Source organism: Natronolimnobius sp. AArcel1, from assembly GCF_011043775.1.
Lineage (GTDB): Archaea > Halobacteriota > Halobacteria > Halobacteriales > Natrialbaceae > Natronolimnobius.
In genome coordinates this window covers 1-55001 of the sequence record NZ_JAAKXY010000003.1, presented here as the reverse complement: position 1 = coordinate 55001, position 55001 = coordinate 1, and the positions used below count along the sequence as shown (strand labels likewise).

Below are 55001 nucleotides of genomic sequence, written 5' to 3'. Positions count from 1 at the left end.
ACGAGACGGCCGCACAGGCGGTACTCGGAGTTACCAAGCAGGGCAACGTTAGTGCAGAAACCTCGAGGGCGTTCTCGAGAGACGACACACGGGCGATTATCGACGGCCTCGAGTAATGCACTTCGGTGGTGTCGAGATCGCGGAGCCACGCAGTGTGACGGTTTCGCAAACGCGTCGGGAACCACATAGTAGAAAGCGGCGTGTCCACTGGGTCGGCGTATGGAGGTCCTCGGCCGGCTGCTGGCGCTGCTCGTGATTTTGTTGCTCGGGACGGGCCTGCGCACGAGCGGCGTATTGAACGCGACACGGGCAGCCCGGCTGAACGCCCTCGCGTACTACGTTGCGCTGCCGGCGCTGATCTTCGTCTCGACGTACGATCAGGCGATCGGTGAACTCCTCTCGCTCGAGTTGCTCGGAGGACTCCTGTTTGTGCTATTTTCGACGGCTGGTCTGGCGTGGGTGGTTCACCAGCGGCAAGCATCAACGCCGCGCCGGAGCGTCGCAATCGTGCAGTCATATCACTCGAATCTCGGCTATCTCGGGTTGCCACTGGTCGCCGCGACGTTCGGGCCGGAGGTGACAGCAATCGCGAGCGTCGTTCTCGGGGTCGTTACGCTCACGCAGTTGCCGCTGACGGTTACTATCCTGTCGACGCTCAACGGCGCAGACGCAGCAATTGGGCAAAAGCTTCGCGACCTCGCGAGGAATCCAGTGTTGCTGGCACTGCTTTCGGGCCTTGCCATGGGCTCGAGTGGCGTAACAGTGCCGTCGGCCGCTGCGACCGGCCTCGACGTGGTCGGGGCGCTTGCGCTCCCGCTTGCACTGCTGTGTGTCGGGGCGTCGTTACAGACCGGCGCGTCGTCGATCGACCTGGGTGGGGCAGGCTCCGTGATCGCGCTCAAAGTCGGCTGTATGCCGGTGCTCGCGTGGATCGTCTTCTCGCTGCTCAGTGTCGATTCAGCGGCGTTTACGGCGACGGTCGTCATGCTCGGAACCCCGACTGCCGTCTCGACGTTCGTCTTCGCGACGGAACTCGGCGGTGACAAGGAGTTCGCTTCGTTGAACGTCTTTCTCACGACGCTCGTCTCGATTGGGACCCTATTCGTGTTGATTACCCTCGTCAGCTAAGCGGGCCCGCTTCAGGAGAACAAGCGCTTGAGTCGACCGAGCAGTCCCGGTGACTTCTCATCGCTCGAGTCCGGCTCTGAGTCTCCCTCCTCATCCGCTTTTGCGTCTGCCTCGAGCGTGCCAGCGAGTGGGCCGTCGCCTGTACCAGCACTTGTGCTCGAGTTGGGTGAGTTGCTTAGGGATGATGACCCACTGCTCGTCTCGAGGTCAGCCATCGAAAGTTCGATGTCGTCGATTTCGGGAGTCGATTCACGACCCTCGCCGGCTTCGGCTGCGCGGACGTCTGCACCGGAGATGTCGCCGCGTTTGGCGCGTTCGGCGAGGTCTGGATCGACAGCAGGGGTGTCGGATTCAGGTTCAGTGTCCGACTCGGCTGCGGTTTCATCTGTGGGGGTCGCTGATTTTGCCGGCGAGTTCGCCTGAGTTGCCGTACTCGAGAGCGCAGCGGCGGCGTCGTCAACTGACGCGTCGGCAGCTGTATCGTCGGGAGACGAGTCGGCTTCGGCTTCTTCGATGACGGCGGCTGTTGGATCGCTAGTGGGTACCTCGGTTTCGTCGAACTCAGTCGTGACGCCCTCGGTGTCTGCGCCCGTCTCTGCGTTGTCTTCGAACGGGTCGTCGCTGGTGGCGTTCGGTTCTGAGTCGGTTGTGCTGTCAGTCTCGTCCGGCTCGTCCGTCTTTTCAGCCTCAACGGATGACGTCGAGTCGGACGCGACGGTCTGTGTCGACTTGGCTGCGTCGCCGTCTGCTGCAGAATCCGACTCTGGCTTCGCGTCATCAAGCGACGCCAAAATATCGTCGACGCTGGTCTCAGAGACGACACGTCGCGGGCCACCGCCCGGCTCGAGGCTGTCCCCTGTTTCCCCATCCTGTGAAGACTCATCGCTCATAGGGGGGTCTGGCGGTTCCGAGACCATAATCTTTCTCCCGCAGACTCGTGAAAACGAGTGCTAGTGTGTCGCGAGATCATGGCACGAAATCTACTCGAGGAGTGACAAACCGATCGACACCAAACCGATGTACGCAACGGTGAAACTCACCCAGGGCTCACATCAGGTGAGACAGAAATTGTGTGAGGCGTACACCGCGCCATCGTCGTCGATATAGACACCGACGCCGCCGCGGTCCCAGCCGGGGCCACCGTGGTCCTCGAGGATTGCCTCACGGTGTGGCTGGGAGTTCATCCACTGATCGACCAGCCCGGTGGCGAGACGTTCTGCGGTCTGGTAGCGGATTGTCTCGTCCTCGCCGGGGTCGTCGATCGGTCTGTCAACCCACGTCAGCGCGATGTTTTCACCGTAGGCGCGACAGTAGCTGTCGACCGCGTCAAATCGATCGTACGGCCCCTCATCGTCCGGGTTCACGTGATCGAAATACTCCCGCTCGGCCATATCGACGCTGTGGGCTCGTGAGACAGAAGCGACGGTGCCGTCCCACTCGAGCGCCTCGAGGTCGTGCTCGGCGCGGCGGTCGTTGACCTCGGCGTGGACGAAGTCCTCAACGGTAGCCGACGAGACGGTTTCGACCTCGGTTTCGTACGTCGATTCACCGGGGTCGTCCGGATCGGTCACCTCGGGATCGCGCTCGCCGGCCGGTGGCGGATCAGCGCTCGGGTCGGGCATCGGGCCGGTGTCGATGACGATATCGTCCAGATCGTCGAGACTGTCGATCTCACGGACCTCCTCGAGCGTCATTGGCGAAAGTGCCAACGCGCCAACGAACAATCCAGCGAGCAGAACGCAGACGAGCAAGAGAGAGAGCAATCCGCGCAGGAGGCCGCGGTCCCCATCCCGACGAGGGGGCGGACTCTCGCGAGTGGAGTGCACGCTCGAGCCAGGACGGTCAGCGCCGTGTTCGTCCGGTTCGGACGACGGCCCGCGTGCCATTGGCCTTACGTTGGGGACACGCAGATAAGGGGACGGCGGTCGGTTGCAGGATATGATACTCTGCTCGAGGAACGGTGAATGCCAGCAAACCGTCCCGCTGGCTTACGTGCTTGTGACGGCGTGGTCGCCCCCGGCGCCACCGGCCGTGGCGTCAGCCTCTGGCTCAGTGGTCCCGAAAATCGTCTCGTGGAAGGCGATGACCAGTCCCGGCACGACGGCCATAAAGAGGTGTTCCTCGAGTGGGATGCCGGCGATATCGATGCCGGTGCGGAGTTTGATGTCGAAGACGCCGACGGCGAGGGTGTAGCGGTCCCAGACGTACGCGATCGGATACAGTGCGAGGATCGTCACGGCGGCTTTGCGGAGGGCGTTGGCGCGATAGAGCAAGACTGCGGCAATTGCCCCCCAGAACAGTTCGGTTGCGAGGTAGGTGTATCGGCCGAGGACGCTGATGTCGAGCATTGATTGCCTTTCAACGCCACCCTCAAAAACCCCACCTGCAATGACCACTTGGATACAACGGGCAGTACGTTAAATACCCCGGAGACAGTATATTCGTCTGGAACGATGAATATCGCTGATATCGCCACACCGGAGTACATCGAAGTCGACGTTGGCACGCGAATGGGGAAAGTCCGTTCGACGTTCGAAGACGGCAACCCCAAAGGAATTATCGTCACCGATGACAGCGACTATGAGGGCGTCATCAGCGAACGAGAGGTCCTCCAGTCACACGTCGAGGACGATGCGAAAGTCGCAGCGCTGATTAAACCCAGCCGAAACGATCCTGCGCCGAAAATCGACCGCGAAGAAGACGTTCGTGAAACCGCACGCGTCTTAGTCGAGAGCAACTCGAAGGTCGCACCCGTCTTCGAACACGGCGACCTCTGGGGCGTCATCTCTGATGACGCCATCTTGGAGGCCGTCCTCGAGAACCTCGATGCACTGACCGTCGAGGACATTTACACAGCAGATCCGGTTACGCTGCGAGAAGACGACGGTGTTGGCAAGGCGATCAACCACCTGCGCGAGCACGGAATCTCACGACTGCCGATTCTTAATGACAACGGCTACCTGACCGGCGTCGTGACGACCCACGATATCGCTGATTTCGTCATCCGCGAGAATCACAAGACGACGACCGGCGACCGCGTTGGCGACTCAGATCGCCTGCTTGATGTCCCGATTTACGACATCATGAACAGCCCGGTCCGAACCACCACGCTCGATACGACCGCCAAAGAGGCCGTCGAGACGATGGTCGGGGACGACTACGCGGGCCTGATGGTCACGCCTGATGACGATGACCGAGTCGTCATCGGCGTCATCACCAAAACGGATGTGCTGCGTGCGCTCACGTTCACCGAAGAAGAACGCATGGACGTTCAGATTTCGAACATCTCGATGCTCGACACAATCTCGCGCGACGGCGTCGTCGACGGCATCGAAGAGGTCTCGGACAAGTACGCCGACATGCAGGTCCACCACGCGAACGTCCGGTTCAAAGAACACAAGGAGAAACTGCGCGGCACGCCGCTTATCCACTGCCAGATCCGTCTGCGCACGAACAAAGACCAGGTCGCTGGCACCGGCGAAGGCTACGGCGCTGAAAACGCTTTCCGCGTCGCACTCGACAAACTCGAGCGCAACGTCCTTGAAATGAAAGGCGTGGTGAGCGACGAGGAGTACCGCGGCCAGCTCCTGCGGAAGCTAAACGAACTGTAAGGAGTGTATTGGCTGCCCACTACGGCAGCCTGTCATTTCAGCCGTTTTCAATTACGACCCGAAAATCACCGAGAATATTGTCTGTTCTGCAGATCGCAGGTGTTCGTGAAACGTCGGTGGCGAAACGTCCATTTCTGCGGCGAGTTCTTCACCAGTCGCTTTCCGTGGCCAGTCATAAAAGCCGTTCATGTACGCTAGAAAGAGCGCTTCGTGTTGACGCGGTGTGAGTGAACTGAGCGCTGTCTCGTACAGTTTCTGTCGTCGAAAGAGTGAGACTGCGTACTCTTTTTGACGTCGGGCAACGATTTCGACGCGCGGATACATCTCCTGAAACTGTTCAATGACGGCTGATGCGGAGTAAATCGGTGGGATTTCCGCGACGATCCGTGCGGTCCCATCATGACTGCTCAGCTCCGTCGGAATCGCACCCGCATCGGTCAAGCTAATCGTGAAGAACTCACCGTCTTCGTCGATTCGTACCTCGAGGACGGCATCCGTATCGGTCTCACTGACCACACACGCCTCGAGTTTGTCGTAGCGCTCAAGGACCGAAAGGACGTGCTTAGGTGGACAGCCAGCGACACGTTGGAACACGGTGTAAGAGCCGTTGCTCCGAGGGAGCAGTTGAATCAACTCGACTGAACACGCCGTTTCAGCCGAGAGCGCAACCAGCGGATACCCCGGATCCGACACCGTGAACTCGACCTCGACGACAGCATCATCTCTTGCCCGTTCTTGTGTCTTGTTCACACGACGCATTCGTGAGCAGGCTACTTCTGTATTGGCGTAGCTATGTACGAGTTAATAATTATAATTTGTCAACGCTGGTGGTCTCTCCCTGCATACACGAAATCGAGGAGAAAGCCCATGACGTTAGTCGTAGGGGAAGTCACCACAGTCTGGTTAGTGTCGCTGGCGGTCGCCACCACCGAGTCCAGTATCCGTAATCTGGAACTTCGCGGACTCGCCGACCGGTTTCGAGCGATGTTTCTCGAGTGTGGCGCGTCGATTCCCGCCGCGGAAGCGCTCGAGACGGACGACAACGCCGGTCCAGTGCTCGAGCGTGTTGCCGCCGAGTGGACGCGTCCGATCCGAGTCGGGATCAGCAAACACCTGATTCGTCAGGACGACCGCGAGGTCGTGTTTGCGCGCGAGCGAGAGTAGATGTGTGACCTGACGCGCCACCGAGCGCAGGGCCTCGCCCTCGTCGCCGTCGCCTGTTCGCTCGAGGCGGTAGAACCCGGTTGCGCTGTCGAGGACGATCAGGTCTGCCCGTTCAGCGAACTCTTCTGCGTCGCGGACAGCTTCGGCTTGTTCGTCGAAATCGAGTGCATCTTCAATGACGATTCGTGAGGCAACCGTCTCGATATCGGGCGCTGTCTCATCGTCGGTGCTCGCCACTCGAGCGGACAGCAGTTGCTCAAAGCGGTCGACGGAGACGCCCTCGGTGTCGATATAGACCGCCGTACCGCCGCTGGCTGCGGTTTCGACGGCCGCAGAAAGTGCGACATTCGTTTTACCCGCGGCTGGCGAGCCGTACACCTGCGTGACGGTCCCGCGTTCGAACCCCCCGCCGAGTAACTCGTCGACCGCCCCACAGCCGGTCGGAATCGCCTCGTCGTTCACAGTCTAATTTCGGGCGGTTCGCGCAAAAACCCCCCGAAACCGATTGCAGACTCGAGAACGAGAACAGGACCTTCGATAAGAACGCCGACGAGAAAGCGACGAACCGACCTACAGGAAGCGGAACGTCTCGAGATTCTTCGGTGCGAACGTCCGCATGTTGTAGTCGTGATAGAGTGCCGAGGAGAGATCCTGCGTCGAGCGCTCGTCACCGTGGACACAGAGCACTTTCTCGGGGCGTGGATTCATCGTCTTGACGAAGTTCTCGAGGCCGGCGCGGTCGGCGTGGCCGGAGAAGCCATCGACGGTTTCGACATCGACGTTGAGATCGAGGGTGCCGCGGCCGCCGCCGTTGCCCATTGCACCGACTTCGCTGGTCGGGATTTCGTCCCAGCCGTTCTGGATGCGTCGACCGAGCGTTCCCTGGGCCTGGTAGCCGACGAAGACGAGCGTCGAGTCTGGGTCGGGACCGATGTGGCCGAGCCAGGACATGATCGGACCGCCGGTGACCATACCCGAGGTCGAGAGGATAATACAGGAGTCGCCGTCGGCAACGTCCTGTCGTTCCTCCTCGCCGCCGTCGATGTGGTTGAACTCGTCGGCGAGGAACGGATTCTCGTCGTCGTGGAAGATCCGGTCGCGCAGATCGTCACGCAGGTACTCTGGGTAGGTCGTATGGATTGCCGTTGCCTCCCAGATCATGCCATCGAGGTGGACTGGCATCGAGGGAATATCGCCGTTTCGCATCGCTTCCTCGATAACGAGCATGATCTCCTGTGATCGGCCCACTGCGAACGCCGGAATCAGGACCTTTCCGCCCTTGTCGTAGGCCTCGTTGATGACTTCCTTGAGTTTCTCCTCGGAATCCTGTTGGTCAGTCTGGTAGTCGTTGCGACCACCGTAGGTTGACTCGAGGACGAGTGTCTCGACGCGCGGGAAGTCGTTGACCGCGCCGTTGAACAGGCGGGTGTCCTCGTAGTGAATGTCGCCCGAGAAACAGACGTTGTAGAGGCCGTCGCCGATGTGGAAGTGCGAGACGGCCGAGCCGAGAATGTGGCCTGCGTTGTGGAACGTGAGTTTGACGTCCGGTGCGATGTCGGTGACGTCGCCGTACTCGAGTGGGATGCAGTGTTTGATAGCCTCACGGACCTGTTCGCTTTCGTACGGCGGCGCTCGACCTTCTTTGGCTGCGACGTCGAGATAGTCGAGCGTCAACAGTCCCATCAGGTCTCGCGTTGGTTCGGTACAGTAAATCGGACCGTCGTAGCCGTATTTGAACAGCAGCGGAATCAGCGCGGAGTGGTCGAGGTGGGCGTGTGTGAGGACAACGGCATCGATGGTCTGTGGGCCGGCACCGAACGCCTCGGGTGCGTGGAGGTAGGGCACTTCGCCCTCCGCACCGGGTTTGTCACCACAGTCGACAAGGATTCGCGTCTCAGGCGTCGAGATAATAAAGGACGCACGACCGACTTCGCGACAGCAACCAAGCGTCGTGATGCGGACGTACTCGTCATCGGACATCTCGTCGCGATGGATCTGTCGGCCAACCTTCTCGAGAATGTCACGGCGCTCGTCGCGCTCTTGCTTGAGGAAGCTCCGAACGTTCGAGACGGTCGAGGATTCGATCGGCGGCGTGCGGACGACTTCGGGCGTCCAGCCGACGTTTTTCGTGATGTCGCGAAGCGTCGAGCCGTGGCGGCCGATAACCATGCCTGGCTTTTCGGCCTCGATGACGACCTCGCCAGTATCGGCGTGGAAATCGAGGTCGGTCACGCCAGCTTCTTCCGGAATTACGCCCATTACTTCCTCGCGTGCCTCTTCGGGACGCGAGAGGACGCTTGGGTCCGGCCGGACGGTGATCCGTTTGCGGAGTTTACTCGCGAGTTTCCGAATCAGATCGCCCTGATTGGCGAATTTCTTCGGATCGCGCGTGTACACCACCAGTTCGGGGCCTTCGTACTTCACCGAGGAGACCGAGATATCGCTCGGAAGCTCGCTCGTGATCTCTGCTTGCAAATCGTCGAGTTGCTGCTCTACAGTGCTCATATGTCGCCAGATGTGGCTTGCGTGAACTCGTCGCCTGGGAACACGTCCGGCCGATCGAATTGCCGGCTACAAACGGAACACGAACGGACACACCTCGAGACGGGAACACCGACAGTCGGTCGCATCGTCGGGAAAAGCAACAGCGATCGCCGTCGTCAGACGACGATAGCTGTCTCCATTCTCGTCTCATACTGTGTACTTCCGTGCCGTGACGAACACGCTCCCAGATCGGTTATCCTGGTCCATGCGGGAAGATTCCAGGGAGAACCCGCTTACCCGAGCCTATTCTTTGCGTGGTATAAAAGCCTTCGCAAAAGACAGGGATATGGGCGAAAAACAGGGAGTATGCACCTGACTCCGGCCCGTGTCGCCGCCGAGCGTGACTGGATTGTCGACCACAGCGAGACCATTGTCCCGATCATCAACGACGTGCGCGATGACCTGGGCGAGACGTTCGACACCACCGTCGATCACGTCACCACCGAACAGTATCGGGACGAAGTCGATGTCGTCTTCGCAGATGGCGATCTGGCAGTCAATGTCGCCGCGATGACAGCCCTGCTGCGTGATCTCGATGTAGAGGACGACTATCCCGGCTTCATCGTCGACGAACTGCTCGGGCGCGAACTCGCCGCGACCATCGCCGGCACGCAACCACTTCGCACCCTCGGCGAAGCGACGTTCCACTACGCAGATCTGCAGGTCCACGGCGGTCCCGAAGAAAACGCCGGGGTCGACGATCTCGAGGCCGCACTCGCGGCTGGCTTTCAGGAGCGACTCCCGGGGTGGGACTGGACAGCACGAAAAAGTCCGTTCAGCCTCGAGTAGCGCTATTCGTCTGCGTCGTCGGTTTCGTCTTCATCGCCGGCTTCGTCCTCGTCCGTCGAGTCGTCGCCATCTGCGGTCTCGTCGTCAGCGTCGTCTTCGTCCACAGGTTCTTCCTCAACTGGCTCCTCACCGCCTTCTTCCGCGTCAACCGGCGGTTGCTGTTGCTCCTGTTGCTCGAGCATGCGGCCGTACTCTGCGCCAGGCATCAATCCAGAGACATCTCCATCTCGAAGAAGGCTCATAAGTCGCTCGTCAGGCCCATCGATCAAGAGCGCGCCTTCTTGGGCGACACCTGCTTCGATCGACACCTCGTCATCATCGCTCATCGATGACTCGAACTCCGCAGCGTGGGAACTGATCAGTTCCACCTGGCGCTGTTGGAGCTCCATCTGTGCTTCCTGCTCATCGAGGTCTCCCTCTTCAAGTTCCGCCATGACCTCTTGTTGTGCCTGTTGGAGGGCCTCCTGATCAGGCTGAACAACTGCAGTAATGCCGTCTGCGGGGTCAATATCGGGTTCCGTGTCGGCCTCGAGTTCGGCCTCACTTTCGGTTTGAGGCTCGGACTCGCTGTCGTCCTCGCTGCCGGGGATGTCGAACTGGCTACAGCCGGCAAGCGACGCGGTCGCACCGACGCCGCCCAGTTGGAGGAGACGACGACGAGTTGGATTAGATTCCATTCGGTCCGGATTCAGGGCTGAACGAAAATAAAAGCACCTGACTTCGTTTGTCGACCATCTCCATCCGCCGACCACGGGACGGGGCGTTTTTACTCACCCGCTGGCTACGGGCAGACAGTGACTCGTACCGAGCCGGATACCCGCGTCGACACACTCGAGCGCCCCGCACTCGAGGCTGCCCGCGAGACACTCGCTGATGGCATCTCACGAGAGGCGCTCGTGACAGTCTTCGGGCGCTGTACCGTCGACTACGACGGCCGCGCCTCGAGCGAACTCGGGTCCGGCGACAGGCACGTCATGTGCAAACCAGATGGGACAATTCTGGTTCACACTGACGAGGGCCAAAAGCCGGTCAACTGGCAGCCACCGGGCTGTGAGCACACCGTCGAGTTGGCCGAGGGAGAGGCCGACACCACAGACGCGCTCGTCCTCGAGAGCACCCGCTCGACGCCCGAGGAGCGCCTCCGCGTGACCTTCACGCGCGTTCTGCAGGTGTCCGTCTTTGCGGGCACCGATGAGACCAGCATCAGCCTCGTCGGCACCGAGGAAGACCTTCGCAAGCGCATCCTCGAGACGCCCGACCTGCTCGAGTCCGGCTTCACCCCGCTTGCAACCGAGCGCGCAACGCCCGCGGGAGCCGTCGACATCTACGGCGAGGATTCGGCGGGCCGCGCAGTCGTCGTCGAACTCAAACGCCGCCGCGTCGGCCCCGACGCTGTCAGCCAACTTCGCCGATACGTCGACGCCCTCGAGCGTGACCTCCACGCCGACGCTGCCGTCCGCGGGATTCTGGTGGCCCCTTCAGTCACCGACCGCGCCAGCCGCCTACTCAGCGATCACGGCCTCGAGTTCGTCTCGCTCGAGCCGCCCGCAGAGTGAACTAGGCGGTGTATGGGTGCGGTTCGCTCGAGATCGTGTTGGCTGGGAGTATGCCCACGTGTACTCGTTCCAGTAAAGCACACTCAAAAATTGTCAATATAATCCCAAATTTGTAATTGAGGCCATAATTTCAGCGTATGGGTGACAACCTGTCCGTTCGGCGCTTTCGACCAGCCGATGCGTCTCGAGTTCGGAACCTCCACGAAGCAGCAATGCGTGATATCGGCGCGTATCTCGAAGACGTTCCGGATGACGACCTCGAGAACGTTACAGAGACGTTCCTCGAGCGCAACGGCGAGTTCCTCGTCGGTGAAGTCGACGGTCAAATCGTCGCAATGGGTGGGTATCAACTTCTTGAGAGCGACCATTACATTACGAACTTCCTGTCCGAACTGCCTGAGACGACAATCGTGTTGACCCGCATGCGCGTTGATCCAGCCCACCAGCGCCAGGGGTATGGCAGCCGAATCTACACAGCACTCGAGAAGCGTGCTCGAGAGTGCGGATACACGACTATCGTTCTCGATACGATGGCGTCGCAGGCTGCAGCACGAGGGTTGTACGAAACGAACGGGTTCGAGAAGGTTTGTCGCGAGCAACTCGAGGTCTCCGATGACTCCTTCGAGATGCTCGTGTATCGCAAGCAACTTGCCGAGTAGGCTACTCCTCGAGCAACTGTTTCAACCGATCTAGCTCCGTCAGCGCTTCGACTGGCGTCAGGTGTGCCAGATCGAGCGCACGCAGTTCCGCTGCAATATCGGTCGGGTCATCGCCGCCATCAGCGGTCGCCGACGGCGAGCGCGTAGCGTCGTTCCCAGCAGCCGACTGCGAATTGACTGAATCGCCCTCGAGCGCGCTCGCACCTGCTGATTCTGCTGTTCCAACCAATTCTCTCGAGCGTTCGACCACGTCCTCAGGAACACCCGCCGCGGTCGCGACCTCGACGCCGTACGATCCCGACGCTGCACCCGGGACGATTTCGTGATGAAAGACGACCTCGCCGTCGACCTGTTCGACCTCGAAGTGGAGCGTGAACGCGCCCTCGAGCGTGTCTGTGAGTTCAGTCAGCGGGTGGTGGTGGGTCGCAAAGAGCGTCGTCGCGCCGACCGCGTCGTGGAGGTGTTCGGTGATCGCCTGCGCGATAGCCATACCGTCCGCGGTCGAGGTGCCCCGTCCGACCTCATCTAGCAGGACGAGCGAGCGCTCGTCGGCCTCCTGCAAGATCGTCGCAAGTTCGTCCATCTCGACCATGAACGTCGAGCGCCCACCCGCGATGTCGTCGCTCGCGCCCACGCGTGTGAAGATACGATTGACCGGCGTCAGTCTGGCCGAACGAGCGGGGACGAAGCTCCCGACCTGTGCCAGCAAGACGATCTGGGCGACCTGACGCATGTACGTCGACTTTCCGGACATGTTCGGCCCCGTGATCACTGCCAATCGTCGGTCATCAGTGAACCGGGTGTCGTTCGGCACGAACGACTCCTGTGTACGCTCGACGACCGGGTGACGGCCGCCCTCAATCTCGAGGACGCGCCCGTCGCTGCAGTCATCGTCGCGTCCGCTGGCCTGTCCGCTCCCATCGCGGTCAACGATTTCCGGTCGGCAGTAATCGTACTGTGCCGCGGCCGTTGCAAGCGAGACGAACGCATCAAGCGTCGCAAGCGCATCAGCGAGTGCCTGCACGCGTTCGACTTCGGCGGCGATTTCGCGACGCACAGTGCAAAATAGCTCGTACTCGAGGTCATCCGCGCGCTCCTGTGCGCCGACGATTTCGTCCTCACGGTCTTTGAGTTCCGGCGTGACGAAGCGCTCGGAGTTTTTCAGCGTCTGGCGGCGCTGGTAGTTCTCGGGGACGGCCTCGAGATTCGCGTTCGTCACCTCGATGTAGTAGCCATGGACCGAGTTGTGGCCGACTTTCAGCGAGTCGATCCCGGTGCGCTCGCGTTCGCGCGCCTCGAGATCGTCGATCCACTGCTTGCCATCTCGTGCCGTCGCGCGCAACTCGTCTAAATCGTCGTCGTAGTCCTCGGCGATGATTCCGCCTTCGGTGATCTCGATTGGTGGCTCGTCGACAATCGCGTCCGCAAGCAACTCGCGGACATCGTCCAGCGGGTCGAGATTCTCGTGGACGCGATCGAGTCGCTCGCAGTCGGCGTCGGCTACCTGTCCGCGAATGTCGGGCACTACCGCGAGCGTATCGTGTAGCGAGCGCAAGTCTCGCGCGTTTGCCCGCTCGCGAGAGATGCGCCCGATCAGCCGTTCCAGATCGTAGACGTTCCGAAGCAGGTCGTGCAGTCGCTCGCGTGTCTGGACCGCACTGGTCAGTTCCTCAACCGCGTCGAGTCGCGCTTCGATCCGTGCAGGCTCGAGCAGCGGCCGCCGGAGCCAATCACGGAGTTTGCGCCCGCCAAGTGCGCTTGAGGTCTCATCGAGAACACCAACGAGCGTCGCGTCGTCTCGGCCGTGCACGCCACGGGGTTCGAATAACTCGAGGCTGCGCAGGGCCACGGCGTCGAGCAGCAGGTACTCCCGCGGATCGTAGCGCGTGAGGTGGGTGAGATACTCGAGGTGGGTTCCATCGGCGGGAGCCTCGAGCGAGCCAGCGGCGGTGCTGTCGGCATTGTCGGTGTCCCCGCTGTTGCCCTCGCCGCGTTCGCCCTCGTGTGCACCGCCGCGGACGTATTCCGCGTAGGCGAGGACGGCGCCGCAGGCGCGGATTTCAGCATCGCTCACGAGCAGGGCGTCTGGATTTCGGAAATAGGTAGAGAGCTTTTCACCCGCCAATTCGCGGTCGAACGCGCGCTCGTCGTAGGGCGAGACCATGCAGCCGTCAGGACAGAGCGCCGTCGGAGCGTCGGGTCCAACGACGGCCTCAGCGGGTTCGAATCGACTGATTTCGTCCGCGAGTGCCTCCCTCGAGTCCGAACTCGTCGCGAGAAAGTCGCCGGTTGAGACGTCGAGCAAGGCGAGTGCGAGTTCCGCATCGGCTGTGGCCGCGGCGTCGGTGTCACCGGAACCGCAAGCGACCGCCGCGACGAAGTTGTTGTCGTCGCTTGCGAGCAGTTCGTCTTCGGTGAGCGTGCCTGGCGTGATCACGCGGGTGACGGCTCGTTCGACGACACCCGAGGTCTCGCCCGGTTCCTCGACCTGGTCCGCGACCGCAACCCGGTAGCCAGCCTCGAGCAGTGTCTCGATGTACGATTCGGCGTTATCGATGGGAATGCCGGCCATCGGATACTCGCCGGTGGAGTCTTCGCGGCTCGTGAGGGCAATCTCGAGGATGCGCGCGGAGCGTTCGGCAGCGCCACAGAAGGTTTCGTAAAAGTCGCCGACCTGAAAGAGGACGATAGCGTCGTCGTAGCGGGCACAGAGGTCGTGATACTGTGCCATCATCGGCGTCAACTCGTCGCGTTTCTCGGCCATCGCGTCGGGCGGGCCAAGCGCCGGATCCATACCCAAATCGGGGCACTGAACGCGGAAATACCTTGCTGGATTCGCGCTCGAAGGAGACTGTCGGCTCGAAACAGTTTGGCGTTACGTATACCACGTATCGTAACGTAGGTGTGCGTAACGATGAAAACGGTCACAACTCGCATCCCAGAGGACGACGAAGAACTGCTCTCCGAACTCGAGCGAGAACTGACTGCAGATCGGTCGGAAGTCCTTCGCCGTCTTATTCGGCAGGGACTCGCAGACTGGCGGAGAGAAAAGGCACTCGAGCAGCTCCGAGAGCACAACGTAACCCTCCGCCGTGCGGCCGAAATCGCCGATGTCTCGTACGTCAAGATACTGTCACTTGCTGCTGAGGAGGGTATCGACACCGGCTACACGACCGACGAACTCGAGCGTGACCTCGGGCGGATTTGATGGTTGTCGTCGATTCCTCTGCGTTGATTCCGCTCGCATGGGTTGGCCGACTCGATCTCATTGACGCTGTCTTCGATGAGGTTCGAACAACTGCTGCGGTGAAAGACGAAGTGCTCATCGAAGGGAAGCGAGGGACTGCAGCACTTACATCATTTCTCGAGAATGTGTCCATTTGTGAGACGCCGACAGATGCCGAGAACGTTGCCTCATTAGAGGGAATCGCAGTGGCTGATGCGTCTGTGATTTTGCTCGCTGATGAGGGCGAAGCGATACTGCTTGCGAACGACAAAGGCCTCATCGAAGTCGCCAGAACGCACGGTGTCGACTGCTGGTGGGTGACAACGCTGTTGCTCAAGTGCACAAAAGAAGGAGTGTTGACATCCACAGCGGCCATCGATGTCTTGTACGACCTCGTGGATGCAGGGATGAATCTTCACCCAAAAGTGTACGCACAGGTCCAACAGAAACTGCGCGAGTTGGGGGACTAATCTCGTTTCAACCAGCGACTGATGAGCGAACGTAGACGGCCGCTGTCGATTTCATCCAGCAGTTGAGACGTGGACTGCCACTAGACGAACCGGAACAACACTGCGAGCATAACGACGAGCAAAAGAACGGGGACCACCCGCAGCGCGACGTTTCGAACCGGAAGCAATCGCGCCTTGTTCGACCAGTTGACGAACGAACTACCGACCTGAACGGGTCCAAACAGGTCGCGGCGACGAAGCGGTCTCGAGTCATCGACGAGCGCTTCTACCCAGTCGAAAAACGGCCGTAGATCCGGATGGTCCGTCCTCTCTCGAGTCATCTCGAGGCCGAGTTCGACGTTGTACTCGAAGGCAACCTGCGTGATGTTCGCAGAGCCGATGATACAGTTCGGATGGGGTCCATCGCGGATGTAAAGCTTCGCGTGTAGCCCGCGCGATTGCTTGTAGATCTCGACTTGCTCGTGTTCGTCGAGTGCCCAGAGATCGTAGGCGATACGCGCCGAGAACTGATCCGAGGCAGGACCGACGACGAGAACCAACTCGTTGTCTCGAGCACGCTCGAGAAAGGAGACGATGTCGTCGCGGATCGAACGGTAGCCTTGATAGGTGAAGTAGCCGCTGACGATGTAGATGGTTCCGTCGCCGGAAAACAGGTCGGAGAGGGCTGCCTGTACGCGTCGGTCGCCATCGTTCGTTCCCAACAGGCCAATGGAGGGGTCTCGCTCGAGGACGCTCATTACCATACGTATACTGTCATGTGTAATGAAAGCGGCGTGTTCGTGGCGAATCGGTGATCAGTGACCCGTCTCTAAAATGACGGGTCGGTGATCGGAAAGTTGGACGTCAAGCACGTCACAGCGCTCGACGGCCAGCGAGGGCGAACAGAGAAACAGATCAAGGCTGCGCGAGTCGACGAAGAAGTCGTCGAACGGCCGGGCGGGAACCGTTTCGCCGGGAACGCGCGTCTCGAGGCCGGTCCGGTCGGTGAACGTCGACAGTTCCGTGGGGCCGTCGAACGTGTTGAAGTCGCCGGTGACGACGACCTCGCGGCCGTTCGCGCGCTCTGCGATCAGGTCTGCAAGCTCGCTGAGTTGCCGTTTCCGACTACTGGCACGCAGCGAGAGGTGGACCGCAAACAGCACGACGTCGGCTGCCAACTCGAGTTCCATGACGAGTCGCTTCCGGCCCGCCGAGAGATAGTGAGCCAGCGGTTGGCGGTCGGTTCGCGAGAGGACGGCGTTCCCGAGGTGGCCCCAGAACGGCATCGACTCGAGGAGGCCACCATCGGTGTACTTGTTTGCGACGTCGCCGCCGTAGCGCAGGCCGCGGTCGCGAAGCGACTCGAGGAGCGTGCGGAACTGGCCGTCGGTGACGGTTCGGTGAGAGCCGCGGTCGACCTCGAGCAGCGAGACCACGTCGGGGCGTTCGCGCTCGATGACCGAGACCAGTTGCTCGAGTTTCTCGCGTTCAACGGTGGCGTCACCGACCACCGAGCCGATTGGCGGTGGGACGTATCCCCAGAGGACGTTCTGATAGCCAAGCAGGTAGCCAGCGTTACAGGTGAGAATTTTCATGCGGCTTCGAATCGTATTCGTCACCACAACTCAGTAGGTGTCAGGTATAACTATTGTGCCGACCTATCGACGGCGAATGAGGTTCTGTCTCTCACTCACGACGCATTGGCTGACGTTCGCCGTAGGTCAGCGTCCGCCAGCACCACTCGACGGGGCCGAATCGGTATCGCCGCAGCCAGACGACTGACAGCGGCACCTGAATCGCCCAGATGAGCACGACGACACCGAGTAACTCGAGTCGAGAGAGCGTTGCGAACAGGCCGAGGCCGTGGCCGTAGAAGATCGAGGTGGCAAGGACCGTCTGTAACAGGTAGTTCGAAAACGCCGTTCGGCCGACGGCTGCAAGCGCTGTTTCGATGCGCCCGCCGACTGCGGCCCGACAGAGCAGCATGATGCCGGCGACGTATGCAAGTGCCAACAAGAGCGATCCCCAGTAGTTGAACAGATAGGCAAGCAACAGCACCTGTGCCGTATCCCATGCGACCAGTTCGCGGTACCAGACACCGGTGAGGATCAGTGCCAAACCGGTCGTCCCGCCCGCGACGAGTAATCGCCGGTAAAACGACCTCGAGCGGGCGTTCGAGAGCACGCCCCACTTGTACAGCGCCATGCCGATGAGCATCAGCCCGCCGAGTTGCCAGAACGTCTCCGAGATGAATCCGACCGTCTGCTGCATGAAGACGAGCGAGGCGCGGAACTCGACTTGTTCGAGCCAACCACCCTGATAGGCGGCGATTTCCTGGTCAATGTCGTCGGGGCCAGCACCGAATCCGGCTACAATCTGGCTCTCAATTTCGGCCTGGGTGCCCGCGTCTGCGACGACGTAGCCGACGCCACTGAGCAGGTAGATGAGCGCCGGGAGCGCGAACATGATGAGGCCGAGTGCGAGCAGGCGCTTTGGTCCCCACTTGCGGACGAAGACGACGAGGAAGCCACAGCAGGCGTACGCGACGAGAATGTCGCCGTACCAGAGCAGATACGCGTGTGCGAGGCCGATTACGAGCAGCCAGAACGTCCGTTTGAAGTGGAGTCGGCGAGCGGATTGGCCGCTTTTCGACTCCATAAACAGGACGACGCCGGCCCCGAACAGGAACGTAAACAGCGTCACGAACTTCTGCTCGAAGAAGACGTGGCTCACGAACCAGGCAGCGTAGTTCCCACCGGAAAAGTCGCCATACAGCGTCGGGTCGAGCCAGCCGACCATCGGCAGGGCAAACAGCCAGATGTTGATGACGAGAATGCCAAGCAGCGCGAATCCTCTGAGCACGTCGAGACTGACGATACGGTCGCCGGGAGCAGTCGGTTCCCGCGTCGCAGTGGCGTCGGCGGGAGCCGTTTCGGTGACACCATCGTCGATCTCGCTCGAGGACTCGGGCTTCATTCGCTATCTGAATTTCAGCTGTTCAACACATATACGTTAGTGAAACGGACTGACTCGAGTCGCGGGTGGGATGACGGAGCAGACCGTCACTCCGAGTTCGTCTCGAAGTACAGCGCGGCGTGGGCCGCACAGCCGGGATTGAACGGTGCGTCACACGCCGGGCAGCGATAGTCGGCCTCGAGATACGCGGGAACGGTCAGTTCGGTCTCGCAGACACCACACAGCACCGAGGGCTCGTCGAAGCGGTCGCGGGGCCACGGGACGGCCTCGTGATCCGTCCGCGCCTCGTGACACTGGTAGCACGGAAAATACGCCTCACAGCAGGCGAACCGAAAGGCGACGACATCGCGGTCGCTGTGATAGTGGGTACAGCGCGTGTCGCCGTCGATCTCGAGGCCGCGAACCGGGAGCGACACGGCATCGAACGCGGGCGTCTCGGTCACAGGTACTCGAGACGAGGCGTGGCTGGCCCTTCGCTGTTGTGGTCGGGAGAACTGACTGCTTGAGGGCGGAATCCGGGTTCGGAGCTGAATTGTTGGTACAGAAACAACAAAATAGAGCCAACAAGAGAGTGGGTGACAGCCAGCGACGGCGACGACTACGACTCAAAGTCGCCGGTATCGCCGCGCCGGTAACGGTCGAGTCGTCGGTAGCCGTGGACGGTCGCGTTCTCGTCGAGTTCGATCTCGTAGCGCCCGAGGATATCCTGTGTGTCGGGGACGGATCGGCGTTCAACGACCTCGACGACTGCTCGCCAGCCGTCGTCGGTTGGCGCGATTTCGCTGACGGCGTCGAACTCGCGCCCGATGAGTTCGCCCGCTGTGGATTCGACTGTTTGGCGAACGGCAAGCACGCCCTGAATCTCGTCGGTGTCAGTGTCGACGTCCGCATCGACCGACTCGGGATCGGTCTTTTCCTCAGCGGTCATATCAGTGCTGAGGTCGTGACTTCGGCTCTCCTCGCTCGAGTCGTCTTGCTGGTCGTTCTGTTGGTCGTCCTGTTCCTCTTGTTCGGTGTCGGCTGTTTGACTGTCACTCACAGTTGGATCACTCTCGTCGTGCTGGTAGCAAAACCCGCCCTCTTTGGCTGGCCGTGAACAGCGCTCGCCGTCCGCAGTTTTCGCTTTGCATTGGTCGGTCGCTCCCTGGCTGTCGGCTTCGGCCATAGTGTAGACGGAGTGGATTGCCCCTTCGTTTTGCAGTGCCTATCAATCGATGCGAGCCAGACGGACACAGACTACCGGACACCAGTCGTCCGGCAGTCTCAGACTGCCTTGCGAATCTGTGTCTGTAACTCGTCGACGGTTTCGATTCCCTCACCGACAACTTTCGGCGCGAGCACGTCAGTGAACACCTCGGTCAGCAGGTCTTCATCGAACTGCTCCTCGTCAGTGGCGTCACCGTCGTCGTCATCGCCATCGCGTTCGCCGTTGAAGACTGTCAGCCCCTTCGCGGCCGTAATCGCCGCCCGCGTTCCGACGACAACCTCGAGGTCGTCGCGGAGTTGCCGGGTTGCATCGACGACGGTCGCGATATCGTCGTCAGCGAGGTCGACGTGTTCGCGAACGATTTCACGCTCGGTTTCGCCGTCGTAGTAGTCGACGTGGACGCCGACGAAACGGTCGAGCAAGGCATCCTGTTGCTGGTGGACGCCCGCATACTCGACGTCGTTCGAGGTGAGGATCGCCCGGAACTCGGGATGGACCTCGATGGACCGATCCTCGCCGCGTTTGCCCGGGCGCTCGAGGACGCCTTCCTCGAGCACCGAGAGCAAGACGTTGTGTGCGGCGGGGTCGCTTCGAGAGAACTCGTTGTAGACGAGTGTTGCCCCCTCACGGACGGCAACCGAAAGCGGGTTATCGACCCAGCGTTCGCGAACGATTTCGGTTTTCTTGCTCACACCGCCGACGTAGTTGTCGGTCTCTTTGTATCGCTCACCGCCCGAGTGCGTCCCAACTAGCGCGGCCGTATCGACCGCGTCATCGCCGTTGAGCCACACGACTGGGCGTCCTCGCTGTGCCGCTGCCGACAGCGCAAGGGCAGTCTTCCCGCAGCCTGTCGGCCCGATCAGATGAACCGGCTGATCGGCCTCGAGCCAGCCGGTGACGCGATCCCGAACCGACCGGACGGCATCGGTTTCGACGAACGGATCCGGCTCGACGTCGGCCGGGTCGGCCAGCGGACTGTCGCCGTTGCCAGTTGGCGCGGGCGAACTGCCGTTCGCGTTCGACTGACCGTTCGACGACTGGCGTGCAAGCTTCTTCTTCGCTTTCCGAGCTTCCTTCTGTGATCGGTCGCTTCTGATCTTCCGACCGCGAACCGTGCGCTTTCGCGAGGAATCGTCCGCCATGTGGATTATTCGGTGGCAGACTGTGGCGATGATTCCGGACGCTGTTCGACCTCGAGTTCCTCCAGATCCTCGAGATCGCCCTCTGCGGTGGCTTGCTCAATTTTTGCAATCTCCTCCGCGTAATGCAGGAAGGTGTCGACCGAGGCGACGACGACACGCGCCTCAATCGTGAGCAGTTCGATCCCAACGACTGAGACACGCGCCCAGACGTCGATGACGACACCCTTATCGAGGATGCGATCAAGGACTTCCGCGAGACTCGAGGCATCGGGTCGTCGGCCTGATGTTGGTGCCATAATACACCTCGTGGTTCACGCCGGTGTCGTAACACGGCTGGCGCTGCGACTGCAAGCCACGTGTGAGGCCGTCTCGACTCTCTTTGATTCCTTGCGCGATCATGGCCGCTGCTTGCACTCTCGTCCGTGGGATGTGCACACACTGCGACTGCAAGCAGCACGATAACCGGCTGGCGGGCCGAATTTTCCCCTGACGAGTTCCTCGAGTACCTGTGAGCCGACTATCGTGGTTCACAGCCCTGTGATAGCCGACAGCGACCATGTCGAGTTCCATGATGACCGTTCCCACTGCCGAGCGCCCGCGCGACTCGCGTGCGGGCTCGAACCCGAGCGTGATCGACCAATGAGCAAGACGAGTACAAATCGCTACGTCTACGGTATTATCGACGGCGACGAGCCTGTCGAGTTCGAGACGGATGCCGTCGCCGGAGCCGACCACATCTACACCGTCTCGCATCGCCGGATCGGTGCAGTCGTCTCGGATATCGACACGACCGATCCCGAAGAGACTGACGAGGACGCCCAGCGCCACGACGACGTGTTGCGCGAGATTATGGATACTGACGACGGGCGCTCGATCGTCCCCATGCAGTTCGGGATGGCGTTCGAAAGCGACCGCACGCTGAAAAACGTCCTGCGGGGCGCACGCCCGGCGTTCAGGCGCGCAATGAACGATATCGACGGCCGCGTCGAACTCGGCCTGAAAGTCGTCCGCGACGAAGACACCGAGGTCGACGACGAGGCAATCGAAGACGCCGTCGCCGACACACTCGAGCCGATTGCGGCCCAGTCGGTACCAAACGACCTGTTCAGTGACCGACTCGTGCTCAATCGCTCGTATCTCGTCGAGCGTGACGAGCGCGAGACGTTCGACGACGCTGTTGCCGACCTCGAGGAGGAGTACGACGACCTCACGTTCCGGTACACGGGGCCGTTCGCACCGTACAGTTTCGTCGACGTCAAAATCGGAGCCAACCAGTAACCATGTTCGTTCTCGATGACCTCCTGTTCCGGCCGTTCGTCGGCATCGTCGACACACTGCACACGATGGCCCTCAGCGAGATGTACGATATCGAGGCGCTCGAGGCCGATCTCAAGGAGAATCAGTTGCTGTACGAACTGGGTGAGCTGTCGGAAACGGAGTATCGAGAGCGCAAAGAAGAACTCGAGGAAGAGATCGAAATCGCACAAGATGTCCACGAGCGGCTTACGAGCGGCCGTGTCGAGGTGAAATCGTAATGACTGGCAATTTCCACCCGAACGAACCGGATGACCGTGATGACTCGAGTGACGACCACTGGCTCTCGACGCTGCTTTCAGCCCTCGCCGCGCTCGATAGTGACGACACGACGGGGCGACGAACGACCGGGAGCCGCCACACCGACCGCTCGGTCATCGATTACGACATCTCGATGCGGTCGATTGACGATCTCGAGGAGGCAGGACGCGACGCTGACACCTCCTCTGGGCGGCGAACGCCTCACAGTGGCTCACCAGCAGGCAGTGGCACCGAAACCAGCGACTCGGGTCGGCCTCGGACCAGACGAACGACGACGAGTGATCATCGCGTGACGAAACGGGAGTACGACGACGAACTACTCGTCACCGCCGACATCAACGGGATCGAGCCTGACGACGTGACTGTTGGCTTCGACGAGTCGGTGCTAGTGATCGGCGTCTCCGGGCAGGAACTCGACCGGGTCGAGGTACCGTGGCCAGACGGACAGCGGACGTCAAACGCAACGGTCAAAAATGGCGTTCTCACGGTACACGTCGAACCGATAGCCGACGAATCTGACGGAGACGCCGAGTCATCAGCGGAGGGCGACGATGAGTGATCTCGAGATTGACGACGTCGATGCGCTTCTCGAGGACGGCGAGGAGGCGCTGACCAGTCTCGAAACCGCCCTCGGCGACGTGGACAGTCTCGACGAACTCGAGGATAGTGCACTCGAGGACGTCATCGGCGATGTCGAAACGCTCGCGACGGTCGCCTCGAGCATGGAGACAGTTCTCGAGACGATTGATCTGACGGAGCTTCCCGATGCCATCGACGGCGACGAGGTGCTCGAGGCGCTCGAGGTTGGCGAGATTCCCGACGCACTGACCGAGGAGGAGACCGGCGCGAGCGACGTCGTGAATTTCACCCACCTGTTTCGTGCAATCGATCTGCTCAACGCCTGGGATGCGACTGACCTGGGCGATCTCTGGGAGGAGAAACGCGAACTCGAGGACGCAGTTGGCGACCTCGGCGATGGCGAGGACGACGGACTGGTCGGTGAAGCCGTCTCGTCGCTCACGGACGACGACGGTGACGGCGACCTGCTCGATGACGTGGGAGACGGAGACCTTCTCGATGATGCGGACATGACGGAGACGCTCGGCGACATCGACGTAATGGACGACCCCGAAGCCTACCAGGTCGCCATTCAGCAGGGTGCGATGGAAGGGATCGACGCTTTTCGGACTGCCTTGCTCGAGACGCACGCGAAGTTCGAGCGCCTCTACGAGTTCAACCGCGAGAAGATGCGCCGCCAGAATACGGGGACGAACTCGCGGAATCCGACAGCGGCGTCGACGCTCCCAACGGAGCGGGCGGCCGTCGGCAGCGGCGTTAAACACTCGACTGTGCCACGCGAGGTACGCTATTCGACCGCCCCCAGTCGAAAGCGAATCTACGGACAGCGCTTCGAACAGGAGCGCAAGAAACGGAGGGATGACAATGACTGAGACAACGCCACACCAGACAGCCAGCAACGTATCGACCGCGGTGAGCAACCCGGCACTGACCGCCGGTGCACACGGAGGTGACACCAATGGTCGATGAGTTCCAGCCGAGCCGACAGAAGGCAGACCTTGCAGAGGTCGTCGAAATGCTGCTCGACAAGGGGATCGTCATCAACGCGGATATCGCGGTCTCAATCGGCGACACCCAACTGCTCGGCGTCCAAGTGCGCGCCGCTATCGCCTCCTTCGAAACCGCAGCCAAGTACGGCCTCGAGTTCCCCGAAGGGACCGACATGCGCCGCGTTGCCGAAGCCGCAGGCGAGCCGGAACTAGCTGAGATGCGAGACGCGAGACCAGTGGTCGACCCCACTCGAGGCGTCAACGTGACTGGCGAGTCCGAGGAGGGTGCCCGCTCGCTCGAGGACGAGTCTGAAAGTGCTGGTGAAGGCGAAAGCGAAAGTGATGGGGGCGACGACGATGGGCTCTTGTCGGACGACGAGCGCGGAACCGACCACGTCAGCGCGCGGCCGGACCCGGACCAGCCGACGAGTGGTGGGTTCGATCTGGTCAGCGGCGAGGGCGGGATCGGCGAGTCACTGACTGACATCGGTGATGATTCGAACGACGACACCGACGGCGACGATTCAAAGGGTGAGACACAGTGACGCAGATCGACGTCGGCGACGGAGAGGACGCCCGCCAGGGACTCGTGACGCTCGTCGTCACCGTCGTCGAGATCCTGATCGAGGCCTTAGAGCGCGAGGCTGTCCGCCGCATGGAATCGGGCGATCTAGCTGACGAGGAAATCGAACGCCTCGGTGCCCAACTCGCAACCATCGAAGCCGAGATCGAACAGCTCAAAGACGACGAGGAAATCGACGAGAGCGTCGACGATCTCCGTGGCGATCTGGACGACCTGGTCAACGACGCAATCGAGCAACTCCAGGGCGATCCAACCAGCATGCAACCCACTCAGCCCGGCTACTCCGTCTTCGGAGGTGACAACCAGTGAGCTTCGACGAGCAAGCCGGCGAGGCTGCTGACGCCCTCGAGAACGCCGATCCCACGCTTTCGGACACCGACGGGGGCGGAGAACCACCCGAAATCGAGAACGGCCGCTACCTCTACTGTCTCGTGCGGGTTCCGGACGATGAGCCGACGCTCGAGTCGACTGGCGTTGACGGCGAATCCGTCTCCGTTGTCGTCGAGGACGGCATCGGCGCGGTTTGTCACAGCTGCGACGGCATCTACGATTCGGCGGATCTAGCCCAGGTTCGACGCTGGCTCGTGCGCCATCAGACCGTTGTCGACGACGCCGGCGAGGCGTTTGGCACCCCCATTCCCTTCCAGTTCGATACGATTCTACGCGGCGACGACGAGCGCGTCCGCGAGTGGCTCCGACAGGAACAGGAGTTGCTCGAGCACGTCCTCTCGGAACTGGCCGGCCACTGGGAGTATCGCGTCGAAGTCGTCGAAACCGATCCCATCAGCGACGATGCCCTGATCGAACGCGACGAGCGACTGGGCGAACTCGACGCGAAGATCAACGACTCCGAGTCGGGCACCGCTTTCCTCCTCGAGAAAAAACGCGATCAGCGACTCGCCGAACTGCGGGCCCACCGCCGTGAGTCACTGACGGCCGACCTCGAGACGCGACTCGACGAGGTCGCACGCGAAGTCCATAGCCTCGAGCGCTCGCCAACGGCCACGCTCGACGACGCTGTCGCCGAGGAAGCGAGCGACGGGGAGACGCTGTGCCGACTCACCTTGCTCGCACACGAAGACGACCAGGGGGAGGTCGGCGCGATTCTGGACGACGTGGCGTCGGCCGACGGGCTCGAGATTCGCTTTACCGGGCCGTGGCCGCCGTATACGTTCGCGCCGGAACTCGGCGGCGGAGATGAGAGCGAGACGAACGGAGCGCTAGACACCACTACCAGCCAGCCGGACCAGCAAGAGTCATGAAACCGCGCAAAGACGACGAAGCGCTCGTTGATCTGCTCGACGTCGTGTTACGCGACGGGGCGATCCTCCGGGCCGACGTGATCATTTCAGTCGCAGACATTCCGCTCGTCGGGCTCAAACTCACCGCCGCGCTCGCGGGCATGGAGACGATGACCGAGTACGGTCTCTTTGAGGAATGGGATCTCGAGCACAGACGCTCCGCGATTACCCGGCGCGGCAAGCGAAATCCAAACCGTGAGGAAGCGCTTGGGGGTATCGACTCGAGTAATCCGGGAACCGGAACGATTCCGCGTCGAAACCAAGAGTAGGCACGACTCGAGGCGGTGTGAAACGAAATTCGGAACGAACACGAGCACAGGCTAAAGAACTCACGACAGCAGACACAACCGGCCAGAGCCGAGTGACAGACTCTGGGAGCCGGTCACGCGAACTTCGGTCGTTCGGTCGTGCGCTCGACGTCGCCGGTGACGGTCTCTTCGTCGTGGTCCTCGTCGTAGATGTATTGCCCAGTCGAGCCACAGAGGGTACACTCGTAGGACTCAGAAATCTCGTTGATATCTTCGCCGTCTTCGAAGTACACGCGGCTCTGCGTGATCTGCAGGAACTGGGGCGTCTCGCAGTTAGTGCAGGTGATCATATCTGAGCGGTCGGCTGCACCAGTTGTAGTTATCCGGCTTGTAACCGAAAGCCAGCCGGTACTACGGCCGAATTACCGATGTTTCAGTAACTCGCAGAACCACACCAGGGCGTGGTAACATCAACCATACTCGTCGTGTCGGCTATACACCAGTAACTCGAGCGTAATCGGATGCCAACGGGGAATACAGCGCCCGCCGCTGTGATCGTAGGCTCCAAGAAATATTCTATAGACATCACTGAAAACTGGTTAGAAGGACCTTACCATCGGCTGTTGGCACGACTGTGCGAGAGATACCACACGGATCGAGTTCTAGTAACAACTGCAACTAGTTACACACTGATCGCCGACCCGTTTGTCGATCAGATGTGCACTGAGTTGCAGTGGCTAGTATAGAAGCCGAGACCCGACATCAGGACTCGAGGAAGTGGGTACTCTCACGGCGGCCGCGGTTGGAGTTGGTGAACTCCGTCAGTAAGTCGTCAGTCCCGAGCGAACGCAATGTCAGTGTGCTATCCAGTTGGCGGTTTGCGCCTCAAAGAGGTGACACGCCGGTGAACGCACTGGCCGTAATCAGCGGCTGTCTCCCACAGTATGTGGCTCCTGCGTGTGGTTTGCACGTGCTACGATCGCTCAATCGAAGTCATAACAAAGGTCATCCTGCGCCATTGACTACGTGCGGGGTTGTGACCCCGTCGGGTACGCACTTTCCAGCCACTGTGTTGGCCAGCCGATTGCGTGCGTTCGTGCCCGGGCTCGAACGTGGACTCGCCCCCGCGTCGAGTTAGCTCATGTCTCTCGATCGGGCGGACTCCCCCGCCCCCGCCCGGTTCCGTCAATATCTGATAGTCACTGGTTCAAACGTTGACCGCCGCGAGTCGCCACAGCGCTCGATACAACATCCACAGATCACACTCGAGGTCTACACAACGCGTTCGACACTGTGTGAGATACCGCTCGTAGTCCGAAACCGTCGGTGGCTCTGGATAGGCATCCTTGAGGTCACCAACTTCATTGAGCGCCTGCCACTCGCGCTCACCGACGACAACGTATCGCTTGGGGTCCAAAAAGAACAGAACCGCCGAGCCGATAGGGACGTCAACCCCCTCGAGCGCTGTCAACCGCTCGAGTCGGCCTGCAACGTCGTCGGGGTCGGTCGCAACGACGGCCTCGAGTGTCGTCTGTACTGTCTCGAAGTCGTTTCGTCGGAACGCCGCCTCACCGGCCCTTCGCTCGGCGTTCGGGACGTCGCCAAGTGATCGGCGATAGTACCACCTGACGACCCACTCGAGGTCACGCCAGCCATACGCTCCCGACTCGAGGGCTCCCGGGAGCGTCTCGAGTTGTTCCTGTTCGACCGGATACAGCGGTTCGTGCTCGCGGTAGTCGGCCGCCTGCTCCCTGACGGTCGACGGCGTCAGTTCCATGGGCTATCCACGACAGCCGGTCCTGTAGCCGTTACGCAGGCTCGAGCGGTCGCTGAAATTGGTCTGGTTGTGTGGGAGAAACACTCATACACGTCGGCGTCGACATCCGTCCTGACACGAGAGCGGTCGATCTCGGAGGCAACTATGTCAGGAGACACGCACGAGCCAGTCAAGACGATCTGTCCGTACTGTGGCGTCGGCTGCGGGATTCAGATCGCACAGGGAGAATCGCGCGACGACGTGCAGTTCATGCCGTGGGGCGATGCCCCCGTCAACGAGGGGCGTATCTGCATCAAAGGCGGAGCCGCGACAGAGGTCGTTGACCACGAAGACCGTCTGACTGCCCCGCTCATCCGAGACGACAGCGGCGAGTTCCGCGAGGCCACCTGGGAGGAGTGCTACGGGTACATCGTCGACGAACTCGAGCGAATCCGAGAGTCCTACGGCCCGGACGCGATGGGATTTTTCGGCTCTTCGAAGACGATGAACGAGGAAAACTACCTCCTGCAGAAACTCGCCCGACGCTACGGCACGAACAACGTCGACAACTGCACGCGGATGTGCCATGCCTCGACGGTCTGGGCGCTGCGGACGAGTCTCGGCGCGGGGGCAATGACCAACAGCATGGCAGACCTCCGAGAAGAGGCCGACCTGTTCTGGATTCAGGGCGCAAATCCCGGCGAGCAACACCCCATCGCGAACAGCCAGTACTTCCGCCAGGCCGTCCTCGAGGGCGCGACCGTCATCCAGGTCGACCCCCACGCGAACAAGACCACACGGTCGTTCCAGATCGACGACACGGAGCGCCACCAGCACCTCCAGTTGAATCCTGGGACAGATATCCCGCTGCTCAATATCGTCCTGAAGACGATCCTCGAGCATCACGAGACCCATCCCGAGGACGGCTGGATCGACGAGGCGTTCGTCGAAGCGCGCACGGAGGGGTTCGACGATCTCAAAGAGACGCTCGCGGACTTCGACAAGGAAGCCGCCGCCGAGGAGTGTGGCCTCCCACTCGAGGCAATCGAACGCGCCGCAAAGAAGTACGCGAGCGCAGACAACGCGGCCATCTTCACCGGCATGGGGATGAGCCAGCACGCCTGTGGCGTCGACAACGTCCAGAACGAGATCAACCTCGCGCTGATTACGGGCAACCTTGGCCGACCCGGGACGGGCGTCAACCCGCTGCGCGGGCAGAACAACGTGCAGGGCACCTGCGACGTGGGCGCGATGCCGAACGTCCTGCCGGGCTACCAGCTCGTCGACGACGATGATGCTCGCACCCGCGTTGAAGCGGAGTGGGGCTTCGAAATTCCGGACGAGCCGGGCCTCACGAACGTCGAAATCTCCCATCAGTTCGGCAACGCAGTCCACGGGCTGTACGTCATGGGCGAAAACCCCGTCATGAGCGAACCGGACGCCAACAGCGTCGCCGAGCGGCTTCAAGAGCTCGAGTTCATGGTCGTCCAGGATATCTTCATGACTGAAACCGCCGAGTACGCCGACGTGATCCTGCCCGCGACGACTTGGGCCGAGCGCGACGGCACCGTCACCAACACTGACCGGCGCGTCCAGCGCATGCGCGACGTCGGGAAAATCCATGATAACACAAAACACGACCTCGATATCCTCTCAGAAGTCGGACGCCGGCTGTTCGACGACGGCGAGGAGTTGTTCGACTTCGACGCGCCCGAACCCGTCTTCGAGGAACTCCGGCAGGTCTGTCCGAGCTATCATGGGATGACCTACGACCGTCTCGGTGAGGACGGTATCCAGTGGCCCTGCTACCAGCCCGGTGACGAAGGCGACCTCTACCTCTACGAACACGAGTTCGACACCGAGAGCGGGAGGGGACACATCGAGGGCGTCAGCCACACACCGCCCGCGGAAACGCCCGACGACGACTATCCGCTGATTCTGACGACGGCCCGGCTCGAGGAACACTACAACACTGGTACAATGAGTCGGCGCTCGCCGACGCTCAACCGGCAGACGCCCGAGAATTTCGTCGACGTGCATCCCGCAGATGCGGAACGCTACGGTATCGAAGACGGCGAGGACGTCGTGCTCACGTCGCGCCGCGGCGAGATCACTGTGAAAGCGCAGGTGACCGAAGACATCAAAGAAGGCGTTGTCTGGACGACACCCCATTTCGCGGCGGCCTCGGCAAACGTCCTGACGAACGACGTGTTAGACGAGCGCGCGAAAATTCCGGAGTACAAAGCTGCCGCTGCAGAGATAGAGGTCGAACTCAAGGCTGCAGATGCGAGCACAGAATCAGCCACTGACGACTGAGAGGCCGACAGATTCGATCACTCCCAGTGCTTGGGACGCGCAGTTGCGTCTCTCAGAGCCAGGACTCAATCTCAGTACAGTCTCAGTAGTACAACTCGCGTCGCTACTCTCGGGTAGTGATTAAATGAAGAAGCGAGTTCATTCATCGCCTTGCGGCGACGTTAGAACCGTAGTTATACGCGTTCGACGTTGGTCGCGCGGGGACCCTTGGGGGCCTGCTCGATGTCGAATTCGATCTCGGTACCTTCCGTGAGGTCCTCACCGCCAACGTCTTCCATGTGGAAGAAGACGTCCTCGTCCGCGTCGTCAGTATCGATGAAACCGTAGCCGCCTGTGTCGTTGAAGAAATCAACCTTACCGTTTGCCATTGCAATTACACCGAATCGCGCTGGACGGATAAGGGTTCGCATTTGTACTGTAATACAGTCGTTTTGAAAACAGGTGTTTTCCAAAGAGCAGCTGATATAGATATTTGGCCACAGTAGTTGGAGTCTGTACGGAGACAGTGACCGATTCGCCACGTGAGCGCACTACTTCTGTCGAATGCACAAATCGGTAATTTGGCCGTCACACTCGGACTCGAGTCCACTGATGACAGCAGATCGGCCCGCTTGTGGCAGCCCATCACGGGGGGTACGTCGCGTTTGTAAACAACAGACTCACTGCGTCTAGGCGTGGGAATCAGTCAATAGTTGGAATGCATGGTCGCACACAGGAACCTGTTCAACGCCAGCGTAGAGACTCATCCGCGACAGAGCGCATAAAAATACGGCGTGAGCGGACGGTGTTAGCCGTGAATGCCCATCGCTTCGATCTGTTCTTGATACCGATTCCGGATCGTCACTTCGGTTACCTGCGCGACGTCAGCGACTTCACGCTGTGTCTTTTTCTCGTTACAGAGCAACGAGGCAGCGTAGATCGCCGCCGCGGCGTATCCGGTCGGGGACTTGCCCGAGAGCAGTCCTTCCTCAGCCGTCTTCTCGATGATCTCGTTGGCTTTGGTCTGGACTTCTTCGGACAGTTCGAGTTCAGAACAGAAGCGCGGGACGTATTTTTTCGGGTCGACGGGTCGCATCTCGAGGCCGAGTTCCTGCGAGATGTACCGATACGTTCGACCGATCTCTTTGCGTTCAACACGTGAGACTTCCGAAATTTCCTCGAGACTGCGCGGAATGCCCTCTTTCCGACAGGCAGCATAGAGTGCCGACGTTGCGACACCTTCGATAGAGCGCCCGCGGATGAGGTCTTCTTTGAGCGCGCGTCGATAGATGACCGACGCGACTTCCCGGACTGACCGCGGAACGCCGAGTGCAGATGCCATCCGGTCGATTTCGGAAAGGGCAAACTGCAGGTTTCGCTCGCCGGCGTCTTTCGTTCGGATGCGTTCTTGCCACTTGCGCAGCCGGTGCATCTGACTGCGCTTTTTCGAGGAGATAGAGCGCCCGTAGGCGTCTTTGTCCTTCCAGTCAATCGTCGTCGTCAACCCCTTATCGTGCATCGTCTGTGTCGTCGGGGCACCGACACGAGACTTCTCCTGGCGTTCCTGGTGGTTAAACGCTCGCCACTCAGGGCCTGGATCGATTTTCTCTTCCTCCACGACGAGCCCACAATCTTCACAGATGAGCTCACCCCGGTCAGAGTCCTTGACGAGATTGTCCGATTCACACTCGGGACAGGCACGCACCCCTTCCTGATCCTCGGTCTCGTCCGTCTCACGCGTTCGCTCCCGCTGGCGGGTGGACCGTGTCATCGCACTTTTATAGTAGTATCACCACAGTATATGAACCTTTCGCCGGTGTTTTCAGAGGGGGAACCGAATCGGCCGAATTCAGCCGCATTACGGACTCAACCGGTGTATTTACTATCTTGAACCGGAAAACCTTTATCCGGAACTGGCCGACCACAGGAACGAATGCCGGTTATCGAATGCGACGTTGGGACAGCGCGAACCCGCCTCGAGGAGGCCGGAGTCGATGTCGAGTCCGGAAATACGGATCACGAGCGCTGGCGAGCGAGCCACGCTGGCGCGACAGCGGTCGCCTACGACAACAAAGTCGTCATCCAGGGCGCGAGCCCACACCGACTCGAAGCGTTGCTCCGAGAGGGCAGCGGCCGTGCGTACGCTTATTTCGACGGGGGATCGCGCGGGAATCCAGGACCCGCCGGCATCGGCTGGCTGCTGGTCTCGAGCGACGGCATCGTCGCAGAGGGCAGCGATACGATCGGGCGCGCGACGAACAATCAAGCCGAGTACGAAGCACTGATCGCCGCCCTCGAGGCTGCGCGCGACTACGGGTTTGACGAACTCCACGTTCGTGGTGACTCTGAGCTCATCGTCAAGCAGGTTCGCGGCGAGTACAACACTAACAACCCGGAGCTACGCGAAAAGCGTGTCACGGTCCACGAACTCCTTTCTGCGTTCGAGGAGTGGACGATCGAGCACGTCCCGCGTGAGGTCAACGACCGCGCAGACGAGTTGGCGAATGAGGCGATGGATCAGCTCTGAGTGGGTCGCGACACTCTTGGCTCACCGACGGAGATCAGCAAGGGCAAAACCGTTCCAGCCGTAGTCTCGTGTATGAGCGATCCGAGCCACGAGACCGACGACACCGGTGGTGACCACCCAGCAGCCGACGCTGACCATGCGGATGGAGATGCCGACGCCAACGCCGACAACGAACTCCCTGCTGAAGTCGTCGACGAAGCCGAGCGACTCACACACCTCGAGCGCGCAGCCGTCGACGACAACGAGGCCACAGCCTACGCCGACCGGCGCGAAGAACTCCTCGCGGAGTACGACTTCACCTCGCGAATTCGTAAGGAAGACGATGCAACACTCGTGTGCCACCCCGAGGAATGGCATGATGACGAAAACGGCGTCATCAGAACCGACCGAATCAACGACATCTCACGCGCCGTGGAGATTCAACTCGAGGGGACAGAAGATCCCGACGACTGGGCTGCAGTGGATGCCCACAATCGCGACCTAGCTGACCGAGTACGCGAGGCCTACGGTGACGTTCACGGCGACAATGCCGACACGCTCGCAGACTTTCTCGGTAATCACTACGCAAAACCACTCGAGTATTTGACAGGACTGGAGCTATCCGAGTTTCGGACGGAGTACTTCGTTCGTAACGCCTGGCCCTCAGAAGAACAACGAGCCGCGATCGACGAGTCGATCCGACTCACGTACGACGCAGCAGATGAATCGGTGCCCGAATACGACCGGCCATCGTCTGCGTCGTCGCGCTCTTAGTTGTCGTAGCTGTCGTCGATGATGTCGCTGATCTCATCAGCACGGTCGTCGCCCGTGACGACCTTCGAGAGCGTCCAGCGGACGCCGTCAAGGACGGCCTCGTAGCCGTCGTCGGTCAGCGAGTACTGGTTCGTTCGTTTGTCAAGTTCGCTTTTTTCGACCAGTCCAAGCTCGACGAGTTCGTCGAGGTTGGGGTAGAGTCGGCCGTGATTGACTTCGGTTCCGTAGTACTCCTCGAGTTCTCGCTTGATAGCCAATCCGTACATTGGCTCCTTTGCGAGGATGGTGAGGATGTTCGTCTGGAACGCGGTCAGTTCGCGTGCGATACCCTGTTCGCCGGTGATTGATTGTGCCTCTGACATACCTGTGTAAATGTCACCAGACTATTTAAGACTTGCCAACTATTCGATGTGGTGGTGTTGGCACGTCGTTATCCGACGGAGTCGGATCGACCGAATCGCGTGTGCAATTCGTGTCCATCGGCTGTCTGGTAGCCGTCGTTTGCACATGACACACGATTACGAAAGTACTTTTTGATCGACCGTGGACTCTCAGGTACATGGTCAATCTCTGGGAAGACCTCGAGACTGGACCGAATCCGCCTGAAGAGATCTATGCTGTCGTCGAATGTCTCAAAGGTGAGCGAAACAAATACGAATACGACAAGGACGTTCCCGGCGTTGTCCTCGATCGTGTGCTACACAGTAACGTCCATTATCCAAGCGACTACGGCTTTATCCCGCAGTCGTACTACGACGACGAGGACCCATTCGACGTGCTCGTCCTCGTCGAGGACCAGACGTTCCCTGGCTGTGTCATCGAAGCCCGTCCCGTCGCCCTGATGAAGATGGACGACGACGGCGAGCAAGACGACAAAGTCATCGCTGTGCCGAGCGAGGACCCACGCTTCGATCACATCGACGACCTCGAGGACATTACCCAACAGCAGCGTGAGGAGATCGACGAGTTCTTCACGACCTACAAGAACTTAGAGGAAGGCAAAGAAGTGGAAACCCTCGGTTGGGAAGATAAACAGGCTGCATACGACGCGATTGAACACGCACAGGATCTCTACGAAGAGAACTTCCAGTAACTCGTCACTCGACGGGTCGTTTCGAACGGAAGTCACCTTTCATCGTCTCGGTTTCGACCGCCGTCTCCGCCAGTTCTGCCAGCGAGTCGAATCGCTCGAGCATGTCGACACTGCTGTCGTGTGTCGCCAGTGAAACTCCATCGCGATACGCACGCCGGAACGCGATTCGCTCGCGGATGCCCGGCCCCGGTGAGTCTGCACGATCGATGTGACTCGAGCGGGCAAAGTCCGGAAGATACTGCTCGAACTGACTGTCCTCGAGTGCCTCGAGGACGCGCTTTTCTTCGTTGTCGCCTTTGACGCGGTTCGGGACGATTGCGAGGATCTCGATTGGGTCGGGCAGGCGGTTGTTCAGCGGAAAGAGCTGGTTGGTGACCGTGCGGACGAGCGCGTCGGCGCTTGGCTTCGATAGCTGTATCGGAAAGAGAACGCGACGCGTCGCGACGAGTGCCGCGGTAGCGAGCGGGCCGATCGTCGGCGGTGAGTCACAGATGAGCCAGTCGTACTCGTCTGCAAGCGGCTGGACGAGTTCGTTGTGAAGCAGTGCCTCGCCGTTGTCCGTCGTCTGAATCATCGCACCGGTCTGGTGTAACGCCGCGTTCGACGGCACGAGGTCGACACCCCATGAACCCGTCTCCGTGTGAACGAGATCCGGCGCTGTCGTCGAATTATCCGGCTCGAGGAGGTGTTGAAGATGCGTTTGTGCGGCGTAGGCATCACCACAGCCGAGTGCTTCGGTTGCGCTGCCTTGCGGGTCGAGATCGACGAGCAATACGTCGTGACCACGAGCCGCGAGTCGCTCAGCTAGAGTCGTTGCAATCGTTGTCTTGCCAACGCCTCCTTTCTGGAGGGTGACGGTTAGTCCGTGCATCTCGAGTGACATCCCCACTGTCCCGGCGTCGTCCGGCGGCGATTTTCGGTACGAAAGACACTCCCGTATCGCCTAATAAAGGTGACCGCCAATCACCGGGATACCCCACGGTTATCCAGCGCCCCATCGCCGATGCATTATGAGCATGGGTAATTTTATTGGGCGTGGTGTCGTTTCGTGAACTGTTATGGCAGCATCCACTCCCCCCGCCGACGAACCCCGTGAGCCGTCCGACGCTGGCGTTGGACTTGCCCACCTGACGGTCGTCCCCACTAACTTCGACCCGGATGCGGACGCAGACGCGGACGGGGACGACACCGAGGAGTGACTGCACCCACGAACTGGACGCGGCTAGGTTCACCCCGAGACGCCGTCTCGAGCCCGTGCCGGTAAGATGAGTGCGACCCCACGGGCACGTTCATGCGTTCTCAAAAGTATGTCTCGAAACGAACCTTCTTGTATCCGGTCGGACTACCACCGGCTATGGGTCTGTTCGATCGATTGCGGGGCGATGGCGCACCCCGCGTCGCATTTATTGGAGTCGATGGCGTGCCGTACAGTCTCCTCGCGGAGAACGAAGAGTTGTTCCCAAACTTCGCAGCAATCGCCGACAACGGGACCGCTGGCGAGATCTCGAGTATCGTCCCGCCGGAGTCAAGCGCCTGCTGGCCATCGCTGACGACTGGGGTCAACCCCGGGGAAACGGGCGTGTATGGCTTTCAGGACCGAGAAGTCGGCACGTACGACACCTACGTTCCGATGGGTCGAGAGGTCCAAGCCGACCGCGTCTGGGATCGCGTACAGGAAGAGGGCCGGAAGGCAACCGTGATGAACGTTCCCGTTACCTTCCCCCCACAGCGAAACGTCCAGCGGATGGTCTCTGGCTTTCTCTCACCCGATCTCGAGAAAGCGTCCCACCCCGAATCAGTCGGCGAGTACCTCGAGGGGCTGGAGTACCGGATCGACGTGAATCCAAAACTCGGCCACGAGCAGGATAAGGCCGACTTCATCGAGGACGCACACGACACCATTGACGCCCGATTCGAGGCGTTTCGACACTATATCGAAGAAGACGACTGGGACCTCTTTTTCGGCGTCTTCATGACGACCGACCGGGTCAATCATTTCCTGTTCAAAGACTACGAGCGCGACGGCGAGTACAAAGACGACTTTATCGAGTTCTACCAGAAGGTCGACGACTACATCGGCCGCCTGCGCGAGGCGCTGCCGGATGACGTCACCATGGTCGTCGCCTCGGATCACGGCTTTACGAGTCTGGACTACGAGGTCCACTTCAACGAGTGGCTCCGACAAGAGGGTTGGCTCTCCTTCCAGGACGACGACCCCGAGGAACTGGGCGACATTGCCGACGACACGAAAGCCTACTCGTTCATCCCCGGCCGATTCTACATCAACCTCGAGGGACGCGAGCCACGCGGGTCCGTCCCCGAAGACGAGTACGACGAAGTCCGCGACGAGCTCAAAGCCGACCTGCTCGAACTCGAGGGGCCAGACGGCAACCAGGTCGTCGAACGCGTCGTCGAGAAAGAAGAAGCATTCCGCGGCGACCACGACGATATCGCCCCGGATCTGGTCGCAATTCCGAACAAGGGCTTCGACCTCAAATCGGGCTTCAAGGCCGACTCGGATATCTTCACGACCGGCCCACGAAACGGCATGCACAGCTTCGACAACACCTCGCTGTACATCGACCACGCCGACGCGACGATTGGCGACGCCGATCTGTTCGACATCACGCCGACGATTCTCGACCTTCTCGATGTCGACTACAGTCGTGGCGAGTTCGACGGCGCAAGCTTAGTGTAGGCCTCGAGTTCGATTCGTTTTCGGCTCGTTTGACTCAAGGAAGAGAGCTGTTGTACCTGTTTTCCAGCATGTCTCACAGGCCGTAGCGAACCTGCACTGACAGAAACCACTGCGACCGAGAGATCAGTTCTCGGCCTCTGTCCCGTCGTCGACAGCCGGCAGCGTAAATGAGAACGTCGTTCCCTCGCCGCGTTCGGAGTCGACCCGGATATCGCCGCCGTGGCGCTCGATGATTCGCCGACAGAGCGCCAGTCCGATCCCCGTTCCCTCGTGTTGGTCACGGCTGTGGAGCCGTTCGAAGACCTCGAAGATGCGCTCCTGATTGTCGGGATCGATGCCGATTCCCTCGTCACGGACCGAGATCGTCCACCAATCGCCGTTTCGTTCGGCGTCAACGGTCACTTGCGGCCGACCATCGCTGTACTCGAGTGCGTTGTCGAGCAGGTTCTGGAAGACTTGCCGGAGTTGACTGGCATCTCCCACAACGTGTGGCAGTTCGGCAGTGTCGACGTCGATCTCGGCGTTCGTTTCTTCGATCCGGAGCCGTAGATCCGCGAGTACGTTCTCGAGGACGGCATCGAGATCGACCGGCTCGAGCGGGTTGCCTTGCGTTTCAACACGGGAGTACGCGAGCAACGCGTCGATCATTTCGCGCATCCGATCAGCGCCGTCGACGGCGAAGTCGATGAACTCCTCGGCATCGTCGTCAAGTTCGTCTGCGTATCGGTTCTCGATGAGTCCGAGATACGAAGACACCATCCGTAACGGCTCCTGTAAGTCGTGCGAGACGGCGTAGGCGAACTGTTCGAGCCGTTCGTTCGAGCGCTCGAGTTTCCGCTCGTATTCCCGCTGCTCGGTAACGTCCTGGACTAACAGCATGCCAGCGTAGACCTCGTCGTCGGCGTTTCTGACGGGAAGTGCATGCGCAAAGAGATCCCTGTCGTGATACTCGAGTTCAAACGTGCTCGCTTCACCATCGAAGACTGCCTCGGCGTATGAGACGTACTCGCCAACGATATCGTCGGGATATCGGTCGTAGATTCGGTCCCCAATGATCGACTCGGCCTCGAGACCGAGTTCGTCGAGCAGGCTGCCACCGACGATTGTATACCGCAACTCGTCGTCAAAGAGCCCGACGGCACCGTTCGGGAAGTGATCGACGAGCGTCTGGTACCGACGCTTGCTATCTGCGAGTGCGCGCTCGCGTTCTTTCCGAGCGGTAATATCCTGCGCGATGGTCATCCCACCGAAAACCACCCCACTGTCGTCGGTCAATGGCACGATGCGAACGACCCACTCCCGGCCGGCGTACTCGACGTCGACCACTCGTTGGTCGCCCTCGAGTGTGTCACAGAACGCGGACTCGAGTTTTTCCGCAGGCCGGTCGGGCCACACCTCGCTGGCCATCGATCCCTCGACGTCGTCCGGCGACACTGGCAGCTCGTCGAACGCCTGCCCTGCGGCGAGCGAGTACCGGCCGTCCTCGTCGAACATCGTCACGATGCCGTTCGGGAAGTTCTCGGCAAGCGTTCGGTATCGGCGCTCTGACTCCTCGAGTTTTCGTTCGCGCTGGCGTCGTTCGGTGACGTCTCGGACCATCGCGAGGATGTACGTCTGCTCGAGGTCGACGTAGGAGGCGTTGACCTCGACCGGAAACGTGGTGCCGTCCTGTCGGCGGTGTTCGCCGTCGAAGGTCGCTGGCCCGTCCGCTTGAACCGTCTCGGCGAACGACTCCCATGCATCCTGTGTCGGCAGTTCCGTCTCGATATCGGGAACGGATAGCTCGAGGAGTTCATCTCGAGCGTAGCCGTGCTGGTGACAGGCGGTATCGTTGACATCCAGGAAGCGACCGCTGTCAGGGTCGATCACAAACACGCTGTCGTTGGAGTGGTTGAGCAGTTCCCGAAACAGTTCGAGCTCGCGTTCGCGTTCGACGCGGTCCGTGATATCCCGAAAGTAGACCGACAGTCCCGTCTCGGAGGGATATACGTTGACCTCGAACCAGCTGTCGCGTGGCGGATAGTACTCCTCGAACGAGACCGACTCTTGTGTCTCCATCGCCTCGCGATAGTGCATCTCGAACTCGGTCTCACGAAACTCTGGGAAGGCGTCCCACATGCTCTCGCCGAGCAGATCGTCTTCCCCTACCTCGAGGATCTGCGTGGCTCGGTCGTTGACGTGCGTGAACTGCCAGTCTTCATCGAGTGCGTAGAAGCCATCAGCGATCCGCCCGAAGATGCGCTGCAGTTCGTTCTCGAGATCTTGCTCGCGCTCGTACCGATCGGTCATGTCGCGAGTGACCTTCAGGTAGCCGCGGTGAGTCCCGTCCTCATCGTGGATAGGCGTTATCGTCGCATCCGCCCAGAAACGGCTCCCGTCCGCCCTCACGCGCCAGCCTTCGTCCTCGAGTGATCCAGACTCAAGGGCCTCCTCGAGGTTCTGTTCGGGGACGTCTGCCGCTCTATCCTGTTGTGTGTAGAACGTCGAAAAGTGCTCGCCGATGATTTCGTCGGCGGTGTAGCCTTTGATCTGATTTGCGCCGTCGTTCCAACTGACGACGCAGCCGTCTGGATCGAGCCGAAAGATTGCGTACTCCTCGACGGCGTCGATCAGTGACTGAAACTGCGCTTCGGTTTTTCGTTTCGCCCCTTCCGAGTACACTCTGTCGGTAACGTCGTAGTAGAACTCGAGTCGACCGCCCGCGTACGCACCCGACTCGACCGGCGCGCTGTAGTGTTCAACCCAGCGCTCCTCGCGGTCGTCGCCGTCCGTGATGTGACACTCGAATCGCTCGATGTGATCGTTACTCTCGTACGTCGAGAGGACAGTCTCCGCGAAGCGGTCTGGGTCATCGAACCGGTGTTTCACCGTCTCCTCGATCAGCGTCCGCTTGTCGCAGCCGATGATCTCGTCACAATCAATGCCGAAGTACCGTTCAGTCGTCTCGTCGAGCCACGCAACCTCGAACGACTCGTTGAGGACGAACGCAGCGACGTTCGCCTGATCGAGGATGCTCTCGAGGGGAGCGTACGGCGGCTCTCGTGACTCGGTCGCAGCTGTATCGAGCGACTCGAGTCGCCGCTTTGGGGAGCGTTCGTGTGCAATAGCGATTGTACCCTGCAGTTCACCGTCGTCAACGAGCGGATGAAGGCGGAGTTCACAGGGGACGGTCTCGCCGGTGACCGTTTTGATGGCGAGTTCGAACGTGGGGAGGGTGTCGCCGGTCCGGTAGTAGGCCTCGAGTTCCTGCCGGATCGCATTGACGTCGTCGTCCGCGAGAAGCACCGAGGTGGACGATCCGAGGAGGTCATCGGGCGAGTACCCCGTCATTTCGACGAGTCTGTCGTTGACGGCAACGAAGTGGCCGTCAGCATCGACCTGACAGACGCCGTCGTCTATCGTCTCGACGAGCGTTCGGTATCGGCGGAGTGCGACCTCATCGTCGATCCCCGTCCAGACGGGACCGTCGTCATCGTCCGCATCCGCTCGCGCGTTCATGTCCACGTGCTAGTGAGTAAGCGGGATAAACGTCCCGCTGGACACGACGTTCGGGCGCAGTAACGTGCAGTCAAACCGGTTACGCCGACGTCAGACAGTACCCGCCAGCGAGTGATGTAGCGGTCAGTCAGCGTCGGTAATCGCCGGCAGGGTAAACGAAAACGTTGCGCCCTCGCCGACGATCGACTCGACCCAGATGTCGCCGCCGTGGCGCTCGATAATCCGTTCACAGACCGCGAGTCCGATCCCCGTTCCCGCGTACTCGTTGTCGACGTGAAGCCCTTCGAAGATCTCGAAAATCAGTTCCTGATCGTCGGGGGCGATGCCGACCCCCTCGTCGGCGACCGAAATCGTCCACATCGTCCCGTTTCGCTCGGCGGAGACGTGAACCCGTGGCGTCTCATCGCCGCTGTACCTGATCGAATTCGACAGCAAGTTCTGGAATACCTGTCGGAGCTGATCGCTGTCGCCACGAACCCGCGGCAGTGAGTTGGCAGTGATCTCGGCGCCAGTTTCGGCGGTTCGAACCTGTAGATCGTCACGGACGTCCGCGAGTACACCGTCGAGATCGACCGGCTCGAACTCGCCACCTTGCGTCTCGACGCGAGAGTACTGCAGCAAGCCCGTGATCATCTCGCGCATCCGCTCGGCGCCGTCGACCGCGAACTCGAGAAACTCCCGTCCCTCTTCGTCCAATTCGTCCCCGTAGCGGCGCTCGATCAACTGAATATACGACGAGACCATCCGGAGTGGCTCCTGCAGGTCGTGACTGGCCGCGTACGCGAACTGCTCTAAGCGGCGGTTCGACTCCTCGAGACGGACGTTCGACTCCTCGAGATCGGCAATGAGTTCCTCGAGTTCAACCCGGTACTGGTGGCGCTCAATCGCCTCGGCGAGGACGTTCGCGACGGTCTGGACGAACGTGACGTCCTCTTCTGTGTACGAATGGGACTCGGTGTCATGCGTGCCGAGAATTCCCCACGGCTCGTTGAACGGGCCGATAACGGTGCTGATTCCGGACCGAACGCCGTGATTTCGCAGCAGGTCGGGGCCGTTAAAGCGCGTCTCGGTCTCGAGGTCCTCGACAACGATTGGGTGGTTGTTCGCCAGTGTATAGGCAGCTTGCGAGTCCGATTCAGTGGCAGAGACCGCCGCATCGCCGACGAGTCCATCTTGCCAGCCGACGCCCTGGCGCAACAGGAGTTGCTCCTGTTTCTCGTCCAGATCGAGGACCTTGCAGTACTCGTTGTCGAGCACGTCAGCCACCTTTCGACTCGCCTCGTCCATGAGGTCATCAAGGTCGTCAGTCTCGAGGGCGAACTGGCCGAGGTCAGCGACGACCTGTTGCTGGTGCGCCCGGCGCTCGAGTTCGCGTTCGCGTTCCTTGCGCTCGGTCACGTCACGATCGGAGACGATGATCGAAACGACATCCCCGTCATCGTTTGTGACTGGTCTGAAGTAGCCACTGAGTGTGTATTCGTCACCGTTCGGTTGCGCGAGGTCGGCTTCGAAATCGACGTACTCGCCGGCCGCTGCGCGCTTTGTCCATTGCTCGACAGCTGCCTGTACGCTCCCAGCCGACGCCGACTCCCCACCGTCGTCTGCACCCCACCATGGCGTCTCCCAAAACGGCTCGCCGATGACGTCTGCAAGATCCGTGTCGATGTACTCCATCGCTCGCTGGTTGATGTCGAGGACGGTGCCATCAGGTTCGAGCAAGCCGACGAGAATATTCGGATCGTTAAAGATCGCTTCAAACCGCCGTTCTCGGCGCTCGAGTTCTCGTTCACGAACCTTGCGCTCGGTGATATCCTGTGACATCGCCAACGTGGCAAAGACCTCGCCGTCGTCGGTCGTCAACGGAATCGTCCGGAACTCAAACATGTGATCCTGTAACTCGAGTTCGAACGTCCGCGACTCGCCCGCAAGCGAGGCCTGAAAGTTCGCCTCGAGCTGTTCGAGGACCGGCGGTGAATACACCTCCTCGATGCGTTTCCCTCTGAGTTCGTCGGCGTCGAAATCCAACGTTTCGAAGCCTTGCCCCCCGACAATCGTGTGACGGAACTCGTCGTCGATTAGCGCAACGGCACCGTTCGGGAAGTTCTCGATGAGGACCCGATACCGTTCTTTCGACTCCTCGAGGGCGCGTTCCCGCGCTTTTCTGTCAGAGATGTCACGCCCAACACCGGCGATGACTGGCTCACCGTCTGGCGTCTCCAGCGTCGAGCCGGTGAACTCGTAGGGAACGTACTCGCCGTCACTGGTTCGCACCCGCGCGTTGACCTGGACGCGACCCGTGTCGAACCCCTCTGTGATCGCCGCTTCGACGGCAGCCTGATCGTCGTCGACGACAACCGTCGAGAGACGTAGCGACGACATTTCTGCATCCGAGTAGCCGGTCACCTCCTCGAGCGTTCGATTCCATCGTAGGAGAGTCCCGTCGTCAGTGAGCACGTAAAAGATGTCCTGTATGGTGTTCAGTACGTCGTCGGTGTAGCGCCTGTAGCGCTCGAGGCGCTCGTTCGACGCTTCGAGTTCCGCGACCGTCTCCTCGAGTTCTGTCTGTGTCCGCTCGAGTTCGCTGTTTCGCTGTGTTAGCTGATACGCTCGAGTTCTGGCGCGTCCGTCGTGAAGGCCCACGACGAACCCGGCGACGGTGCTGAGCGCCAGCAGGATGGGGGGAGACGTCATCGGGGAGGCGACGCTGGTGTGTGGTTGGACCTGATACAAGAGCAGGATACTCGCCATGAACCCGAGTCCCGCGAGACACCAGCGGAGGACGTCGGCGTAAAACCGAGCGTCGACCGCTACTGTCGAGAACCAGTAGCGTTCGGCGACGAGTACAGTCCCAGGGACGGCAATCAGCAGGGTGACGACGATAATTTCTCCAATGGCCGCGCCCTGCTCGAGTCGTAGCCCCGCTCGTCCCACGGCGAAAAAGACGAACAACCAGCCAAGAAGGGCGATAGACCGCTTTGCGGCGGTTGAAGACACCCTCCAATTCCAGACAGCCACTACCGATTATAGTCAACTACCCATTATGGGTGTTACGCCCGCAATAGCTCGCCGGCCAACTTCGAGTCCGTTTTCCGCCCAGCCACGAACCGCCAGACGTGCACGAGATCATCCACGCTCGCGGCCACGAGCACGTCAGTGCCGAGCACGCGAGCACGTTCGAAGTGACGACCGACGACTACCTCACGCCCGCTGGAGACTGCATTCTCGCCATCGAGGCGGATCGCGCACCAACAGACTTCGATCCCGAGTTCGTGGCAGCCTGTCAGGACGAAGACGCGACGATCACAGTCAAACTTGAGGCCAACGGCCACTCGGATTCCGTCACCGGACGCGGTGATCCAGCGCTCGAGTTCACGAACGAGCGAAGCGCCGTCGGCCGAACCAGCGAGTACGTCGACGACCGAACGATCATGCTCGAGGCCGAGTTCGCTGCCGAGGGATTCGACCGAGACCTCGTCGACGCGCTGGCTAACGGGGCAGATGTGACGGTGACGGTCACCGTCGAGTAGTCCCGAAACCAATTGTAGAGTGCCCTATCGACGAAGCCGCGCAACTGGCTCGCCTTCCGTCTCCGTCTCGAGGTCGACTAATCCGTCATCATCGAGATCTGAGAGCAAGCCGGTGAGCCACTCGCGGCCGTACTCCCCGTCGGGTGTGTAATCGACGCGGATTCGGTGGCCGAGTGTGTCGATCTCGAGTTCGTCGTACTCGCGAAGCGTGCCGATGACGCGTCCGCGGAACTGGCGACGGCTGCCCTCGAAACTCGGCTGGGTCGGCACGTCGGGGGCTGTAAAGTCGCCGCTCGCGTAGGCGTCACACCACTCGCGCCACGGGCAGCCCGCTTCGTCGCAGTTAGGGGTTTGCTCGCAGGCGACGCCACCCAGTTCCATGATGGCGTTGTTCCAGACGCGTGACTCGTCGTCGGGCATGAGATTCGCAGCGGCCTCCTCGAACGCTGCGTCGTCGTCCGGAACGGAGAACGCGCGGTAGACGACGCGCTTGACGTTCGTATCGACGACTGCGTTGCCGTTGTTGAACGCGAAACTCGCGACTGCGTTGGCGGTGTAGGGACCAACGCCCATCAGTTCCTGCAGTTCCTCGGGCGTGGTCGGAAACTCGCCGTCGTACTCCTGTTCGACCTGTGTTGCCGACTCATGGAGATACTTTGCCCGATTGTTGTAGCCGAGACTGTGGTCGGTCCAGAACCCAACCACGTCCGCTCGATCAGCCTCGGCGAGTGCCGCCGTCGTCGGCCAGCGGTCGGTAAACTCCTCCCAGGCTTCGACGACGCGCCCGAGTTGGGTCTGCTGGCTCATCACCTCGCTGACGAGAATCTCGTAGGGATCTTCGGTCCGTCGCCACGGAAAGTCGCGATGGTCGCCCTCGTACCACTCGATCAGCGCCGTCTGAACGGCCTCGAGGTCGTCGGGCAACGCCCAGTCGGCTCCCGACTCCGTGTCAGTCATCGACGGCAGTTAGGGAACGGACGGTTTAGGGGTGGTGATCCCATCTCGTCGCGAACCGTACGCCTAAGCCCGCCCGGCCCCCAGTGAGTGTATACGAATGCCAGCGCGTACGCCAGCCCAGAACGCACGAGTGGCGCTCTTGCTCGAGGTCGCAGGGACGCCCAAGCCCGGCAACGTCGACCGCCATCGAGACCTTCCAGACCTCCGATTCGATCACTTTCTCGCAGGCACCGTCGGCACCGAGCGCGGCCTCGAGATGGCAGCCGAGGGCGCAGCCGTCGGTGCGGCGTTCGAGCGCGCGGTCGAAGGAATGGCCGCCCAAGGCGGCGGGAACACGCAGTTCGGTGCGCTGTTGTTGCTCACCCCCCTCGTGCGCGCTGCGCGTAAGGACCTTTCCCAGCCGGTCGTCGAATCCGTCCTCGAGGAGACGACCGTCGCCGACGCCGCAAACTTCTATCGCGCGTTCGAACACGTCGACGTCTTCGTGTCCGACCCGCCCGAGGACATGGCACCGCTGGATGTCCGCCGCGGCGGCGACGCCGTCCCAACGCTCGAGGAGCGCGGGCTTACCCTGTTCGACGTGATGGAGCGCAGTGTCCCCGGCGATGACGTGGCCCGCGAGTGGGTCACTGGCTTCGAGCGCTCCTTTCGCGCTGCGAAGCGGTTGGCCGAGGCTGACGGCACTCCACTCGAGCGCGCCGCAGCAGTGTTTCTGTCCTTGCTCGCAGAGCGCCCCGATACGCTCGTCGCGAAGCGTCATGGTGAGGACATCGCCCAAAACATCACCGACCGCGCGGCTGAATTGCACGACACCAACGCACTCGAGGACGACCACGAGGCCGTCGAAACCTTCGCGGACGAACTCGTCGAGCGCGGTGTCAACCCCGGAACGACCGCGGACGTGACCGCCGCCGGACTGTTCATCGCACTCGAGCACGGGGAGATTGAGGTATGACCGACGAGCCAGCCACTCCGGCTTCGACCGCCGACTGGCCTGTCGACCTCACGGGCGTCACCGAAACCGTCGTCACGACGCGCGGTCCGAACGACCGGTGGAACGCCGCGGCGCTCGGCGTTTTCGCCGGCGACGACAACAACCCCGCGACCGCCACAACCTGGGGCAACACCCGCACCCGACGCAACTTCCACCGCGAGGGTGAGGGCTACATCCAGTTCGTCGACGACCCCCTCACGTTCGTCGACGCCGCGCTCTCGATCAGTGAGTACGAGGAGCCAGTCCTCGAGCACGCCGCTGCCTGGACCCGCGTCGCCGTCGAACTCGTCGACAGCGGTATCGAGGACGGCACCGAGTGGGAACAGTGGCAACTTCATCCGCTCGAAGCGGGCGTCGAACGCGAAACCGTGCCGACGATTTCCCGCGGCTTCGGTGCCGTCATCGAGGCGACCGTCGCCGCCTCAAGACTCGGTGTGGCCGGCTACGACGACACCGAACTGCGGGACCGGCTCGAGTTTTTCGAATCAGTCATCGACCGGGCTGGCAGCCCTCGCGAGCGGGCCGCTCTCGAGCGGGTGCGTGAACACACCGAGTGGTGAACAGTGACAGCAGCCAGCCGTGAAAAATTGAACTGGTGAATAGTACTTCGAGAGCCGGTGACGGCCACCAACGAACGAGATGTGTTTCATTACTAACCGCCTCAGTCAGCCGGGTCGGGCGTCTCAGCTGGTGTGTCGTGGTCCGACTGGTCATCGCCAAGTGGCGCGTTGTTCGCTGCTTTCTCTTGTAGCTCAGAGAACTTTGGAGATTTTTCCTCGAGCCAGCCCATCGTTTTGCTGTCTGGCGTCTTATCGCGCTGTTCGATGAGGAAGGTGGTGATAACGACTGTCTTCACCCACGGCTTGACGATGCCAGTGTGGACAACGGCGACCATACCGGCGACGAACAGCCACGAAATGATCTGAAGCGATCCTGGCAAGAAATCAATCGCGACGGCGACTGGCGCGAGCATCGATAGGAGGACGAACGAGAGGACGTACATCCCAAGGACGATGACCAACGTCGAGCCAAGCACCATTTTCCAGGTCTTGCCGTACAGGACGAGGCCGTCGCGTGCCGATTCCCAGCGGTTCTCGTTACGATCGACGAACATGTACGCAATGATCGCGTTATCGAGATAGCGAGCTGCAAGCGCAATCGATTTTTGGACGATTGCAATGAGCGTTCGTAACTGTGGTGGAATCGTAAGCGGAATCATATCTTCGACCCGTGCAACCGCCGTATTGAACTGCTTGACCACGACGTCAACAAGCATGCTGACCGTCCAGAGGCCGGTTGCCGACAGGAAGTACTCCTGGACCTGTTGCATGCCGTATTTGATCTGGTTCTCCGGAACCTCTTCTTCGTCGACAATGTGTGCGATGACCGCAACGTGTCCTGTTTTCACCATATACAGGAAGTGCTGTTGGATCAATCGCCAAACGTACGCAAACGAGACGAAGCCGGCTACCATTATCCCTCCAACGATGAGCAGGCTCAGACCACCATCTCCAAAGAAGAACCTAAAGGCTAACCACGTCACGAGACTGAGATAAATGACCCCAATCAGTGCGAATACGACCCCAATGCCGAACTGCAAGAGCACGTACGGCATCGTCTTCCGATACACGCTCGTTGCTTCCTTGAAATGTAATACCATCACTTCTGCTTGCTAATCACTCCTATTTAAATTGTATCTTTCAACCTCATCATTTTAGGCTCTCGGTTGAAACTGAAACTCAGTATTTGACTCGAGAAAGATATTCCTGTCCGGACAAGCTGTTGGAAGCGGCGAACAAACACCACTCGAGGGCGAGTGATGTGGCGCAGACAAAGAGAAAGGGATTAAGAGCCTCTGGACGGAACCGTTCTGTATGGCAATCAAACCGGCCTACGTCAAGAAGACCGGGAACCTCCTCCTAGAGCGGTACCCGGACGCATTCACGACCGACTTCGAGCAGAACAAAGACAGCGTCGAGAAGTTGACGAACGTCGAATCCAAGGGCGTTCGTAACCGAATCGCAGGCTACGTCACCCGGAAGAAGGGGTCGCAGGCAGCGACGGCATAAGACACTCGTTACTCAACTGCACTCACTCCCCGATAGTGACGACAGTGGCGGACTGATGACACAGTCACCGCTCTCAAGCGGTGGCTGGGCAGAACGCAGTTTCCGGTAACAGTGATGAGACGATAGTTCGGTTAGGGCGGCCACCGCGGACTACTGGTCGAAACCGGGTTCCATGTAGATCGCGATGACAAGCGCAATGATACCAGCGAACCAGGTGGCCATCAAGCCAGCCATGCCGGAGACAATATTCATCTCCGTACCGACTACCAGCAGTTGGTTGTCCTGGTAGCCTGTCCACGCGAGGAACAGACCAACGAGGAGAAACACGCCAGCAACGGCAAACGCGCCGATACTGAACGTCGAATCGAACAGGCCACTCTCGCTCGATTCGGCGGTTGCGTTCGTCATCGGCGCCCCTCCGCCGGGTTGTCGGTCGATCGACTGGCAAGCGTGGACGCCGACCGTCGACGGGTGGTCGGGACAAACGCTCCGGAACCGGTCTCGGATCGGATCTGACGTGACTGCATTAGTCGGTATGTGCGACTCTGTTTTCTTAATCTCTTCTATCTCAGCGGTCGTAACAGGGTCGCCGTGTCACGCAGTCGACAGCCACCCACTTACATGGTCGATCATGCGAATGAGACTGAAACCCAAACCGTTTTGCGGACACAACTCTCACTGACGGGAAATGGCAGCACGAGTAGGCGTACTCGGCGCAACCGGCGCTGTTGGACAGCGGCTGATACAGCTTCTCGAACCACATCCGGAGTTCGAAATCGCCGCCCTGACCGCCAGCGAGTCGAGTGCCGGCAGTACGTACCAGCAAGCAGCAAAGTGGCGCGTTGATAGCCCAATCCCTGACGACATCGCAGAGATGACTGTGACCGCAACCGATCCCGACGCCGTGCCGGACGACGTCGATCTCATCTTCTCGTCGCTCCCCTCGAGCGTTGGCGCGGAAGTCGAACCTGGCTTCTGTGAAGCCGGCTACATCGTCTCGTCGAACTCCTCAAACAGTCGGATGGCCGAGGACGTCCCCCTTGTCATCCCCGAGGTCAACGCCGACCACCTCGACTTGCTCGAGGTCCAGCGCGACGAACGCGGCTGGGACGGCGCGCTCGTGAAGAATCCAAACTGTTCGACGATCACGTTCGTACCAACGCTCGCTGCACTCGCCGAGTACGGCCTCGAGAAAGTCCACGTCTCGACGCTGCAGGCAGTCTCGGGTGCGGGCTACGACGGCGTCACCTCGATGGAGATCATCGACAACGCCATCCCACACATCGGCAGCGAGGAGGACAAACTCGAGACCGAGTCCCGGAAGCTCCTCGGCGAGTTCGACGGCGCCGAGTTGAGCCAGAACAGCATGGCCGTCTCCGCGTCGTGTAACCGCATCTCGACTATCGACGGCCACCTCGAGAACGTCTGGGTCGAGACCGAAGACGACCTGACGCCCGAGGCCGCCGCCGAAGCGATGGAGTCGTACCCATCCCTCGAGCTTCGGTCCTCGCCGGATCCACTCATCCACGTCTTTGACGAGCCAGATCGGCCACAGCCACGGATGGACCGCACGCTCGGCGATGGCATGGCCATCTCTGCAGGCGGCCTGCAGGAAACCCCGTTCGGACTCCAGTACAACTGCCTTGCCCACAACACGATTCGCGGTGCAGCCGGTGCAAGCGTCCTGAACGGCGAACTCCTGCTCGAGAACGGCTACCTGTAGTCGCTCGAGACCGTTTTCGATCAGTTCTGTATCCGGATAGTCACCCAAATCGATCCTGCATTATTTGGCAGGGAGCACATACCGAGTCACTCCCAACAGCAGGTATGCTCCCCGTAGTGAGCGATCCCGAATCGCTGACGCCCGTCTCTACGACATCTGACGACGCTCGAGGCGAATCGACAGACGAGTCGACATCGAATACGCACGGAGTCGACGCCGCCAATGATCCACGCCGGCGCGCTATCCTCGAGTATCTCTCGACGCGAGCCGAGACGGAGCCAGTCCCAATCGCCGACCTTGCAGACCACCTCCTGTCGACGGACCACGCAGGCGATCGTGGGGCACTTGCGGCCTGTGGTGACGCCCTTGTGGGCACCAACCGCCGCATCCGCATCTCGCTTCGCCATCACCACGTCCCGAAACTGGTCGAAGCCGGGCTCCTCGAGTTCGACCTCGAGCAGAATACCGTCACACTCGACGAGACAGAAAGCGACCGCGGCGTATAGAGCCGAGGGGAACCCAAGGTCCGACACTTGCAAGCCGAACGCCCAGTACTCGATTCGCCCATATTCGTCTATGCCCACAGCGGAGCAGGCGGTGCAGCTCCTGATCGAGTTGGGATTAACCGAGTATGAGGCGCGGTGTTTCGTCGCGCTCTCACGGGTATCAACAGCAACCGCATCCACGGTTTCGACGCTGTCTGATGTCCCACGCTCGCGGGTGTACGACGCCGTCGAACGACTCCATCGGCGCGGACTGGTCGACATCCAGCAATCAGATCCACGTGAGTATCGCGCTATTTCAACGGACGCCGCTCTCGAGACACTCCGAAACAAGTACACAGACACGCTCGAGGCGACCGACGAGGCGCTTTCGAACATCCAGCAATCGAGTGACCTCGACGAGCGAGGCGCGTGGGCAATCGCCGATCACGACCACGTCAGCGACAGAGTCGAATCATTTCTCGATGAGGCGACCGAGGAAGTCTACGTGCTCGCTGCGGACGAGACGACGTTCGACCACTCATTTGTCGATTCACTCGCCTCAGCCAGCGACCGCGGCGTCAACGTTTTCGTCGAAGTTTCATCGGTAGCAGCCGAAGAGACAATCCGCGAGGCGGTGCCGACGTCCCACGTGAGGAATACTGAGTTCGCAGCAGATCCAGCGGAACTCAAAGAAAAGCGACTCGGCCGCATGGTCATGGCTGACCGACAGGCAGTGCTTGTCAGTGGCGTTACGAACTCGACACAATCTGATCACATCGAAGAGACTGCGCTGTGGGCGAGCGGGCCGGATCACGGCCTTGTCGTTGGACTCCGCCATCTCCTCGCCAACAGACTCGGTTCACAACCTGCCTTCGGCGAATCGAAATAGGCGACCTACGCCTGGGCCAGTGCGACAACCGGCACGGATGCTTCTTTGACCATGCGTCGAGCGACGTCACCAGTCAGCAGTTCAGCGATGCGATTACCCTCTCGAGCAGTGAAGACGACGGCATCGGCGTTGCAATCCTGGGCTTCCGCGAACGTGCGCTCGACGACATCGGTTCCGTAGAGAATGTCCGTCTCAACCGTCGCCGGAGAGTCTTCGAGCGCCCCATGCGCGCGTTCGAACATTTCGTTGGCGTACTTCTCGCGCTGGTCCATCGGTGCCTTATCAGGCGCACCCCCTGCTTTCTCGATCACGTTGACGATGATGGCCGTGCTCCCGGCCTCGAGATGCGGTGCGAGTGCAGTGGCCGTTCGCTCACTGTCGTCGGGGTCAGCGACGGGAACGAGCACCGTGCCATCGAACGTTAGCGTCATTGGGTGCCCTCCGTTTGCCCGTCAGTTGTCGAACGAGTTCGCGCCCCGCGGTTGACGTGGAGACTCGAGTGTGTGTCCATACGCCTACTGCGTGACCGCAACGAAAAAATACGGTGGGTATCGGCAGGCTGGACCGGACTCCTCGCGGCGCTTACAGCACCTGATTGCGGAGCTCAGCGCCGTCTCCCGCATCGAACCGCTCGACGTTTTCGGCGACGATGTCGGCCAGACGGTCGTAGTACTTCGGCGTGTGGCCCGCGTTGTGTGGCGTAATCTGGACGTTCCCGAAGTTCCACAACGGGTGATCCTCGGGTAGTGGCTCGGGATCGGTCACGTCGAGTGACGCCCCACGAATCTGATTCCCGCGAAGTGCCTCGAGCAGTGCATCGGTATCGACGACTGGCCCGCGCGCGATGTTAACCAAGACGGCCTCGGGGTCGATGGTCAACAACTCCTCGCGGCCCACCAGTCCGCGCGTCGTCTCCGTCAGCGGACACGCGAGCACGAGGTAGTCCGTCCGGGCGAGCGCCTCGTGGAACGCATCGCCGTCGAAGCCGATCACCTCGTCCGTTGGCCCACCTTTCTCAGGCGTGTACCGGACGCCAATCGTGTCTACGCCAAACGGCTCGAGACGCTCCGTAATTGCTTGCCCAATTGCGCCCAAGCCGACGATTGTCACTGTCGATCCCTGCAGTTCATGGGCCTGATAGTGGCGCCACTCCCGGCGCGCTTGCTGGCGTTGGCCGACGTGGAACCGGCGCGTAAAGTGAAGCATTGCACCCAGTACGTGCTCGCCGATATTGGGGCCATGAACCCCTGAGGCGTTTGTCACCGCAACGTCGCGCTCCTCGAGTTGATCCATCGGGAGGTGTCCCGTGCCCGCGTACGCACAGGCAAAGAGCTTAAGATTCGCGGCGGCCTCGAGGACGCCATCCTCGAGGAGCATGCCGGTGACGAACTCAGCGTCTTCGATCAATGCACGCTCTTGGGCTGGCGTGCGCGCCAGTCTAACGGTTCGGTCCGGTAGCCGCTCACGCAGTGTGGCCGCGTACTGTTCGATTGGAATGCCGTGTGTCCCCTTTCGAAGCACCAGAACATCGAACTCGTCGGTGTTGCCCTCGCTCATATTCGTCTGCTCGAGAGGCAGTCCCAAAAGCGTTCGTCCCGGCGGGAATTTCATGCGGTTTAATACGGGTGGCTGAGTGCCAAGGGAGTATGGAACGCGTTGATGTCGCAATCGTCGGCGGTGGGCCCGCGGGTGCAACCGCAGCCGAACGGGCCGCATCCCACGGCGCAGAGACCGTGCTTTTCGAGCAGGGCGTGCCGCGGGAGGACCGAGACGGACTCGGCCCCGACTCGACCGATGCCGCTGGCATGCTCGACTACTGGATCGACATCATGGACTTCGACTACCGGGAAATCCCCGACGAAGTGATCCACCGGGAACTCAAAGGAACTGACTTTGTCGGCCCGAACAGCGCCGTCACGATGAGGACAACGGGAATGGACGCCACCTATCCGAAGTTCGGCTACACATTCCACCGAACCCGGATGGACGACTGGCTTCACGAGCGCGCGACCGACGCGGGCGCGGACCTGCGCGTCGGCACCGGCGTCTCCGACCTTGAGACTGATCTCCGAGCCGACAGCCCGCAGGGACCTACCCACACGCTGACGCTGTCGAACGGCGACCAACTCGAAGCCCAATACGTTATCCTCGCCGACGGTCCACAGCGTCGAATCACCCTCGACGCACTCGACCAGTTCACCGCCCCCGGCCGCAGCGTCTCCGATCACCTCTCGCCACCCGAGGCAAACCACATCGCCTACCAAGAGTACCGCGAGTTCCCACCCGAACTGTTCGACGAGTTCAAAGACGTTCTCAAGTTCTGGTGGGGCTACATGCCCGGCGAAACCGCCTACCCATGGATCTTCCCAAACGACGGCACAGTCGCCCGCGTCGGCCTCACCATGCCAATCGGCATGGACCTCGAGGACGTCGAAAATCCTGCGGCCTACGCCCTCCTCGAGCCTGAGGACGACCGTATCCCCTCCGGCTCTGAGTACATCCGCCGTCTACTCGAACTTGAGTACGGCGACGAATACAATATCGAAGCGGACATCCCAATCGTCGAAGACCGCGGCAAATCCAAGGGAACCGAAACCTATCCAATCTCTTCAACCCGACCAATCGACTCCCCCGTCGGCGCAAACATCGCTGTCGCCGGCGGCGCAATGGGTACCACTTCTGCCTTCCACGAAGGCGGCTACCACGTCGCCGTCCGCACCGGCAAGATCGCCGGCCGACTCGCCGCAACCGACTCACTCGAACACTACAACGATGTCTGGAAACGTGCCATCGGTGACGAAATCCTGCGTAACGTCTCCTTTGCTGCGATTGTTAAAGAGTATCAGCCCGACGACTGGGATTGGGCGTTCGATGTCGTTTCCAACATGCAAGGCGACAGCGACGATAACGCGCTCATCTCGAAAAAATACTCTGCCGGTATTGACGCCATGAAAATCCTCGCAAGGTACAAGAAACGCAAGCACCAGTTCCGAAACGGTAAGTACGTTCAACTCACCGAAGAGCAGTACCTCTACTGAGACCACAGCCGCTTCAATCTCGGAGACCTCGAGCAACTGTCCACAGATCGCGAACAACTACAAAACACTGTAACGTTGGGATCGAATCCCGGTTTTTCAAAACGGCCATCGTAATCGATCGAACCACCGATATTTAACACCTCTGGATACGAGACCACGGTATGGATATCAGTATGGACGACGTCGCAGTCTTGTTCTACAACTACGCGGTTGTACTGACTGCAGCCTACGTACCAATTCTGTATAACATCGAGGATCGATTCGTGATACTTGGGCTTGGATTGGTGTTCGCACTCTTTTGGACAGGCTACTTCCGGTATAGCATTCAGCCACGGTTTACCGAGTCCGAAGATAACAGCGAAAGCGTCCAAACGGAGCAGTAATACTGTATTGCCATCGTCGTGCGTGTTCCTTTGTGCGATCAGGTCAATTACCCACATAGTGGGCGCTACAAACGTTTAAACACAAGCAACTGTTAGGGCAAGTGCGTGCCTTTAGTCCCCGTCCGAGTGTACCCACCTGGGTGCGATGACAGTACGGCGAACCCGGGCACGCAATATAGTGCCCGGCACGAGGGTTAGCCAGCTGACGCGGCATGCCGCCACGGGATGAGGCTGGACGTTAGTGTTCCGGGCGATATTACTCCTCTGAGCGACGCGTTCTGATGATTCTGAACGAAGTCAGGAAGAAATACAAAACGCTCCGCGAGCCAGCGCGATGGCTCACGAAGCGTAAATGAAGTATGAATGGGGCGGCGAATCAACGTTCCCAGAGGGTCGCCCACTCCAGTAATTGCCGATACGCAGGCGAGCTTATCTGCCGTGTTCGGGATGGGTACGGGAGGTGCCTCGCCGCTCTGGCCGCCAAACGCCGATCGACGGAATCGAACCGTCAGTACACCGGAAGACCTAGTCTTCCGAGCCTTGGACATCCGTCCAAGATACCGTAATCGGTGTCTCCAACCGTGTGTATG

Annotated in this window: 59 protein-coding genes and 1 rRNA gene (1 of these 60 running past the window's edge); 31 read left to right on the top strand and 29 right to left on the bottom strand. The window is 60.5% G+C overall.

Annotated elements, in window-relative coordinates; genetic code table 11:
* On the top strand, nt 1-116 hold the end of the coding sequence (locus tag G6M89_RS08460) for a GYD domain-containing protein (RefSeq protein WP_165161379.1). The gene continues 178 nt to the left of window position 1, outside the view; 116 of the gene's 294 nt are visible here — the last part of the coding sequence; the start codon falls outside the window, past its left edge; its stop codon occupies nt 114-116.
* A 103-nt stretch (nt 117-219) separates the two neighbouring features.
* The gene (locus G6M89_RS08455) at nt 220-1128 is read left to right on the top strand and encodes an AEC family transporter (protein WP_165161378.1); all 909 of its coding nucleotides are present in this window, start codon (nt 220-222) and stop codon (nt 1126-1128) included.
* Nucleotides 1129-1139: 11 nt separating this feature from the next.
* Here G6M89_RS08455 and G6M89_RS08450 read toward each other — a convergent pair whose 3' ends face one another.
* From G6M89_RS08450 to G6M89_RS08440, 3 genes are all read right to left on the bottom strand, one after another.
* Nucleotides 1140-2018, bottom strand: a complete 879-nt coding sequence (locus G6M89_RS08450) for a hypothetical protein (protein WP_241175277.1) — start codon at nt 2016-2018, stop codon at nt 1140-1142.
* Between the two features lie 162 nt (nt 2019-2180).
* The gene (locus G6M89_RS08445) at nt 2181-3014 is read right to left on the bottom strand and encodes a CAP domain-containing protein (protein WP_165161376.1); all 834 of its coding nucleotides are present in this window, start codon (nt 3012-3014) and stop codon (nt 2181-2183) included.
* A gap of 102 nt (nt 3015-3116) precedes the next feature.
* Nucleotides 3117-3476: a lycopene cyclase domain-containing protein gene (locus G6M89_RS08440; RefSeq protein WP_165161375.1), complete on the bottom strand. Its 360-nt coding sequence runs from the start codon at nt 3474-3476 to the stop codon at nt 3117-3119.
* 105 nt (nt 3477-3581) lie between these two features.
* Here G6M89_RS08440 and G6M89_RS08435 point away from each other — a divergent pair, with 105 nt between their 5' ends.
* Nucleotides 3582-4739 carry a CBS domain-containing protein gene (locus G6M89_RS08435; protein WP_165161374.1) on the top strand — a complete coding sequence of 386 codons (1158 nt, stop codon included), beginning with the start codon at nt 3582-3584 and terminating at the stop codon, nt 4737-4739.
* Nucleotides 4740-4790: 51 nt separating this feature from the next.
* On the opposite strand, the gene G6M89_RS08430 is transcribed toward G6M89_RS08435, so the two are convergent.
* From G6M89_RS08430 to G6M89_RS08420, 3 genes are all read right to left on the bottom strand, one after another.
* Nucleotides 4791-5489, bottom strand: a complete 699-nt coding sequence (locus G6M89_RS08430; protein ID WP_343162634.1) for a bacterio-opsin activator domain-containing protein — start codon at nt 5487-5489, stop codon at nt 4791-4793.
* Nucleotides 5490-5642: 153 nt separating this feature from the next.
* Nucleotides 5643-6365 (bottom strand): DNA repair and recombination protein RadB, encoded by a 723-nt coding sequence (radB, locus tag G6M89_RS08425; protein ID WP_165161372.1) that lies wholly within the window; start codon nt 6363-6365, stop codon nt 5643-5645.
* Nucleotides 6366-6473: 108 nt separating this feature from the next.
* Nucleotides 6474-8408: a beta-CASP ribonuclease aCPSF1 gene (locus tag G6M89_RS08420; protein ID WP_165161371.1), complete on the bottom strand. Its 1935-nt coding sequence runs from the start codon at nt 8406-8408 to the stop codon at nt 6474-6476.
* A gap of 345 nt (nt 8409-8753) precedes the next feature.
* Here G6M89_RS08420 and G6M89_RS08415 point away from each other — a divergent pair, with 345 nt between their 5' ends.
* A complete protein-coding gene (locus tag G6M89_RS08415) occupies nt 8754-9236 on the top strand; it encodes a hypothetical protein (RefSeq protein WP_165161370.1) in 483 nt (160 codons plus the stop codon).
* Between the two features lie 2 nt (nt 9237-9238).
* Here the strand turns inward: G6M89_RS08415 and G6M89_RS08410 are convergent, their stop codons facing one another.
* Nucleotides 9239-9913 carry a hypothetical protein gene (locus G6M89_RS08410; RefSeq protein ID WP_165161369.1) on the bottom strand — a complete coding sequence of 225 codons (675 nt, stop codon included), beginning with the start codon at nt 9911-9913 and terminating at the stop codon, nt 9239-9241.
* Nucleotides 9914-10030: 117 nt separating this feature from the next.
* On the opposite strand from G6M89_RS08410, the gene nucS reads away from it, so the two are divergent.
* Nucleotides 10031-10792 carry an endonuclease NucS gene (gene nucS, locus G6M89_RS08405; protein ID WP_165161368.1) on the top strand — a complete coding sequence of 254 codons (762 nt, stop codon included), beginning with the start codon at nt 10031-10033 and terminating at the stop codon, nt 10790-10792.
* Between the two features lie 137 nt (nt 10793-10929).
* Entirely contained in the window at nt 10930-11451 is a 522-nt protein-coding gene (locus G6M89_RS08400; RefSeq protein ID WP_165161367.1) for a GNAT family N-acetyltransferase, read from the top strand.
* Between the two features lies 1 nt (nt 11452).
* On the opposite strand, the gene mutS is transcribed toward G6M89_RS08400, so the two are convergent.
* Nucleotides 11453-14245: a DNA mismatch repair protein MutS gene (mutS, locus tag G6M89_RS08395; RefSeq protein WP_165161366.1), complete on the bottom strand. Its 2793-nt coding sequence runs from the start codon at nt 14243-14245 to the stop codon at nt 11453-11455.
* Nucleotides 14246-14365: 120 nt separating this feature from the next.
* On the opposite strand from mutS, the gene G6M89_RS08390 reads away from it, so the two are divergent.
* Complete coding sequence (locus G6M89_RS08390) at nt 14366-14659, top strand: UPF0175 family protein (RefSeq protein WP_165161365.1); 294 nt, start codon at nt 14366-14368, stop codon at nt 14657-14659.
* On the top strand, nt 14659-15147 hold the full coding sequence (locus G6M89_RS08385; RefSeq protein WP_165161364.1) for a hypothetical protein: 489 nt from the start codon (nt 14659-14661) through the stop codon (nt 15145-15147). The genes G6M89_RS08390 and G6M89_RS08385 overlap by 1 nt, the downstream gene beginning before the upstream one ends.
* Nucleotides 15148-15227: 80 nt before the next feature.
* On the opposite strand, the gene G6M89_RS08380 is transcribed toward G6M89_RS08385, so the two are convergent.
* The 7 genes from G6M89_RS08380 to gvpA form a co-directional block, all read right to left on the bottom strand.
* A complete protein-coding gene (locus G6M89_RS08380; protein ID WP_165161363.1) occupies nt 15228-15884 on the bottom strand; it encodes a phospholipase D family protein in 657 nt (218 codons plus the stop codon).
* Nucleotides 15885-15941: 57 nt separating this feature from the next.
* Nucleotides 15942-16721: an endonuclease/exonuclease/phosphatase family protein gene (locus G6M89_RS08375; protein ID WP_165161362.1), complete on the bottom strand. Its 780-nt coding sequence runs from the start codon at nt 16719-16721 to the stop codon at nt 15942-15944.
* 91 nt (nt 16722-16812) lie between these two features.
* Entirely contained in the window at nt 16813-18102 is a 1290-nt protein-coding gene (locus G6M89_RS08370) for a DUF418 domain-containing protein (RefSeq protein WP_165161361.1), read from the bottom strand.
* 86 nt (nt 18103-18188) lie between these two features.
* Nucleotides 18189-18518, bottom strand: coding sequence for a CHY zinc finger protein (locus G6M89_RS08365; RefSeq protein ID WP_165162068.1), 330 nt, complete (start codon nt 18516-18518; stop codon nt 18189-18191).
* Between the two features lie 182 nt (nt 18519-18700).
* Nucleotides 18701-19267: a gas vesicle protein GvpO, halophile-type gene (gvpO, locus tag G6M89_RS08360; RefSeq protein ID WP_165161360.1), complete on the bottom strand. Its 567-nt coding sequence runs from the start codon at nt 19265-19267 to the stop codon at nt 18701-18703.
* 98 nt (nt 19268-19365) lie between these two features.
* Nucleotides 19366-20451 (bottom strand): gas vesicle protein GvpN, encoded by a 1086-nt coding sequence (gene gvpN / locus G6M89_RS08355; RefSeq protein ID WP_165161359.1) that lies wholly within the window; start codon nt 20449-20451, stop codon nt 19366-19368.
* Between the two features lie 5 nt (nt 20452-20456).
* Entirely contained in the window at nt 20457-20747 is a 291-nt protein-coding gene (gene gvpA / locus G6M89_RS08350) for a gas vesicle protein GvpA (protein WP_165161358.1), read from the bottom strand.
* A 343-nt stretch (nt 20748-21090) separates the two neighbouring features.
* Between gvpA and G6M89_RS08345 the strand changes: the two genes are divergently transcribed.
* The 8 genes from G6M89_RS08345 (at nt 21091) to gvpM (ending at nt 25747) form a co-directional block, all read left to right on the top strand.
* Nucleotides 21091-21729 carry a GvpL/GvpF family gas vesicle protein gene (locus G6M89_RS08345; protein WP_165161357.1) on the top strand — a complete coding sequence of 213 codons (639 nt, stop codon included), beginning with the start codon at nt 21091-21093 and terminating at the stop codon, nt 21727-21729.
* A gap of 2 nt (nt 21730-21731) precedes the next feature.
* Nucleotides 21732-21986 carry a gas vesicle protein GvpF gene (gene gvpF / locus G6M89_RS08340; RefSeq protein ID WP_165161356.1) on the top strand — a complete coding sequence of 85 codons (255 nt, stop codon included), beginning with the start codon at nt 21732-21734 and terminating at the stop codon, nt 21984-21986.
* Nucleotides 21986-22585, top strand: a complete 600-nt coding sequence (locus G6M89_RS08335; protein WP_165161355.1) for an Hsp20/alpha crystallin family protein — start codon at nt 21986-21988, stop codon at nt 22583-22585. Before gvpF ends, G6M89_RS08335 begins: the two co-directional genes overlap by 1 nt.
* Nucleotides 22578-23477: a hypothetical protein gene (locus tag G6M89_RS08330; protein WP_165161354.1), complete on the top strand. Its 900-nt coding sequence runs from the start codon at nt 22578-22580 to the stop codon at nt 23475-23477. The genes G6M89_RS08335 and G6M89_RS08330 overlap by 8 nt, the downstream gene beginning before the upstream one ends.
* Before the next feature lie 86 nt (nt 23478-23563).
* The gene (gene gvpJ, locus G6M89_RS08325; protein ID WP_165161353.1) at nt 23564-24139 is read left to right on the top strand and encodes a gas vesicle protein GvpJ; all 576 of its coding nucleotides are present in this window, start codon (nt 23564-23566) and stop codon (nt 24137-24139) included.
* On the top strand, nt 24136-24486 hold the full coding sequence (locus tag G6M89_RS08320) for a gas vesicle protein K (protein WP_165161352.1): 351 nt from the start codon (nt 24136-24138) through the stop codon (nt 24484-24486). The genes gvpJ and G6M89_RS08320 overlap by 4 nt, the downstream gene beginning before the upstream one ends.
* The gene (gene gvpL / locus G6M89_RS08315; RefSeq protein ID WP_165161351.1) at nt 24483-25439 is read left to right on the top strand and encodes a gas vesicle protein GvpL; all 957 of its coding nucleotides are present in this window, start codon (nt 24483-24485) and stop codon (nt 25437-25439) included. Before G6M89_RS08320 ends, gvpL begins: the two co-directional genes overlap by 4 nt.
* A complete protein-coding gene (gene gvpM / locus G6M89_RS22290) occupies nt 25436-25747 on the top strand; it encodes a gas vesicle protein GvpM (protein WP_241175274.1) in 312 nt (103 codons plus the stop codon). Before gvpL ends, gvpM begins: the two co-directional genes overlap by 4 nt.
* Nucleotides 25748-25860: 113 nt before the next feature.
* Here gvpM and G6M89_RS08305 read toward each other — a convergent pair whose 3' ends face one another.
* Both G6M89_RS08305 and G6M89_RS08300 read right to left on the bottom strand, forming a co-directional pair.
* Nucleotides 25861-26076 (bottom strand): hypothetical protein, encoded by a 216-nt coding sequence (locus G6M89_RS08305; protein ID WP_054862710.1) that lies wholly within the window; start codon nt 26074-26076, stop codon nt 25861-25863.
* Between the two features lie 857 nt (nt 26077-26933).
* Nucleotides 26934-27503 carry a hypothetical protein gene (locus G6M89_RS08300; RefSeq protein WP_165161350.1) on the bottom strand — a complete coding sequence of 190 codons (570 nt, stop codon included), beginning with the start codon at nt 27501-27503 and terminating at the stop codon, nt 26934-26936.
* Nucleotides 27504-27647: 144 nt separating this feature from the next.
* On the opposite strand from G6M89_RS08300, the gene fdhF reads away from it, so the two are divergent.
* A complete protein-coding gene (gene fdhF, locus G6M89_RS08295; RefSeq protein ID WP_165161349.1) occupies nt 27648-29798 on the top strand; it encodes a formate dehydrogenase subunit alpha in 2151 nt (716 codons plus the stop codon).
* 173 nt (nt 29799-29971) lie between these two features.
* Here the strand turns inward: fdhF and G6M89_RS08290 are convergent, their stop codons facing one another.
* Both G6M89_RS08290 and G6M89_RS08285 read right to left on the bottom strand, forming a co-directional pair.
* Nucleotides 29972-30166, bottom strand: a complete 195-nt coding sequence (locus G6M89_RS08290) for a cold-shock protein (RefSeq protein ID WP_054862708.1) — start codon at nt 30164-30166, stop codon at nt 29972-29974.
* A 419-nt stretch (nt 30167-30585) separates the two neighbouring features.
* Complete coding sequence (locus G6M89_RS08285) at nt 30586-31548, bottom strand: transcription initiation factor IIB family protein (protein WP_006108914.1); 963 nt, start codon at nt 31546-31548, stop codon at nt 30586-30588.
* 162 nt (nt 31549-31710) lie between these two features.
* On the opposite strand from G6M89_RS08285, the gene rnhA reads away from it, so the two are divergent.
* A complete protein-coding gene (rnhA, locus tag G6M89_RS08280) occupies nt 31711-32304 on the top strand; it encodes a ribonuclease HI (protein ID WP_165161348.1) in 594 nt (197 codons plus the stop codon).
* A 72-nt stretch (nt 32305-32376) separates the two neighbouring features.
* A complete protein-coding gene (locus tag G6M89_RS08275) occupies nt 32377-33057 on the top strand; it encodes a rnhA operon protein (protein WP_165161347.1) in 681 nt (226 codons plus the stop codon).
* Here G6M89_RS08275 and G6M89_RS08270 read toward each other — a convergent pair.
* Nucleotides 33054-33419, bottom strand: a complete 366-nt coding sequence (locus G6M89_RS08270) for a PadR family transcriptional regulator (protein ID WP_165161346.1) — start codon at nt 33417-33419, stop codon at nt 33054-33056. The genes G6M89_RS08275 and G6M89_RS08270 overlap by 4 nt on opposite strands.
* 197 nt (nt 33420-33616) lie before the next feature.
* On the opposite strand from G6M89_RS08270, the gene G6M89_RS08265 reads away from it, so the two are divergent.
* A complete protein-coding gene (locus tag G6M89_RS08265; protein WP_165161345.1) occupies nt 33617-34150 on the top strand; it encodes an inorganic diphosphatase in 534 nt (177 codons plus the stop codon).
* A gap of 4 nt (nt 34151-34154) precedes the next feature.
* On the opposite strand, the gene G6M89_RS08260 is transcribed toward G6M89_RS08265, so the two are convergent.
* The gene (locus tag G6M89_RS08260) at nt 34155-35033 is read right to left on the bottom strand and encodes a ParA family protein (protein WP_241175273.1); all 879 of its coding nucleotides are present in this window, start codon (nt 35031-35033) and stop codon (nt 34155-34157) included.
* A gap of 175 nt (nt 35034-35208) precedes the next feature.
* Here G6M89_RS08260 and G6M89_RS08255 point away from each other — a divergent pair, with 175 nt between their 5' ends.
* Nucleotides 35209-35349, top strand: coding sequence for a hypothetical protein (locus G6M89_RS08255; protein ID WP_165161344.1), 141 nt, complete (start codon nt 35209-35211; stop codon nt 35347-35349).
* 155 nt (nt 35350-35504) lie between these two features.
* The gene (locus G6M89_RS08250) at nt 35505-36848 is read left to right on the top strand and encodes an alkaline phosphatase family protein (RefSeq protein WP_165161343.1); all 1344 of its coding nucleotides are present in this window, start codon (nt 35505-35507) and stop codon (nt 36846-36848) included.
* A gap of 123 nt (nt 36849-36971) precedes the next feature.
* Here G6M89_RS08250 and G6M89_RS08245 read toward each other — a convergent pair whose 3' ends face one another.
* Both G6M89_RS08245 and G6M89_RS08240 read right to left on the bottom strand, forming a co-directional pair.
* Complete coding sequence (locus G6M89_RS08245) at nt 36972-40346, bottom strand: PAS domain S-box protein (protein WP_165161342.1); 3375 nt, start codon at nt 40344-40346, stop codon at nt 36972-36974.
* 123 nt (nt 40347-40469) lie between these two features.
* Nucleotides 40470-43361 carry a PAS domain-containing protein gene (locus G6M89_RS08240; RefSeq protein WP_343162632.1) on the bottom strand — a complete coding sequence of 964 codons (2892 nt, stop codon included), beginning with the start codon at nt 43359-43361 and terminating at the stop codon, nt 40470-40472.
* A 98-nt stretch (nt 43362-43459) separates the two neighbouring features.
* On the opposite strand from G6M89_RS08240, the gene G6M89_RS08235 reads away from it, so the two are divergent.
* Entirely contained in the window at nt 43460-43873 is a 414-nt protein-coding gene (locus G6M89_RS08235; protein WP_165161341.1) for a DUF371 domain-containing protein, read from the top strand.
* A 24-nt stretch (nt 43874-43897) separates the two neighbouring features.
* Here the strand turns inward: G6M89_RS08235 and G6M89_RS08230 are convergent, their stop codons facing one another.
* Complete coding sequence (locus tag G6M89_RS08230; protein WP_165161340.1) at nt 43898-44830, bottom strand: A/G-specific adenine glycosylase; 933 nt, start codon at nt 44828-44830, stop codon at nt 43898-43900.
* Nucleotides 44831-44927: 97 nt separating this feature from the next.
* On the opposite strand from G6M89_RS08230, the gene G6M89_RS08225 reads away from it, so the two are divergent.
* Both G6M89_RS08225 and G6M89_RS08220 read left to right on the top strand, forming a co-directional pair.
* Nucleotides 44928-45785, top strand: a complete 858-nt coding sequence (locus tag G6M89_RS08225; RefSeq protein WP_165161339.1) for a triphosphoribosyl-dephospho-CoA synthase — start codon at nt 44928-44930, stop codon at nt 45783-45785.
* Nucleotides 45782-46384 (top strand): DUF447 domain-containing protein, encoded by a 603-nt coding sequence (locus G6M89_RS08220; RefSeq protein ID WP_165161338.1) that lies wholly within the window; start codon nt 45782-45784, stop codon nt 46382-46384. The genes G6M89_RS08225 and G6M89_RS08220 overlap by 4 nt, the downstream gene beginning before the upstream one ends.
* A gap of 101 nt (nt 46385-46485) precedes the next feature.
* Here G6M89_RS08220 and G6M89_RS08215 read toward each other — a convergent pair whose 3' ends face one another.
* On the bottom strand, nt 46486-47484 hold the full coding sequence (locus G6M89_RS08215; RefSeq protein WP_165161337.1) for a hypothetical protein: 999 nt from the start codon (nt 47482-47484) through the stop codon (nt 46486-46488).
* A gap of 214 nt (nt 47485-47698) precedes the next feature.
* Between G6M89_RS08215 and G6M89_RS08210 the strand changes: the two genes are divergently transcribed.
* Nucleotides 47699-47893, top strand: coding sequence for a 30S ribosomal protein S17e (locus G6M89_RS08210; RefSeq protein WP_165161336.1), 195 nt, complete (start codon nt 47699-47701; stop codon nt 47891-47893).
* A 150-nt stretch (nt 47894-48043) separates the two neighbouring features.
* On the opposite strand, the gene G6M89_RS08205 is transcribed toward G6M89_RS08210, so the two are convergent.
* A complete protein-coding gene (locus G6M89_RS08205) occupies nt 48044-48301 on the bottom strand; it encodes a hypothetical protein (protein ID WP_165161335.1) in 258 nt (85 codons plus the stop codon).
* Nucleotides 48302-48581: 280 nt separating this feature from the next.
* Between G6M89_RS08205 and asd the strand changes: the two genes are divergently transcribed.
* From asd to G6M89_RS08190, 3 genes are all read left to right on the top strand, one after another.
* Nucleotides 48582-49616 (top strand): aspartate-semialdehyde dehydrogenase, encoded by a 1035-nt coding sequence (gene asd / locus G6M89_RS08200; RefSeq protein ID WP_165161334.1) that lies wholly within the window; start codon nt 48582-48584, stop codon nt 49614-49616.
* Nucleotides 49617-49720: 104 nt separating this feature from the next.
* Nucleotides 49721-50122: an ArsR family transcriptional regulator gene (locus G6M89_RS08195; RefSeq protein WP_165161333.1), complete on the top strand. Its 402-nt coding sequence runs from the start codon at nt 49721-49723 to the stop codon at nt 50120-50122.
* 70 nt (nt 50123-50192) lie between these two features.
* Nucleotides 50193-50990, top strand: a complete 798-nt coding sequence (locus G6M89_RS08190) for a TrmB family transcriptional regulator (protein WP_165161332.1) — start codon at nt 50193-50195, stop codon at nt 50988-50990.
* Between the two features lie 5 nt (nt 50991-50995).
* Here the strand turns inward: G6M89_RS08190 and G6M89_RS08185 are convergent, their stop codons facing one another.
* The gene (locus tag G6M89_RS08185; protein WP_165161331.1) at nt 50996-51421 is read right to left on the bottom strand and encodes a universal stress protein; all 426 of its coding nucleotides are present in this window, start codon (nt 51419-51421) and stop codon (nt 50996-50998) included.
* 151 nt (nt 51422-51572) lie between these two features.
* Nucleotides 51573-52547: a D-2-hydroxyacid dehydrogenase gene (locus G6M89_RS08180; RefSeq protein ID WP_165161330.1), complete on the bottom strand. Its 975-nt coding sequence runs from the start codon at nt 52545-52547 to the stop codon at nt 51573-51575.
* Between the two features lie 89 nt (nt 52548-52636).
* Here G6M89_RS08180 and G6M89_RS08175 point away from each other — a divergent pair, with 89 nt between their 5' ends.
* Both G6M89_RS08175 and G6M89_RS08170 read left to right on the top strand, forming a co-directional pair.
* Nucleotides 52637-54028, top strand: coding sequence for an NAD(P)/FAD-dependent oxidoreductase (locus G6M89_RS08175; RefSeq protein WP_165161329.1), 1392 nt, complete (start codon nt 52637-52639; stop codon nt 54026-54028).
* A 161-nt stretch (nt 54029-54189) separates the two neighbouring features.
* The gene (locus G6M89_RS08170) at nt 54190-54411 is read left to right on the top strand and encodes a hypothetical protein (protein WP_165161328.1); all 222 of its coding nucleotides are present in this window, start codon (nt 54190-54192) and stop codon (nt 54409-54411) included.
* 363 nt (nt 54412-54774) lie between these two features.
* On the opposite strand, the gene rrf is transcribed toward G6M89_RS08170, so the two are convergent.
* Nucleotides 54775-54896, bottom strand: a 5S ribosomal RNA gene (gene rrf, locus G6M89_RS08165).
* Nucleotides 54897-55001 lie beyond the last annotated feature (105 nt).

Bases quoted from the DNA above. Each gene is read 5' to 3' on its own strand.
- G6M89_RS08455 (WP_165161378.1), top strand. From the start codon at position 220: ATGGAGGTCCTCGGCCGGCTGCTGGCGCTGCTCGTGATTTTGTTGCTC.
- G6M89_RS08450 (WP_241175277.1), bottom strand. From the start codon at position 2,018: ATGAGCGATGAGTCTTCACAGGATGGGGAAACAGGGGACAGCCTCGAG.
- G6M89_RS08445 (WP_165161376.1), bottom strand. From the start codon at position 3,014: ATGGCACGCGGGCCGTCGTCCGAACCGGACGAACACGGCGCTGACCGT.
- G6M89_RS08440 (WP_165161375.1), bottom strand. From the start codon at position 3,476: ATGCTCGACATCAGCGTCCTCGGCCGATACACCTACCTCGCAACCGAA.
- G6M89_RS08435 (WP_165161374.1), top strand. From the start codon at position 3,582: ATGAATATCGCTGATATCGCCACACCGGAGTACATCGAAGTCGACGTT.
- G6M89_RS08420 (WP_165161371.1), bottom strand. From the start codon at position 8,408: ATGAGCACTGTAGAGCAGCAACTCGACGATTTGCAAGCAGAGATCACG.
- G6M89_RS08415 (WP_165161370.1), top strand. From the start codon at position 8,754: ATGCACCTGACTCCGGCCCGTGTCGCCGCCGAGCGTGACTGGATTGTC.
- G6M89_RS08410 (WP_165161369.1), bottom strand. From the start codon at position 9,913: ATGGAATCTAATCCAACTCGTCGTCGTCTCCTCCAACTGGGCGGCGTC.
- G6M89_RS08400 (WP_165161367.1), top strand. From the start codon at position 10,930: ATGGGTGACAACCTGTCCGTTCGGCGCTTTCGACCAGCCGATGCGTCT.
- mutS (WP_165161366.1), bottom strand. From the start codon at position 14,245: ATGGATCCGGCGCTTGGCCCGCCCGACGCGATGGCCGAGAAACGCGAC.
- G6M89_RS08390 (WP_165161365.1), top strand. From the start codon at position 14,366: ATGAAAACGGTCACAACTCGCATCCCAGAGGACGACGAAGAACTGCTC.
- G6M89_RS08385 (WP_165161364.1), top strand. From the start codon at position 14,659: ATGGTTGTCGTCGATTCCTCTGCGTTGATTCCGCTCGCATGGGTTGGC.
- G6M89_RS08380 (WP_165161363.1), bottom strand. From the start codon at position 15,884: ATGAGCGTCCTCGAGCGAGACCCCTCCATTGGCCTGTTGGGAACGAAC.
- G6M89_RS08375 (WP_165161362.1), bottom strand. From the start codon at position 16,721: ATGAAAATTCTCACCTGTAACGCTGGCTACCTGCTTGGCTATCAGAAC.
- G6M89_RS08370 (WP_165161361.1), bottom strand. From the start codon at position 18,102: ATGAAGCCCGAGTCCTCGAGCGAGATCGACGATGGTGTCACCGAAACG.
- gvpO (WP_165161360.1), bottom strand. From the start codon at position 19,267: ATGGCCGAAGCCGACAGCCAGGGAGCGACCGACCAATGCAAAGCGAAA.
- gvpN (WP_165161359.1), bottom strand. From the start codon at position 20,451: ATGGCGGACGATTCCTCGCGAAAGCGCACGGTTCGCGGTCGGAAGATC.
- gvpA (WP_165161358.1), bottom strand. From the start codon at position 20,747: ATGGCACCAACATCAGGCCGACGACCCGATGCCTCGAGTCTCGCGGAA.
- G6M89_RS08345 (WP_165161357.1), top strand. From the start codon at position 21,091: ATGAGCAAGACGAGTACAAATCGCTACGTCTACGGTATTATCGACGGC.
- gvpF (WP_165161356.1), top strand. From the start codon at position 21,732: ATGTTCGTTCTCGATGACCTCCTGTTCCGGCCGTTCGTCGGCATCGTC.
- G6M89_RS08335 (WP_165161355.1), top strand. From the start codon at position 21,986: ATGACTGGCAATTTCCACCCGAACGAACCGGATGACCGTGATGACTCG.
- G6M89_RS08330 (WP_165161354.1), top strand. From the start codon at position 22,578: ATGAGTGATCTCGAGATTGACGACGTCGATGCGCTTCTCGAGGACGGC.
- gvpJ (WP_165161353.1), top strand. From the start codon at position 23,564: ATGGTCGATGAGTTCCAGCCGAGCCGACAGAAGGCAGACCTTGCAGAG.
- gvpM (WP_241175274.1), top strand. From the start codon at position 25,436: ATGAAACCGCGCAAAGACGACGAAGCGCTCGTTGATCTGCTCGACGTC.
- G6M89_RS08305 (WP_054862710.1), bottom strand. From the start codon at position 26,076: ATGATCACCTGCACTAACTGCGAGACGCCCCAGTTCCTGCAGATCACG.
- G6M89_RS08300 (WP_165161350.1), bottom strand. From the start codon at position 27,503: ATGGAACTGACGCCGTCGACCGTCAGGGAGCAGGCGGCCGACTACCGC.
- fdhF (WP_165161349.1), top strand. From the start codon at position 27,648: ATGTCAGGAGACACGCACGAGCCAGTCAAGACGATCTGTCCGTACTGT.
- G6M89_RS08290 (WP_054862708.1), bottom strand. From the start codon at position 30,166: ATGGCAAACGGTAAGGTTGATTTCTTCAACGACACAGGCGGCTACGGT.
- G6M89_RS08285 (WP_006108914.1), bottom strand. From the start codon at position 31,548: ATGACACGGTCCACCCGCCAGCGGGAGCGAACGCGTGAGACGGACGAG.
- rnhA (WP_165161348.1), top strand. From the start codon at position 31,711: ATGCCGGTTATCGAATGCGACGTTGGGACAGCGCGAACCCGCCTCGAG.
- G6M89_RS08275 (WP_165161347.1), top strand. From the start codon at position 32,377: ATGAGCGATCCGAGCCACGAGACCGACGACACCGGTGGTGACCACCCA.
- G6M89_RS08270 (WP_165161346.1), bottom strand. From the start codon at position 33,419: ATGTCAGAGGCACAATCAATCACCGGCGAACAGGGTATCGCACGCGAA.
- G6M89_RS08265 (WP_165161345.1), top strand. From the start codon at position 33,617: ATGGTCAATCTCTGGGAAGACCTCGAGACTGGACCGAATCCGCCTGAA.
- G6M89_RS08260 (WP_241175273.1), bottom strand. From the start codon at position 35,033: ATGTCACTCGAGATGCACGGACTAACCGTCACCCTCCAGAAAGGAGGC.
- G6M89_RS08255 (WP_165161344.1), top strand. From the start codon at position 35,209: ATGGCAGCATCCACTCCCCCCGCCGACGAACCCCGTGAGCCGTCCGAC.
- G6M89_RS08250 (WP_165161343.1), top strand. From the start codon at position 35,505: ATGGGTCTGTTCGATCGATTGCGGGGCGATGGCGCACCCCGCGTCGCA.
- G6M89_RS08245 (WP_165161342.1), bottom strand. From the start codon at position 40,346: ATGAACGCGCGAGCGGATGCGGACGATGACGACGGTCCCGTCTGGACG.
- G6M89_RS08230 (WP_165161340.1), bottom strand. From the start codon at position 44,830: ATGACTGACACGGAGTCGGGAGCCGACTGGGCGTTGCCCGACGACCTC.
- G6M89_RS08225 (WP_165161339.1), top strand. From the start codon at position 44,928: ATGCCAGCGCGTACGCCAGCCCAGAACGCACGAGTGGCGCTCTTGCTC.
- G6M89_RS08220 (WP_165161338.1), top strand. From the start codon at position 45,782: ATGACCGACGAGCCAGCCACTCCGGCTTCGACCGCCGACTGGCCTGTC.
- G6M89_RS08215 (WP_165161337.1), bottom strand. From the start codon at position 47,484: ATGGTATTACATTTCAAGGAAGCAACGAGCGTGTATCGGAAGACGATG.
- G6M89_RS08210 (WP_165161336.1), top strand. From the start codon at position 47,699: ATGGCAATCAAACCGGCCTACGTCAAGAAGACCGGGAACCTCCTCCTA.
- G6M89_RS08205 (WP_165161335.1), bottom strand. From the start codon at position 48,301: ATGACGAACGCAACCGCCGAATCGAGCGAGAGTGGCCTGTTCGATTCG.
- asd (WP_165161334.1), top strand. From the start codon at position 48,582: ATGGCAGCACGAGTAGGCGTACTCGGCGCAACCGGCGCTGTTGGACAG.
- G6M89_RS08195 (WP_165161333.1), top strand. From the start codon at position 49,721: ATGCTCCCCGTAGTGAGCGATCCCGAATCGCTGACGCCCGTCTCTACG.
- G6M89_RS08190 (WP_165161332.1), top strand. From the start codon at position 50,193: ATGCCCACAGCGGAGCAGGCGGTGCAGCTCCTGATCGAGTTGGGATTA.
- G6M89_RS08185 (WP_165161331.1), bottom strand. From the start codon at position 51,421: ATGACGCTAACGTTCGATGGCACGGTGCTCGTTCCCGTCGCTGACCCC.
- G6M89_RS08180 (WP_165161330.1), bottom strand. From the start codon at position 52,547: ATGAGCGAGGGCAACACCGACGAGTTCGATGTTCTGGTGCTTCGAAAG.
- G6M89_RS08175 (WP_165161329.1), top strand. From the start codon at position 52,637: ATGGAACGCGTTGATGTCGCAATCGTCGGCGGTGGGCCCGCGGGTGCA.
- G6M89_RS08170 (WP_165161328.1), top strand. From the start codon at position 54,190: ATGGATATCAGTATGGACGACGTCGCAGTCTTGTTCTACAACTACGCG.